Source organism: Methanocalculus sp. MC3, assembly GCF_054767395.1.
On record NZ_BAABMP010000002.1, the window covers coordinates 1 to 55,023 of the forward strand.

General features: G+C 53.4%; 60 protein-coding genes and 4 tRNA genes (1 of these 64 only partly in view). 36 read left to right on the top strand and 28 right to left on the bottom strand.

Translation table 11 applies throughout. From position 1 onward, the window contains the following. Nucleotides 1–294 precede the first annotated feature (294 nt). The 3 genes from ACYUBO_RS03570 to ACYUBO_RS03580 all read right to left on the bottom strand — a co-directional run bounded on the left by ACYUBO_RS03570 (nt 295) and on the right by ACYUBO_RS03580 (nt 1,193). Entirely contained in the window at nt 295–531 is a 237-nt protein-coding gene (locus ACYUBO_RS03570; RefSeq protein WP_300329137.1) for a hypothetical protein, read from the bottom strand. Nucleotides 532–755: 224 nt separating this feature from the next. After that, a tRNA-Phe gene (locus ACYUBO_RS03575) sits at nt 756–829 on the bottom strand. Nucleotides 830–1,013: 184 nt separating this feature from the next. Next, on the bottom strand, nt 1,014–1,193 hold the full coding sequence (locus ACYUBO_RS03580) for a hypothetical protein (RefSeq protein WP_460372443.1): 180 nt from the start codon (nt 1,191–1,193) through the stop codon (nt 1,014–1,016). Between the two features lie 201 nt (nt 1,194–1,394). Between ACYUBO_RS03580 and ACYUBO_RS03585 the strand changes: the two genes are divergently transcribed. Then, on the top strand, nt 1,395–2,468 hold the full coding sequence (locus tag ACYUBO_RS03585; RefSeq protein ID WP_460372445.1) for a DHH family phosphoesterase: 1,074 nt from the start codon (nt 1,395–1,397) through the stop codon (nt 2,466–2,468). On the opposite strand, the gene ACYUBO_RS03590 is transcribed toward ACYUBO_RS03585, so the two are convergent. After that, nucleotides 2,455–3,186: a type III secretion system chaperone family protein gene (locus tag ACYUBO_RS03590; protein ID WP_460372447.1), complete on the bottom strand. Its 732-nt coding sequence runs from the start codon at nt 3,184–3,186 to the stop codon at nt 2,455–2,457. The genes ACYUBO_RS03585 and ACYUBO_RS03590 overlap by 14 nt on opposite strands. 44 nt (nt 3,187–3,230) lie before the next feature. Between ACYUBO_RS03590 and metG the strand changes: the two genes are divergently transcribed. After that, nucleotides 3,231–5,231, top strand: a complete 2,001-nt coding sequence (gene metG / locus ACYUBO_RS03595; RefSeq protein WP_460372448.1) for a methionine--tRNA ligase — start codon at nt 3,231–3,233, stop codon at nt 5,229–5,231. Here the strand turns inward: metG and ilvA are convergent, their stop codons facing one another. Next, a complete protein-coding gene (gene ilvA, locus ACYUBO_RS03600) occupies nt 5,232–6,452 on the bottom strand; it encodes a threonine ammonia-lyase (RefSeq protein WP_460372450.1) in 1,221 nt (406 codons plus the stop codon). Nucleotides 6,453–6,610: 158 nt separating this feature from the next. Next, on the bottom strand, nt 6,611–7,786 hold the full coding sequence (locus ACYUBO_RS03605) for a class I SAM-dependent methyltransferase (protein WP_460372451.1): 1,176 nt from the start codon (nt 7,784–7,786) through the stop codon (nt 6,611–6,613). A 223-nt stretch (nt 7,787–8,009) separates the two neighbouring features. Between ACYUBO_RS03605 and ACYUBO_RS03610 the strand changes: the two genes are divergently transcribed. After that, complete coding sequence (locus ACYUBO_RS03610; RefSeq protein ID WP_460372453.1) at nt 8,010–8,915, top strand: Rpn family recombination-promoting nuclease/putative transposase; 906 nt, start codon at nt 8,010–8,012, stop codon at nt 8,913–8,915. Between the two features lie 291 nt (nt 8,916–9,206). Here ACYUBO_RS03610 and ACYUBO_RS03615 read toward each other — a convergent pair whose 3' ends face one another. Together ACYUBO_RS03615 and ACYUBO_RS03620 are read right to left on the bottom strand one after the other, a co-directional pair. After that, nucleotides 9,207–9,698 (bottom strand): putative immunity protein, encoded by a 492-nt coding sequence (locus ACYUBO_RS03615; RefSeq protein WP_460372455.1) that lies wholly within the window; start codon nt 9,696–9,698, stop codon nt 9,207–9,209. A gap of 96 nt (nt 9,699–9,794) precedes the next feature. Further along, nucleotides 9,795–9,869 (bottom strand) — tRNA-Arg (locus tag ACYUBO_RS03620). Nucleotides 9,870–9,916: 47 nt separating this feature from the next. Between ACYUBO_RS03620 and ACYUBO_RS03625 the strand changes: the two genes are divergently transcribed. The 5 genes from ACYUBO_RS03625 (at nt 9,917) to ACYUBO_RS03645 (ending at nt 15,397) form a co-directional block, all read left to right on the top strand. Next, entirely contained in the window at nt 9,917–10,204 is a 288-nt protein-coding gene (locus ACYUBO_RS03625) for a hypothetical protein (protein WP_460372457.1), read from the top strand. Further along, a complete protein-coding gene (locus ACYUBO_RS03630) occupies nt 10,201–11,580 on the top strand; it encodes an NAD(P)H-dependent oxidoreductase (protein ID WP_460372459.1) in 1,380 nt (459 codons plus the stop codon). The genes ACYUBO_RS03625 and ACYUBO_RS03630 overlap by 4 nt, the downstream gene beginning before the upstream one ends. A gap of 97 nt (nt 11,581–11,677) precedes the next feature. Further along, nucleotides 11,678–12,163, top strand: a complete 486-nt coding sequence (locus ACYUBO_RS03635; protein WP_460372461.1) for a ferritin — start codon at nt 11,678–11,680, stop codon at nt 12,161–12,163. Between the two features lie 71 nt (nt 12,164–12,234). Further along, nucleotides 12,235–14,670, top strand: coding sequence for a heavy metal translocating P-type ATPase (locus ACYUBO_RS03640; RefSeq protein WP_460372463.1), 2,436 nt, complete (start codon nt 12,235–12,237; stop codon nt 14,668–14,670). Between the two features lie 253 nt (nt 14,671–14,923). After that, nucleotides 14,924–15,397 carry a hypothetical protein gene (locus ACYUBO_RS03645; RefSeq protein ID WP_460372465.1) on the top strand — a complete coding sequence of 158 codons (474 nt, stop codon included), beginning with the start codon at nt 14,924–14,926 and terminating at the stop codon, nt 15,395–15,397. Between the two features lie 66 nt (nt 15,398–15,463). Here the strand turns inward: ACYUBO_RS03645 and proS are convergent, their stop codons facing one another. Genes proS through ACYUBO_RS03660 form a run of 3 tightly spaced genes read right to left on the bottom strand, consistent with a single transcriptional unit; the run spans nt 15,464 to nt 18,309 of the window. Beyond that, nucleotides 15,464–16,891: a proline--tRNA ligase gene (proS, locus tag ACYUBO_RS03650; protein ID WP_460372467.1), complete on the bottom strand. Its 1,428-nt coding sequence runs from the start codon at nt 16,889–16,891 to the stop codon at nt 15,464–15,466. A gap of 10 nt (nt 16,892–16,901) precedes the next feature. Further along, complete coding sequence (locus tag ACYUBO_RS03655) at nt 16,902–17,468, bottom strand: stage II sporulation protein M (protein WP_460372469.1); 567 nt, start codon at nt 17,466–17,468, stop codon at nt 16,902–16,904. Beyond that, nucleotides 17,461–18,309: a DUF63 family protein gene (locus ACYUBO_RS03660; protein ID WP_460372471.1), complete on the bottom strand. Its 849-nt coding sequence runs from the start codon at nt 18,307–18,309 to the stop codon at nt 17,461–17,463. Before ACYUBO_RS03660 ends, ACYUBO_RS03655 begins: the two co-directional genes overlap by 8 nt. Before the next feature lie 12 nt (nt 18,310–18,321). Here ACYUBO_RS03660 and ACYUBO_RS03665 point away from each other — a divergent pair, with 12 nt between their 5' ends. Beyond that, a complete protein-coding gene (locus ACYUBO_RS03665) occupies nt 18,322–19,401 on the top strand; it encodes an NAD(P)-dependent glycerol-1-phosphate dehydrogenase (RefSeq protein ID WP_460373579.1) in 1,080 nt (359 codons plus the stop codon). Between the two features lie 5 nt (nt 19,402–19,406). Next, complete coding sequence (locus ACYUBO_RS03670) at nt 19,407–19,856, top strand: UPF0179 family protein (protein WP_300331803.1); 450 nt, start codon at nt 19,407–19,409, stop codon at nt 19,854–19,856. A 35-nt stretch (nt 19,857–19,891) separates the two neighbouring features. Here the strand turns inward: ACYUBO_RS03670 and ACYUBO_RS03675 are convergent, their stop codons facing one another. Beyond that, nucleotides 19,892–20,767: an ADP-ribosylglycohydrolase family protein gene (locus tag ACYUBO_RS03675; protein ID WP_460372473.1), complete on the bottom strand. Its 876-nt coding sequence runs from the start codon at nt 20,765–20,767 to the stop codon at nt 19,892–19,894. An 89-nt stretch (nt 20,768–20,856) separates the two neighbouring features. On the opposite strand from ACYUBO_RS03675, the gene ACYUBO_RS03680 reads away from it, so the two are divergent. The 10 genes from ACYUBO_RS03680 to ACYUBO_RS03725 are packed head-to-tail and all read left to right on the top strand — an operon-like array spanning nt 20,857 to nt 27,751. Continuing rightward, on the top strand, nt 20,857–21,087 hold the full coding sequence (locus tag ACYUBO_RS03680) for a UPF0058 family protein (protein WP_460372474.1): 231 nt from the start codon (nt 20,857–20,859) through the stop codon (nt 21,085–21,087). 7 nt (nt 21,088–21,094) lie between these two features. Then, the gene (locus tag ACYUBO_RS03685) at nt 21,095–22,663 is read left to right on the top strand and encodes a tRNA uridine(34) 5-carboxymethylaminomethyl modification radical SAM/GNAT enzyme Elp3 (protein WP_300331809.1); all 1,569 of its coding nucleotides are present in this window, start codon (nt 21,095–21,097) and stop codon (nt 22,661–22,663) included. Beyond that, on the top strand, nt 22,660–23,817 hold the full coding sequence (locus ACYUBO_RS03690) for a DNA primase small subunit domain-containing protein (RefSeq protein WP_460372476.1): 1,158 nt from the start codon (nt 22,660–22,662) through the stop codon (nt 23,815–23,817). Before ACYUBO_RS03685 ends, ACYUBO_RS03690 begins: the two co-directional genes overlap by 4 nt. Beyond that, nucleotides 23,814–24,431 carry a hypothetical protein gene (locus tag ACYUBO_RS03695; protein ID WP_300334027.1) on the top strand — a complete coding sequence of 206 codons (618 nt, stop codon included), beginning with the start codon at nt 23,814–23,816 and terminating at the stop codon, nt 24,429–24,431. The genes ACYUBO_RS03690 and ACYUBO_RS03695 overlap by 4 nt, the downstream gene beginning before the upstream one ends. A 37-nt stretch (nt 24,432–24,468) precedes the next feature. Next, a complete protein-coding gene (locus tag ACYUBO_RS03700) occupies nt 24,469–24,747 on the top strand; it encodes a 50S ribosomal protein L44e (protein WP_255333110.1) in 279 nt (92 codons plus the stop codon). A gap of 7 nt (nt 24,748–24,754) precedes the next feature. Further along, on the top strand, nt 24,755–24,943 hold the full coding sequence (locus ACYUBO_RS03705) for a 30S ribosomal protein S27e (protein ID WP_300334030.1): 189 nt from the start codon (nt 24,755–24,757) through the stop codon (nt 24,941–24,943). Between the two features lie 7 nt (nt 24,944–24,950). Then, nucleotides 24,951–25,724 carry a translation initiation factor IF-2 subunit alpha gene (locus ACYUBO_RS03710; RefSeq protein ID WP_460372479.1) on the top strand — a complete coding sequence of 258 codons (774 nt, stop codon included), beginning with the start codon at nt 24,951–24,953 and terminating at the stop codon, nt 25,722–25,724. Nucleotides 25,725–25,758: 34 nt separating this feature from the next. Next, nucleotides 25,759–25,896, top strand: a complete 138-nt coding sequence (locus ACYUBO_RS03715) for a nucleolar RNA-binding Nop10p family protein (RefSeq protein WP_460373580.1) — start codon at nt 25,759–25,761, stop codon at nt 25,894–25,896. Beyond that, complete coding sequence (locus ACYUBO_RS03720) at nt 25,884–26,633, top strand: proteasome assembly chaperone family protein (protein WP_300332337.1); 750 nt, start codon at nt 25,884–25,886, stop codon at nt 26,631–26,633. The genes ACYUBO_RS03715 and ACYUBO_RS03720 overlap by 13 nt, the downstream gene beginning before the upstream one ends. A 2-nt stretch (nt 26,634–26,635) precedes the next feature. After that, on the top strand, nt 26,636–27,751 hold the full coding sequence (locus ACYUBO_RS03725) for an endonuclease Q family protein (protein ID WP_460372481.1): 1,116 nt from the start codon (nt 26,636–26,638) through the stop codon (nt 27,749–27,751). Here ACYUBO_RS03725 and ACYUBO_RS03730 read toward each other — a convergent pair. Beyond that, nucleotides 27,743–29,074 carry a cobyrinic acid a,c-diamide synthase CobB gene (locus ACYUBO_RS03730; protein WP_460372483.1) on the bottom strand — a complete coding sequence of 444 codons (1,332 nt, stop codon included), beginning with the start codon at nt 29,072–29,074 and terminating at the stop codon, nt 27,743–27,745. The two genes, ACYUBO_RS03725 and ACYUBO_RS03730, sit on opposite strands and share 9 nt — an antisense overlap. A 139-nt stretch (nt 29,075–29,213) precedes the next feature. Here ACYUBO_RS03730 and ACYUBO_RS03735 point away from each other — a divergent pair, with 139 nt between their 5' ends. From ACYUBO_RS03735 to ACYUBO_RS03750, 4 genes are read left to right on the top strand one after another with little or no spacing between them, the layout of a single operon-like run. Beyond that, the gene (locus ACYUBO_RS03735; protein ID WP_460372485.1) at nt 29,214–29,909 is read left to right on the top strand and encodes an energy-coupling factor ABC transporter permease; all 696 of its coding nucleotides are present in this window, start codon (nt 29,214–29,216) and stop codon (nt 29,907–29,909) included. After that, the gene (locus tag ACYUBO_RS03740; RefSeq protein ID WP_460372487.1) at nt 29,906–30,208 is read left to right on the top strand and encodes an energy-coupling factor ABC transporter substrate-binding protein; all 303 of its coding nucleotides are present in this window, start codon (nt 29,906–29,908) and stop codon (nt 30,206–30,208) included. The genes ACYUBO_RS03735 and ACYUBO_RS03740 overlap by 4 nt, the downstream gene beginning before the upstream one ends. A gap of 36 nt (nt 30,209–30,244) precedes the next feature. Next, the gene (cbiQ, locus tag ACYUBO_RS03745; RefSeq protein ID WP_460372489.1) at nt 30,245–31,039 is read left to right on the top strand and encodes a cobalt ECF transporter T component CbiQ; all 795 of its coding nucleotides are present in this window, start codon (nt 30,245–30,247) and stop codon (nt 31,037–31,039) included. Between the two features lie 10 nt (nt 31,040–31,049). Continuing rightward, complete coding sequence (locus tag ACYUBO_RS03750) at nt 31,050–32,234, top strand: energy-coupling factor ABC transporter ATP-binding protein (protein ID WP_460372491.1); 1,185 nt, start codon at nt 31,050–31,052, stop codon at nt 32,232–32,234. Here the strand turns inward: ACYUBO_RS03750 and ACYUBO_RS03755 are convergent. Genes ACYUBO_RS03755 through cbiT form a run of 8 tightly spaced genes read right to left on the bottom strand, consistent with a single transcriptional unit; the run spans nt 32,190 to nt 37,860 of the window. Next, nucleotides 32,190–32,774 carry a cobalt-precorrin-7 (C(5))-methyltransferase gene (locus ACYUBO_RS03755; protein ID WP_460372493.1) on the bottom strand — a complete coding sequence of 195 codons (585 nt, stop codon included), beginning with the start codon at nt 32,772–32,774 and terminating at the stop codon, nt 32,190–32,192. The genes ACYUBO_RS03750 and ACYUBO_RS03755 overlap by 45 nt on opposite strands. Further along, nucleotides 32,771–33,766, bottom strand: a complete 996-nt coding sequence (locus tag ACYUBO_RS03760) for a cobalt-precorrin-5B (C(1))-methyltransferase (RefSeq protein ID WP_460372495.1) — start codon at nt 33,764–33,766, stop codon at nt 32,771–32,773. Before ACYUBO_RS03760 ends, ACYUBO_RS03755 begins: the two co-directional genes overlap by 4 nt. A gap of 3 nt (nt 33,767–33,769) precedes the next feature. Next, the gene (locus ACYUBO_RS03765) at nt 33,770–34,423 is read right to left on the bottom strand and encodes a precorrin-8X methylmutase (RefSeq protein WP_300333767.1); all 654 of its coding nucleotides are present in this window, start codon (nt 34,421–34,423) and stop codon (nt 33,770–33,772) included. Continuing rightward, complete coding sequence (gene cobJ, locus ACYUBO_RS03770; protein WP_460372497.1) at nt 34,371–35,153, bottom strand: precorrin-3B C(17)-methyltransferase; 783 nt, start codon at nt 35,151–35,153, stop codon at nt 34,371–34,373. The genes ACYUBO_RS03765 and cobJ overlap by 53 nt, the downstream gene beginning before the upstream one ends. Continuing rightward, nucleotides 35,137–36,006 carry a cobalt-precorrin 5A hydrolase gene (gene cbiG / locus ACYUBO_RS03775; RefSeq protein ID WP_460372499.1) on the bottom strand — a complete coding sequence of 290 codons (870 nt, stop codon included), beginning with the start codon at nt 36,004–36,006 and terminating at the stop codon, nt 35,137–35,139. Before cbiG ends, cobJ begins: the two co-directional genes overlap by 17 nt. Next, a complete protein-coding gene (locus tag ACYUBO_RS03780; RefSeq protein ID WP_460372500.1) occupies nt 36,003–36,719 on the bottom strand; it encodes a cobalt-precorrin-4/precorrin-4 C(11)-methyltransferase in 717 nt (238 codons plus the stop codon). Before ACYUBO_RS03780 ends, cbiG begins: the two co-directional genes overlap by 4 nt. Next, nucleotides 36,716–37,327 (bottom strand): cobalt-factor II C(20)-methyltransferase, encoded by a 612-nt coding sequence (locus ACYUBO_RS03785; protein ID WP_300334556.1) that lies wholly within the window; start codon nt 37,325–37,327, stop codon nt 36,716–36,718. The genes ACYUBO_RS03780 and ACYUBO_RS03785 overlap by 4 nt, the downstream gene beginning before the upstream one ends. Further along, a complete protein-coding gene (gene cbiT / locus ACYUBO_RS03790; protein WP_460372502.1) occupies nt 37,321–37,860 on the bottom strand; it encodes a precorrin-6Y C5,15-methyltransferase (decarboxylating) subunit CbiT in 540 nt (179 codons plus the stop codon). Before cbiT ends, ACYUBO_RS03785 begins: the two co-directional genes overlap by 7 nt. A 174-nt stretch (nt 37,861–38,034) precedes the next feature. Here cbiT and ACYUBO_RS03795 point away from each other — a divergent pair, with 174 nt between their 5' ends. Together ACYUBO_RS03795 and ACYUBO_RS03800 are read left to right on the top strand one after the other, a co-directional pair. Beyond that, nucleotides 38,035–38,208 (top strand): 4Fe-4S binding protein, encoded by a 174-nt coding sequence (locus ACYUBO_RS03795; protein ID WP_460372504.1) that lies wholly within the window; start codon nt 38,035–38,037, stop codon nt 38,206–38,208. After that, nucleotides 38,205–39,398 carry an NAD(P)/FAD-dependent oxidoreductase gene (locus ACYUBO_RS03800; protein WP_460372506.1) on the top strand — a complete coding sequence of 398 codons (1,194 nt, stop codon included), beginning with the start codon at nt 38,205–38,207 and terminating at the stop codon, nt 39,396–39,398. The genes ACYUBO_RS03795 and ACYUBO_RS03800 overlap by 4 nt, the downstream gene beginning before the upstream one ends. A 25-nt stretch (nt 39,399–39,423) precedes the next feature. On the opposite strand, the gene ACYUBO_RS03805 is transcribed toward ACYUBO_RS03800, so the two are convergent. Continuing rightward, nucleotides 39,424–40,083 carry a potassium channel family protein gene (locus tag ACYUBO_RS03805; RefSeq protein WP_300328839.1) on the bottom strand — a complete coding sequence of 220 codons (660 nt, stop codon included), beginning with the start codon at nt 40,081–40,083 and terminating at the stop codon, nt 39,424–39,426. 53 nt (nt 40,084–40,136) lie between these two features. On the opposite strand from ACYUBO_RS03805, the gene rnhB reads away from it, so the two are divergent. Beyond that, nucleotides 40,137–40,775 carry a ribonuclease HII gene (rnhB, locus tag ACYUBO_RS03810; RefSeq protein ID WP_300328836.1) on the top strand — a complete coding sequence of 213 codons (639 nt, stop codon included), beginning with the start codon at nt 40,137–40,139 and terminating at the stop codon, nt 40,773–40,775. Between the two features lie 159 nt (nt 40,776–40,934). Further along, on the top strand, nt 40,935–42,119 hold the full coding sequence (locus ACYUBO_RS03815) for a site-2 protease family protein (RefSeq protein WP_300328833.1): 1,185 nt from the start codon (nt 40,935–40,937) through the stop codon (nt 42,117–42,119). A 272-nt stretch (nt 42,120–42,391) separates the two neighbouring features. Here the strand turns inward: ACYUBO_RS03815 and ACYUBO_RS03820 are convergent, their stop codons facing one another. The 5 genes from ACYUBO_RS03820 to ACYUBO_RS03840 all read right to left on the bottom strand — a co-directional run bounded on the left by ACYUBO_RS03820 (nt 42,392) and on the right by ACYUBO_RS03840 (nt 45,454). Continuing rightward, the gene (locus ACYUBO_RS03820) at nt 42,392–42,823 is read right to left on the bottom strand and encodes a GNAT family N-acetyltransferase (protein WP_460372509.1); all 432 of its coding nucleotides are present in this window, start codon (nt 42,821–42,823) and stop codon (nt 42,392–42,394) included. Nucleotides 42,824–42,913: 90 nt separating this feature from the next. Next, a complete protein-coding gene (locus ACYUBO_RS03825; protein ID WP_300328825.1) occupies nt 42,914–43,975 on the bottom strand; it encodes an SPFH domain-containing protein in 1,062 nt (353 codons plus the stop codon). Between the two features lie 4 nt (nt 43,976–43,979). After that, nucleotides 43,980–44,429, bottom strand: coding sequence for an NfeD family protein (locus ACYUBO_RS03830; RefSeq protein WP_300328822.1), 450 nt, complete (start codon nt 44,427–44,429; stop codon nt 43,980–43,982). 47 nt (nt 44,430–44,476) lie between these two features. After that, a complete protein-coding gene (locus ACYUBO_RS03835; RefSeq protein ID WP_460372511.1) occupies nt 44,477–45,331 on the bottom strand; it encodes a damage-control phosphatase ARMT1 family protein in 855 nt (284 codons plus the stop codon). Nucleotides 45,332–45,380: 49 nt separating this feature from the next. Continuing rightward, a tRNA-Pro gene (locus tag ACYUBO_RS03840) sits at nt 45,381–45,454 on the bottom strand. A 280-nt stretch (nt 45,455–45,734) separates the two neighbouring features. On the opposite strand from ACYUBO_RS03840, the gene ACYUBO_RS03845 reads away from it, so the two are divergent. Beyond that, nucleotides 45,735–46,109: a roadblock/LC7 domain-containing protein gene (locus ACYUBO_RS03845; RefSeq protein ID WP_300328816.1), complete on the top strand. Its 375-nt coding sequence runs from the start codon at nt 45,735–45,737 to the stop codon at nt 46,107–46,109. Next, the gene (locus ACYUBO_RS03850) at nt 46,109–46,732 is read left to right on the top strand and encodes a response regulator (protein ID WP_300328813.1); all 624 of its coding nucleotides are present in this window, start codon (nt 46,109–46,111) and stop codon (nt 46,730–46,732) included. Before ACYUBO_RS03845 ends, ACYUBO_RS03850 begins: the two co-directional genes overlap by 1 nt. 29 nt (nt 46,733–46,761) lie before the next feature. Here ACYUBO_RS03850 and ACYUBO_RS03855 read toward each other — a convergent pair whose 3' ends face one another. Then, nucleotides 46,762–47,163, bottom strand: coding sequence for a phosphate-starvation-inducible PsiE family protein (locus ACYUBO_RS03855; RefSeq protein ID WP_300328810.1), 402 nt, complete (start codon nt 47,161–47,163; stop codon nt 46,762–46,764). Between the two features lie 242 nt (nt 47,164–47,405). On the opposite strand from ACYUBO_RS03855, the gene ACYUBO_RS03860 reads away from it, so the two are divergent. The 6 genes from ACYUBO_RS03860 to rpoA2 form a co-directional block, all read left to right on the top strand. Next, nucleotides 47,406–47,479: transfer RNA gene (locus ACYUBO_RS03860), tRNA-Lys, on the top strand. 84 nt (nt 47,480–47,563) lie between these two features. Further along, a complete protein-coding gene (locus ACYUBO_RS03865; RefSeq protein WP_460372513.1) occupies nt 47,564–47,815 on the top strand; it encodes a DNA-directed RNA polymerase subunit H in 252 nt (83 codons plus the stop codon). Nucleotides 47,816–47,821: 6 nt separating this feature from the next. Next, nucleotides 47,822–49,387, top strand: coding sequence for a DNA-directed RNA polymerase subunit B'' (locus ACYUBO_RS03870; RefSeq protein ID WP_300328802.1), 1,566 nt, complete (start codon nt 47,822–47,824; stop codon nt 49,385–49,387). Further along, nucleotides 49,387–51,204, top strand: coding sequence for a DNA-directed RNA polymerase subunit B (rpoB, locus tag ACYUBO_RS03875; protein ID WP_460372515.1), 1,818 nt, complete (start codon nt 49,387–49,389; stop codon nt 51,202–51,204). Before ACYUBO_RS03870 ends, rpoB begins: the two co-directional genes overlap by 1 nt. A 12-nt stretch (nt 51,205–51,216) precedes the next feature. After that, complete coding sequence (locus ACYUBO_RS03880) at nt 51,217–53,874, top strand: DNA-directed RNA polymerase subunit A' (RefSeq protein WP_300330701.1); 2,658 nt, start codon at nt 51,217–51,219, stop codon at nt 53,872–53,874. A 1-nt stretch (nt 53,875) separates the two neighbouring features. Then, nucleotides 53,876–55,023: the 5' portion of a DNA-directed RNA polymerase subunit A'' gene (rpoA2, locus tag ACYUBO_RS03885; protein WP_300330696.1), read on the top strand. 166 nt of this gene lie beyond the right edge of the window; the window shows 1,148 of its 1,314 coding nt (coding positions 1–1,148); the start codon lies at nt 53,876–53,878; its stop codon lies off the right edge, out of view.

Here is a 55,023-nt window from a genome sequence, read left to right on the forward strand (position 1 = left end):
ATATGGGGTCTAGCGTTCCATTTTTGTATTGGGGGAGTTGAACAGTAGTTATGGATCTGGAAGAACTGATATGCCTGATTCAGTCTGAGATAGCATCAGTAATTCCCTGTATATTTAATTAAGGCTCTTAACAAGTTAGGATTGTAATAGAGTGGCAGATCCGGGATCTGGGTAACGTCACACAGTTTAAAATGGGGATGTCTGTGCAGCAGCCGCTGCATAAAATCTGGATCTGGTCATGTGGCACACACGGATCTGATCTGCTCCCCATCTCACACGTGATATCGGATCGTCTCATTCCGTAACAATATCCATCCGGCCCTCTAAAACGACGTCCCCGAGGATGTATCTCACTTTACCTTCGGTATCAAGGTTGACTTCACCGCGTCTGATCATCTGTGCAAGTTCAGTCATTGCTTCAGAAATAACTTCATCTGTCAATGCTGCTGCATTTTGCATCTCAATCTTTAGCGAGAATGATCTTCTCTTCTTCTGGTTCCGATGCATGACTTTGTCAATAAAGCTCTTCATGATATCCTGCTCAGTTCTTTCTTCTCTTTCCTGAAGCTAAAAACGTTTTGAACTGCTCTATCGTTATCGGATCGGGTAGAGTACCGAATTGTATCCCATCAATACTCATGATGGCAGATCTCATGTTTGCCCGTGCAACCAAAACCCCCCTTTCATGAAGGCGAAACAAACATAGCAAACAGGATAAAAGGCTAAACCGAGAATGAAAAGATAAAAGAAATCCATGCCCCAGCCCGGATTTGAACCGGGGACAACCAGATCTTCAGTCTGGCGCTCTCCCAGTCTGAGCTACTGAGGCTTTGGGATTACAATATACGCCAGATCTCTATTTAATACATCCGATCTGATCTGGCCATTGTATCGAGAATCAGGGCGAATCCTTCCTTAAATGGGTAAAGCTTGTTGTAAAGTGCGTATGCTTAGACCCATTTACCATCCTCAATTAACTCAGGTTTATTCTTGCTACAATCTCCAGAAAAACCCTATATCTCATTGATTATCAGAGTCCCACTCTTCTTTCGTTCCTGGTACTCGCCAATCAGGCTGATCTCATCATCATCCGGCTCAATCTCTTCAAAAAGTCGGGCATCAATGTTCTTTTCAATCTTCTGAAGGAGAAAACGTCTATCACTCAGTTTATTGTTGCCATCTGCCACAACCATACATCAGCCTTCATTCATTTAATTTTTCCTGAGTATTCAAAAGAATTTCAAAATACGATGCATCTGTTGATATGAAGCCAGGGTACTCCAATAAAAATAGAAGCATAATTCCCGTTCTCTGGCTTCATGATCTCACCTCCCATCTATCCCTCCCCCTTCCACCGCCCCCATTTATCACGCCTGAAGAACAGACATATCACCATGAGTTCGTCCTCCGGCACCGGCAATCCCGGCAGTTCCGGCAGCTCCACCGGCGCCGGCATCCTTCATCGCATCCGCTCGCTCTTCGGCCCCAAAAAACCAGAGAAGAAGCAGGGGCCGACGTTAGAGGAGCTGGTGCGGGGGCGGACCGCCGGCATCGTCCACCTGACCCATAACGATCTTGATGCCGCCGGGGCAGATGCGATCCACAGGCGGGTCTATGGGCACGACGAGGTCTTCACCGTCTTCTCATCGGTCGGCAGGTTCACAAAGAACCTCAATTCAATAGCAAACGTCCCCGGCAAGGGCGATATCCTCTCCATCTCGGATGTCGGATACCAGAACGGTGTCGATGAAGCCGCACGGCGGGCAAAGGCATCGGGTTGGCAGATCATCTGGCGTGATCACCACCGGTGGAAGCCTGATCAGATCCGGCAGATCGAGCAGTATACAGAAGAACTCACAGTCGATACCTCCACCTGCGGGTGCGGGCTCGTGGCACGGGCACTCGCACCTGATGACCCCGTTGCCGTTGAGATTGCAACCGTCGTCTGCGACTATGATCTCTGGACCCACCGGGACCCGCGATCTGCAATCCTCGGCCAGATCGGATCCATCAATAAAAACCTCAGGCCACTCAGGAACCGATTGGAGCAGGGGATCTTCACCGATGACTGGATCGAGGAGACCTATGCGGAGATCGATCGCGAACGCACCCAGGCCATCAGGACGAGCATCAGGAGGATGAAGATCCGAAAAGGACGATACACAATCGCCTTTGCCCCCCTCATCAACTACCCCAGCGAGACGGCAGCTGCCATCAGGGAAGAATATAAAACAGATATCGAGGTGATCATCTCAGAGAACGGCCGCTTCTCCCTGAGATCAGCCCCGCCCATCTCACACCTCATCGCAGCAGAATTTGGGGGCGGCGGACACCCGAATGCTTCCGGTGGCACCTTCCCCTTCACTTTCCGGGACAAACTCTCCTTCCGGATCCTTGGGACAACCTCCCACTTCAATAGGTTCGTTCAGGTGGCAGAAGCACAAAACACACACTCTAGCGCAGAATAAACGATCCTTCTACAAGCTCGTCCCAGTATGAGGGTTTTTTGGCGGGGGCATAGCCCCCGGTCATGATGTTATCAAGATCCACAAGTTCCTTCGCAGCCCGGAGATCGGCCTCGCCCCCATCCATCACGATGATCTTCCTGACGGTATAGGATCCCATGAGTTCACCAAGCAGCGGCAGGAGCGCCGGTGCAACCGCGATATCCCGCTGCACTTCAAGCACCTTCTCCAGACCACGTTCAGTCGGGCTCATCTGGTGCAGAAAGATCCGCCGGCCGGAGACGAGTTCGAGCTCAAGCGGCTTTGGCTCCTCTTTCAGAAGGATCACGTGCCCAAAGACCCCGGCATCCCGCATCGTCCTGAGGAACTGCCTGAAGAAGAGGATCTGATCCTCATCGGGATCACTACATAGTGAAGCGGCAGAGGGCAGCGACCACCAGCAGTTCTTCCTGACACTGTTCACCGCCTCAATATCATCCAGCAGATCATCTGATGGCGCATCGGGAAGAGATGCGGCCCGTGCCCGATCGAAATAGAACCAGCCTCCGGCCGCAGGAATGTGCACCTCCTTCTGCGCTTCAACTGTCTTCATCAGGTGATAGGTGACCAGATCACCGCCCTGACCAGCGCGGGTCTTTGCCCATTCGCTGAGATCGGAGACTGACGGAGTATCGACCTCGGATCCAAGGCTCCGTACCGGTATTGCCAATCGCTTCGCCATAGTATACCCTGTATTTTATACGATCCAGCGCAAAAAGCATATTGATGAGTGGTACACCGAAACTGGTTACATGCGGACTTCCCTATACCAATGGATTATGCCATATCGGGCACCTGCGGACCTATGTGCCCGCCGACTGCTATGTCAGGCATCTCAGGCGTGCAGGTGAGGAGGTTCTCTTTGTCTGCGGTTCAGACAATCACGGAACTCCGATTGTCGTATCTGCAGAAGAGGCGGGCACCACCCCGCGGGCGCTCTCGGAAAAATACCATGATCATTTCAAAGAGACCTTCGAACGGATGGGTGTCATCTTCGACCATTTCGGGATGACCGACAACAAAACCAACCATGAACGGACTCAGTCGATCATCAACCGCCTGATCGACCGTGGCTATGTCTACTCCGAGATCATCAACCAGAGCTACTGCACCTCCTGCGAGCGTTTCCTGCCTGACCGTTATGTCGAGGGAACATGCCCCCACTGCGGCAAGCATGCCCGGGGAGACGAATGCGATCAGGGCTGCGGCCGCCATCTCGAGCCGGGCGAGATCCAGGATCCCGTCTGCACCGTCTGTAGCACAAGGGCCGAGATCCGCCAGCAGGAACATTATTTCTTCAAGCTGAGCACCTTCCGCGATTATCTCCTTGATTACTTAAAGGATCTCAAGGGGACTACAAACGCGAAGAACTACGCCATCGGCTGGGTTGAGAACGAGCTCCGTGACTGGTGTATCACACGAACCCTTGAATGGGGTGTGACGTTCCCCGGAAACCGGGAACTGGTCGTCTATGTCTGGGTGGATGCACCTATTGGCTACATCTCCTTCACCGAGGAGTGGGCTGATGCCCACAATGATGACTGGAAGAGATACTGGTGTGGCGAGGGCGAGGTAACGCATTTCATCGGCTCAGACATCATCTACCACCACTGCATCTTCTGGCCAGCCCTCCTCCATGCAGCGGGATATGGAACCCCGGATGCCGTCGTTGCATCGGGAATGCTGAAGGTCGAAGATCAGAAGTTCTCAAAATCCCGTGGCTATGTGGTCTGGGCAAACGAAGACTACCTCGATGTCGGGCTCCCCTCAGACTATCTCCGGTACTATCTCCTCAGCTATACAAGCCATACAAAAGAGCTGAACTTCTCCTGGAAGGCCTACCAGGAACGGGTCAATAATGAGCTTGTGAATACGCTCGGCAACTTCATGTACCGGACGATCTACTTTGCAGAAGCAAAACTCGGCGGCATCCCCGACACCCCGGCAGGCCCGGAGATTCTAGAGGAGATCAGGAAGGCACGGGAGAGTGTCGACTCTGCATTCAGATCATTTGAGTTCAAGCTGGCAGTTGACGGGATCATGGGGCTTGCCGGGTTTGGGAACAACTACATCCAGAAGAACGCACCCTGGAAACTGATGAAGACGGATCGCCAGGCAGCAGAATCTGCAATTGCAGACTGCCTCCAGATCGTCAAGGCACTCGCCCTGATGCTCGAGCCGGTCCTTCCGGATGCAGCGGCGAGATGCTGGGCGATGCTCGGCTACACAACTCCGATTGCCGATCACCACCTGGACGAGTGTGACACCCCGTTGTCAGGTGTCACCTTACAGAAGGCTGAGATGCTCTTTGCCAAACTCGAAGACGAACAGTATGCCGTCCTTGAAAAGACCTTCAATGGGCGTGTAGAAGCAGCAAAGAAGAAACAGGCATTAAAAGAGGAGAGGAAACCAATGGTCTCAATGGATGAATTTGCAAAGATGGATCTGAGGATCGGAAAAGTCCTCTCGGCAGAGCCGATCAAAGGATCAAAGAAACTCTTAATGATACAGGTGGATATCGGGTCTGAGACCCGCCAGGTGGTATCCGGGATCGCCCCCTTCTATGCACCAGATACACTCACCGGCAGCCTGGTTGTGATGATCGCAAACCTTGAGCCTGCGACGATCTTCGGTGTTGAGAGCAGGGGCATGATCCTGGCAGCAGGCGATGAGGCTGCCCTCCTGATGCCGAACCGCGAGATCGAGCCGGGAACACAGATCCGGTGATCAACCGGAAAGGTACCCTGCACCAGTGAGATGGGATCGGATCCGCTCCTGGTGCAGAAGCCCTCTCGTTTCGATCTCCACCTCCACCCTGATCTCGGTTGGATGGAGCCCTTTCTCATCCCTTTTCTGGATAATTTCATGGATATTGCCCCCGGCACCAGCGATTGTGCCGAGCAGTTTCGCAAGTGATCCCGGCCGGTCATCGACCACCACCGAGATCGTCATCGAACGATCCCGTGCAACCTGTGCCTGGTGGATCACCCGCTGGAAGAGGGGGAGATCGATATTTCCTCCCGATATGACCAGCACGATCCTGCTCTGCTTCGGAAACATCCCTCTCCCCGAGAGGAGGTAGGCGAGCGGCGCTGATCCCGCCCCTTCCACAACGAGATGTTTTCGTTCGGCAAGGAGGAGGATTGCCTGAACCATCTCCTCTTCCGAGACGATCCCGATCCGATCAACAAATGCCCTGATCATCCCAAACGGCCGTTCGCCAATGATCGGAACCGCAATCCCATCTGCGATCGTCCTGCCGGGAGAAACAAGCTCCCGCTCCTCGAAGGCAAATGCCCGGTATGCGGCATCACAGGCAGCCGCCTGCACGCCGATGATCCGGGCAGGACTCCCGGCACCCTTGATCGCAGCGGCAATCCCGGCGATTAAGCCCCCGCCGCCGACGGGTACGATCACATATGCAAGATCACCGAGTTCCTCGAGAATCTCAGTGCCGATGGTACCTGCACCGGCGATCACATGCTTATCATCATAGGGATGGACAAGAAACGCTCCCCTCTCAGCCAGTACTTGTGCATAGAGGATTGACTCCTGAAGCGTTCGCCCGGCAATGACGATCTCAGCCCCATATCCTCTTGCCGCCTCCTGCTTGGCAACCGATGATCCAGCGGGCATCACGATCGTCGCCCGGACACCCGCAATGCCTGCGGCGAGGGCGACCCCCTGCGCATGGTTCCCCGCAGATGCCGCCACCACTCCGGCACTTCCAATACCCTTTCGATTTTTGAGTATCGAGTGGACGGCTCCCCTCACCTTAAACGAACCCGCCTTCTGGAGTGTTTCGAGCTTCAGGTACACCTCGCAGCCGGTCATCGCCGAGAATGTCGGCGAGTAGACAAGCGGTGTCCGGTGAATATGGGGGCGGATCAGATCCGCGGCATCTGCAATATCCTCGGGGGTGAGCATAGAGGCACAATCTACCTCCATGATGAAAAGATGATCGTTCATAAAGAGGTTTCAGGTGAACACATCTTGCTGAAATGGTTCGGCGGTGATCCCCTGTTCCCGGGGGGAACTGGTTCTGCACCAGATCCGGTAAGAAGAAAGATCGGTAGTTGACAGAAACCACTCGTTGCCAGTACCCACTATCCTTCGCTATCTCTCCCAAAATGCATGCAGAAGAGGGAGGTATACCGGTCCATATAACAGGGCGAATGGCACCTGAGCGTAAACTCCCCTCCGAGGCATTCGGAGAAGAGTGCCAGCCACTGGCTCTGGAGCATATGGTACTCTGTTCTCTCCCCCCGTGGTTGCGTGAAGAACGAGATGACCTCGGTCATAAGGAACTGGTCGACACAGGTCCTGGCGAGATCGATTCGCACATCCTGTGAGAGGATCGAATTGATGATGCTCCCATAGGACTGGTACACGGCGAGTGCCAGATCCGGGGAGTAGATCTCGGGCCGATCATTGTCAGCATCCATCTCGTAGAGAATGAAGTGGTCTATCCGTGGCCTGAGCCGGGAGAGGTGCAGCCTCTTCTCCTCATAGGGCATGTGGTGATAGGCAAGGGAACTTGTTGCGAGATCGAAATGCCGGTATATCCTGCCGGTACAATCCTGAATGCGGCAGTTTTCTTTGCTGATATGCACGCCGGGAAACGCTTCTGCTACCGTCTTCGCGGCAAGCTCCACCATGGCAGCCGATGAATCGATCAGAAAGATCTCATCGATCTCACCAATCCTGCCACCATCACGGAGTTTTTGAAGCAATGCCACGGTAAGGCTCCCATCTCCGCACCCGAGATCCATCATCGAGAACGGTTTTTGGAAATATGGCAGGCTGTCGGCACATTCGGTCACATGCCTTAATCGTGCAGCCTGCATCACAGGGTTTTTCGCAAAGAGCAGGAAGGCTTTGGGATCGAAGAACACCACATATGGCATCTGGAGCTTCCGTTCATGCCGCTCTAAAAAACCGACGAGCTGGGATGCCGAGAATGGCCGATCCCCCTCCAGCCGGGCAGCCTCGGAAAGCCACCCGAACCCGGAATCAACAGATCCCTGTGCCATCAGGAGGGTGCCGATATAGTAGCAGAAGACCGGGAGGAGGTTTGGGCGGATCTGACCTGAGAGGATCTCCGGAACGGAGCCGGGAGTTCTGCCATCTTCGAGGATCTGATCGGCCAGATGTGACCACAGAGCTGATTCCTGAGGAGATAAGAAGAGCATCTCTTCATTTTGTTGCTCCCAAAGGGTGATGAAGATTTGTATCCGACCTGTTCTGATCTTCTCACAACCCCCCTTCCTGTCTATCTCCATCTGGTGCATCGAATTGGTTTTTAAGTGCCCTTTCGTTCCTCTATAGATAACAGGAATACAAGCAGCCTGTAATCACATCTTCTTTCATCTGCTCTTTCACTTTCGCCCTCCGCTGAAGACTATTATAACGCGATCTGACAGAATACTTCATAATCAGCGCTTTGTATTCCATTCCATTTTCGATGGATTGGGAGTTTACGCAAAGCAATGATGATATTTCAGCTTGAGATCAAGGGAGTGTGAAAAGATCACAGATTCAGATCACCCGTATAAACGCCTCTTCAGCCACAAAGAGATGATGGCAGATCTCATCCGTGGTTTCTTTCATCCCGAATTTGCCTCTGCCTGTGACTTTTTGACACTGAAGCGGTGTAATGGAAGTTATGTGACTGATGATCTCAGGGAGCGTGAAGATGATCTCATATGGAGTGTCCGGTACGGTGACCGGACACTGGTCATCTACCTCTTAATTGAATTCCAGTCAGCACCTGACCCGACGATGCCGGTTCGGATCATGTCGTATATGGCACTCCTCTGGCAGGATCTGATCAGAACCGGCCAGGTCTCATCCAGGGAATCATTGCCCGGCATCATTCCCGTTGTGCTCTACAATGGTGAGATCCCATGGACAGTGCCTGATGATATCGGGGCAAGCATCCTGATGCCGGATCCGATAATCCGGTTCAAACCGTCAGTGCCATATCTGGTGGTTGACGAGCTCCGGCTCTCTGTCCATCATCTCTTTGAAGTACGGAACCTTGCAGCCAGCCTCTTTGGCCTTGAGCAGTCATCTGGAAGTGAAGATCTCTTCCGGCTAGGGAAACGGCTGAATGCATGGATGAGGAAGAACCCGGATCTCGATCCATTGCGCCGGGATCTCTCATTATTCTTTGAGAATACCTTAAAGACAGATGAAGATAAACCACTACCAAATCCGTTTTGTGGGGATACCATGTTAAAAGAAAAGGTCAAAAGATGGACAGCAGAGCTGAAAGCCGAAGGAATGGCGGAAGGGGAAGTTAAAGAGCGCCGTACACTCCTTCGCAGGATGAAGGCATTTGGGATGTCCATCAGTGAGATCTCAGAAGTCACAGGATTGCCGGAAGAGGAGATCCGCCACCTGATCTGAAACGGTTTTTATTCAGGTTTGATCCGGTTTGAGCTACCTGATTCTCCACAAACGATCCGGCTCAATTTTTATCGGAATCAGAGACCCGATCTAAATCCCTCTTCTCCCCAATTATCACTCCTTAGAGAGGGGTGCCGTATCCTTTTACCCTCACTTCATGTACCCCGGTTTCTTCTCCTCCTTTTTCCTTCTCCTTCGATCCTTCCCCCCCTCATTGGATGGAACAATTCTGACATGCCTCGGATCTTCAAAGAGGAATACGCACCTTTTCAGCCATCCCAGTCCTCTGGTTCAGAAGTCGCCTGTCTTATCGATTATTATTGTAACTCTTCCTGAGCCCCTTCTGATCACGATCCTCTTCATCATCTCCTCTCCAAGGTGTTCAGGGAGCTCTCCTGACTGCCACGCATATTCTGCTGAAACCGCAGTCTCAGCATTGGCAGGATCAGCGGCTGCGATTGCTTTCAAGGCATAGTATGCAGCGCCATAGGCATGCTGGGGCACATGGGCAGTTGCCACCGCCTGTCCGGCGGCACGTGCGGCGAAAGAGGCCGGGTTATTCGATGCAGCCTCCCTGGCGGCCGCATGGGCGCCAAGAGATGCCCCGCGTATCTCTTCCATCGAAAAGGAGCCAAAATCAATCCACCTCCGGCAGACGTCCAGTGCAGTCCGTGGCCGTTTGTCCCCTGAATATGCACTTTCAAAGAAGGGAAGCACCCGCTCAGTGCAATCTGCCGCCCAGGCGGCCATCAGTTTCTGATCCTCGCGGCTGTACTTCTTCATCGGGATAAGAAGATAAATGGATGTTCTTTGGTCAGGCAGATGGACAAAACCATGGGATGCACCTGCATACACCAATTGGAATACAAACAAAAGAAACGGGCCTGGGGGGATTCGAACCCCCGACATTCGGGTTAGAAGCCCGACGCTCTATCCTGGCTAAGCCACAAGCCCCGGAAGGATATAATAGTTCGATCTCCCGGTTTTTATTCCTTTGTGTGATGCATGATGTCCGGGCACCTCCTTCAACCATACATCATCATGTAAAAAAGTCCATGTTCACTGCATGGGGGGATTCCGACATAGTCACCGGTATATGTACCCGCCTTTCTGTAGTGCTCCTCTCTGCATGGAGACACGTCTCTCCTGATCCGGATAGCTTTATTATTCCAGAGGTTTTTGATCGATTTGTGGAAATAATGATTCAGATGAGGAAGAAGATCACTATCAGAAGGCTGTGCGATCAAATCACTGTTGATCGCCTCAGGGAAGAGGATGTATCTCCATGAAGATCGCTGTTTTAAATGGAAGTCCAAAAGGCGATCTCAGTGTCACCATCCGTTCTGTCCGGTACATGGAGCTGGCAGGGTCCGATCATAGCTTTGATATCATTCCTATTGCATCGGAGATCAACAGGATCGCGAGAGATGAGGCGTATTTCGATGCCCTTATGCAGAGAATTTCCGGAGCTGATGCTGTTCTCTTTGCATTCCCCCTCTATGTGATGCTTGTGCCGGCACAATTCAAGCGTTTCATCGAGCTTGTCTTTGAACGGGGTGCTGGTATTCATTTTCAGGGTAAATATGCCGCCTCCATATCGACATCCGTTCATTTCATGGATCATATCGCCCACAATTACATCCATGCGATATCCGAAGATCTCGGAATGCAGTTCGTTGGAGCTTTCTCGGCACATATGCAGGATCTCTTAAAGGAGGAAGAACGAAAGCGGCTTGAACTCTTCTCATCCATGTTCATAGAGACGATCCAGAAGAAGCCGGTGATACAGCCGATCTACCCGCAGATACACCAAAGCCTCCCCTCCTACACTCCGGTATTACCCATGGCCCCCCTGGAACAAGGCAATCTACGGATTCTTATCCTCACTGATCACAATGCCCCGGATTCAAATTGTGCGAAGATGGTAAACCGGCTCAAAGAGACATTCGGGGGGAAGGCAACAATCGCAGAAATTCCTGATATCGGAATGAAAGGCGGATGCCTTGGATGCTGCCGGTGCGGGTATGACAACACCTGTGTCTATACTGACGGGTTTTCTGAATGGTACAGGAACACGCTCCTCTCATCTGATATCATCATCTTTGCAGGGGAGATCCATGACCGTTTTCTCTCTTCAGGTTTCAAGCAGGTCTTCGATCGCTCATTCTTCATGGGGCATATCCCCGCCTTCAAGGGAAAGACGCTCGGCTACATGGTATCAGGGCCTCTCAGTGAAAACCCTGTCCTGATGGAGTTCTTCAGAGCATTCACAGATAGCGAGGGTGTTCTCTGCGGGCATATCATCAGCGACGAATCCGATGACCCGGCTGAAATAGATCGCAGGATCGACAGCTTCGCATCATCGCTACTCTCCAGTGCAGGAAGCGGATATAGTCCTCCGCCCACCTTCTATGCTGTCGGAGGCCACAAGATCTTCCGGGACATGATCTGGGGAGCTATGCGGGCGATCTTCAGGGCAGATCACCGCTATTTCAAAAGAAATAAACTCTATGATTTCCCGCAGTATGAGTATACAGATCGGCTCCGGTCTCTCTTCCTGACACTTATACTCGCGATTCCAGCGGCAAGAAGGTCGGTCTTTCTCAAAATGAAAGAGCATATGGTTGAAGCCCATGACCGGGTGCTTGAGGGGTATACCCGGTAACACTCTTCTTTTTACTTCCGGCTACCGATACCTTTAACAGTATCCCTGCGTAATGCTCTTCTGTTGCCGCAATGCGGCAGATACAGGAGTTATGACTATGATCCCAACGAAGATGGAAGATCTGATCAATACCCAGATCAATGCCGAGATGTACTCGAGTTACCTGTACCTCTCGATGTCCGCATGGTGCTCGGATAAGAACTGGAAGGGCTTTGCCCACTGGCTCCGCCTCCAGGCACAGGAAGAACTGGCTCATGCGATGAAGTTCTATGACTATCTCAGTGAGCGGGGCGGAACCATTAAACTCACAGCAATCGCAGCCCCGAAGGCCGACTGGAAGGATATCCCTGCCATCTTTAAGGAGGTCTATGCCCACGAACAGAAGGTCACCGGCATGATCAACGCCATGATGACAGAAGCGATCAAGCAGAAGGATTATGCATCTGAGATCATGCTCCAGTGGTTTGTCACCGAGCAGGTTGAAGAGGAAGCGAATGCCTCTGACATCGTCGCAACCCTTGAAAAGATCGGTCCTGCAACAGGCGGTCTCTACCATCTTGACCATCAGCTCGGCAAGCGATAAATGTTAGAATCCAATACCTTTTTTTTGGTGCTGGCGCACCAGAAAACCAGACGATCAGCAGAGGATACCAGATGATTACGACACAGATAAGAATCGCCGGGATGCACTGTGCAACCTGTGCCAAAGCCATAGAGAGCTCTGTTCAACAGCTTGATGGCATATCCTCGGCAGAGGTGAATCTCGCCGCAGAAACACTCCGTGTTGGGTTCGATCCGGATGCTGTATCAATTCGGGATATCGAGGAGGCAGTCAGGGAAGCAGGCTTCTCACCTGTTCCCGAACAACTCACACTCAGGATCAGCGGCATGCATTGTGCCGTCTGTGTCCAATCCGTAGAAAAAGCACTTGCCGGTCTCCCCGGAATTACCTCTGTCTCGGTTAATCTCGGAACAGAACAGGCATATCTCACCTACTATCCGGAAATAACATCGATTGAAGAGATGAAGAAAGCAGTCTCGGAAGCTGGCTTCACCGTCACCGGCAGGGACGATGACCCCGCATCCGGCACCATGGATGCCGTGGCTGCACGTGATCTCCGCATGAAGGCATACAGATCCCTCCTCGGATTTGCAGTCTCAGGATTCCTGATGCTTCTGATGTGGACACACCCTCCTCTCCCGCTCCCGATGCCGCTGATGATGTTTTTCATCGCAACACCGTTCTTTGCCTTCCTCGCATACCCGATCTTCTCTGCGGCCATCCGATCCCTCAGACATGGCATCCTGGATATGGATGTCATGTACTCGCTTGGTATAGGGACAGCATATTTTTCAAGTGTCCTCTCGACCTTTGGGATATTCCTCTCAGCAGAATTCAACTTCTATGAAACAGCAATCATGCTCACTGCGTTCCTCACCCTTGGCCGTTACCTTGAGGCACGGGCAAAAGGAAAGACGGGTGAGGCGATCCGCTCCCTGATGAACCTCCAGCCAAAGACGGCAACCGTGATCAGGGATGGTGTCGGGACGATTGTGCCGGTTGAGGAGATCGCCCCCTATGATCTCGTCCTCGTCCGCCCCGGAGAAGCCATTCCTGTGGATGGAGTGGTTGTTGAAGGAGAGAGCCATGTGGATGAATCGCTTGTGACTGGTGAGCCGCACCCGGTCTACAAAGGAAAGGATGCCAACGTCATCGGCGGCACGATCCCGACAAACGGAGCGATCACGATCTATGCAACAAAGGTTGGAAAGGATACCGTTCTTGCCAGGATCATCAGGATGGTCGGGGAGGCACAGGGGAGCAAGCCCTCGGTTCAGAGGGTTGCAGATACGGTGGTATCCTACTTCATCCCGGCTGTGCTGATCATCGCGTTCTCAGCATTTGCCTTCTGGTACTTCATCGCCGGCTCTCCGCTCCTCTTTGCCGTCACCGCCCTCATCTCGGTGCTGGTCGTCGCCTGCCCCTGTGCCCTCGGGCTTGCCACCCCGACCGCCATCACCGTTGGAATCGGACGGGGTGCAGAACTTGGTATCCTGATTCGAAACGGTGAGGTGCTCGAACAGTCCGGCACCATCACCACCGTTGCCATTGACAAAACAGGCACCCTCACCGAAGGCCGCCCTGAAGTAACAGATATCACACCCTACCGTCGCACCGAAGAAGAGCTTATATCGTATGCAGCATCTGTGGAGCGATTATCGCTCCATCCTCTTGCAGAGGCGATTGTCAGGAAAGCTGAAGAGGCTGATGCACCGCTCCATGAAGTGGCCGGCTTTGAGTCATTCAGCGGAAAGGGGGTCTTTGGATATATTCAGGATCTCCCGGTTCTCATCGGAAACCGCTCCCTGCTTGAGGAACACTCCATTCAGATCCCAAAGAATGCACTTGGATCGATCGTCAGGTTTGAGAGTGAGGGGAAAACCGTCCCCCTCATTGCAGTGGACAGAACCTATGCAGGATGTATTGCCATTACTGATCCGATCAAGGCCACCTCGCATGATGCAGTGAAGGTGTTTGAGGAGATGGGGCTCTCTGTCGTGATGATCACCGGCGATAACGAACACACTGCACAGGTGATTGGAGAGGAGATCGGAATCTCCCGTATCCTTGCTGGCGTTCTCCCCTGGGATAAGGCAGAGGAAGTCTCCCGACTCCAGGAGCGTGGTGAGAAGGTCGCGTTCATAGGGGATGGGATCAATGATGCCCCGGCGCTTGCACAGGCGGATGTCGGGATCGCCATCTCCGGTGGAACCGATGTCGCAGTCGAGAGCGGGGGCATCGTCCTGATGCAGAGCGACCCCCTCGATGCCGCTGCAGCAATCCAGCTCGCCCGAAAGGTTATGGGCAGAATCCGGATGAATCTCTTCTGGGCATTCTTCTATAATATCCTCCTCATCCCGGTTGCAGCAGGGCTTCTCACCCCCTTCTTTGGGATCACCTTCCGCCCCGAATATGCAGGACTTGCGATGGCACTCTCATCTGTGACTATCGTCTCGCTCTCGCTCCTCCTGAGGGGATATAACCCCCCGGCAAAGAAGCGGGGAGATCCACCGGCAGATGCCGGATAACCTCCTTTTTTTTTGTATCCGGGGTAATAGTCTTCTCTTCAGGGGATATCCGTTGAATCGAGGCAAAAATCCATATTCAACGTCTTTTTAACCAATTCGCGTATGTATCGAGTTATAGGTTTATGAGGTCTCAGAACAGATAGTATACAGAAACAACTGTTCCCCTCTTTTCCGGGGGCGTGAGGTACCGGACGATACCGGCCGAGCTGAGCACGTAGAATATAATCTATCAAATTTGTCCGGACTGATAAGAATGGGATACCGTACTCACGCACGCCACACCACCTGCCCTGGGTGTAATGAAGAGATCTATATGGAAGAGCTGGTGAAAGGACAGTGCCCGCTCTGCGGCTCACCGGTTGAAGAGCTTGAGGCTCATGATGAGTCGCTTGATTATGATGACGGATTCGAACGGTCCGAACTATCCTGGCTCGTCCTCCAGTACTTCCTCTTTAAGAAGTTCGAGGATCTCGGAGCAAACCCCCTCCAGGTCTTCCGGCTGTTATCCACTGTTGAAGAGAACGGAGAGGTTGTTGCCACAAAGAAGGAGAAAGAAGAGCTTCCCTATGAACTGGATGCGGAGCTCTCACGTCTGGAGGGGCTGCTCCCAAAGCGATGCAGCTCATGCCGGAAGATCTTCGTCCGGGGTGCAGCAAAGAAGGTCTCCGGCGACCTCCTTCTTGGAGGTATAAAGGTTAACTACCTGTGCGGGAAATGCCAGGGGTAAGAGCGTAAACTCCCCCCAAACTGCTATTTTTCAAAGAAGAATGTGGGTCTGCACCCGCAGAAATAATTAATACGACCGCCCGATAAGGGCAGCCTTACCCACTTTTCCGCAGACTACGCAGGTGCTCCCGCTCACCTTAGCGGCATGAGGTCCACGGAGTTCTGTTCCGAGGAGCGAGGCGTCGGTCTCAGCCTCGATCTGGTCGGCACATTCCCGCTCACCGCACCATGATCCAACGGCAACCCCGGACTCGACCGCAGATCGGATATCCGGGATGGTTCTGCAGATCGTAATCTTTCCTTCCATTGCTGCCTCTGCACGGCCTGCAATCATCGTCTGGATCTGATCCAGCAGTGCCGGGACTTCTCCGGCTGATCCGATCTGCTGTTTCTGCTTGAACCGGTCAACGGCGACAATGGTTCCCGCATCGATATCTCTTGGCCCTATCTCAAGCCGGAGCGGCACCCCATGCAGCTCCCAGTGATAGTACTTCGCACCGGGTCGCATATCGCGGAGATCGAGTTCCACCCGGATGCCGAGTGCCTTCAGCTCGCCCTGGAGTGATTCTGCTGCCGCAAGCACCTCGTCTTTCCGCTTTCCGATGATGATCGGGATGATGACGACCTGCACCGGGGCAACCGAGGGTGGAAGCACAAGACCGGTATCGTCGCCATGCACCGAGATAACCGAGGCGATGCACCGCTCCGATATGCCATAACAGGTCTGGTATGCGAGCTGTTGTTCCCCTTCCAGATCCTCGTAGGTGATATCGAAGGTCTTTGAGAAATGTGTCCCGAGATGGTGGGCGGTTCCGATCTGGAGGGTCTTGCCATCAGGCATGATCGTATCGACAGCGATCGTATAATCCGCACCAGGGAACTTATCCCAGTCAGGACGCTTCGAGATGAGGATCGGAACTCCAAGGGATTCATAGAACTGCGAGTAGAGCCTGATCGCCTCTTCAACCTGTTCAGAAGCTTCTTCCCAGGTACAGTGGACGGTATGGGCCTCCTTGAAGGAGGTGATCTCCCTGAGCCTGATCAGCGGCCGGGTATGTTTCGTCTCATACCGGAAGGTATTCACGATCTGGTAGATTTTTAAGGGGAGATCGGCATGGGATCTCACCCAGAGGGCATACATCGGATAGATTGCAGTCTCACTTGTGGGCCTGAGTGCAAGCTTCACGTCGAGCTCAGAGAGGCCCCCGTGTGTTACCCAGTAGACCTCCTCCTCAAAGCCCTTGATATGCTCGGCTTCTTTCATGAACTCATGATCGGGGATGAGGAGCGGGAAGATCGTCTCCTGATGATCGACATCAAGGAGCGAGCGGAGTATGGCGTACGTATTCTTCCGGATCGAGAACCCAAAGGGGTACCAGACATACAGCCCCTTCACGGGATACCGGACATCCATGATCTCGGCGCGCCTGAGAATCTCATTATACCATGCACTAAAATCGGAAATCGGGGGGAGTGCATCCGTCTTATCTTCCATAGTATGCCACCTAAACGACCAGTACTATGATACCCGGTGTTATAAATGCCTCCGTAATTGCAGCAAGAACAAGGAGGGGGAGGACGGTCTTTGTAAAAACCACCGTATATCGCCGGGCATCTGCTGCGGCATCACCATCTTCGTACAGTTCCCGCCTGATCGACCCTGCCAGCATCAGCCCGAGGGCACCGGCGATGAAGAGGGCGGGAAGTTCGAATATGCCATGAGGGAGGAGGGCGGCGACGACAAAAAGACCTCCCTGAAGTTCGTTTGCCAACTGGGCGACTGCCCCCACGATGATCCCGTTTGTCGCCAGCACAAAGATCGTCAGGATACCAAAGGTAACTCCTCCGAGGAAGAGGATGATGCATGCCTGCAGATTATTCACAAAGAGTATCGCAGCCAGCATGAACGGCCCCTGCTCCATAAGCCCCTCAAGATCCAGCGTCTCAGCGAGTATCTGCATGAAGCTCTCACCGATTGCCGGATCCTGCATGACGAGCACGGCACCAGCACCTGCTGAAAAAACGAAGATGAGGGTGGCAAAGAGGATATTCTTCAGGATATTGTCAGACATGGAGCACCATCCTCATCATGCCCCGGATGCCTGGTGCCATCCCGACGACGATCATCGCAAGCAGGAGGAGATACCATAGGCCGGAATCCCCGTTCTCCCGGCGATACATCTCCAGGATATAGATCCCCGGAATCAGGACGGCCAGTTTCAATGGATACATGGCAAACGCGGTGCCTGTCCAGTCGATGAGCGCTCCGCCGACCACATGCTGCTCCACGTACCGTACCGGGTGGATATCGATCCCGTAGCTCGTGGCACTGGCATCAAGCAGGTGACCGAAGATCAGGAGGGTATAGAGCGGATTTTGCATATACTCCCACCTGAACAGGTACCGAAGCCCTGCATAGGTAATTCCTGTTGTGATGACGGCCATAAGGAGGATGATCACAAGGACAACGATGTCAAAGCTCGTCTGCGTCATCCCCCACCACGCGAGGGTGAAGAATGCCAGCACCGAATAGAGAGTTCCGAGGAGCCAGTATGGCCGGATGAACGTCTCCACAATACCCGCTGTCTCAAGCCACCGTGCGATGAAGAGCGAGATGACGGTGATGAAGAAGATTGTAAAGAAGATCAGCGGCGTGATCAGGAGGAACCGGTAATCGCTCTGTATCATCCCGGTATCCTCGATCACCCTGAGGAATCCGCCGAGGACGACATAGGGGATCGTGGCAAGAACAAACGCACCATCAATCGCAATCTGCTTCCTTGAAAGCCACCGATAGACGAGATAGACTGAAATGATCAGGATCAGGGCATAGGTGAGGGTATCGACTAATGTGTATGCCCCTCCATACCGGATGGGATCAATGTAATATTTGTATATGAAGTCACTAAACATGAAATGATCTCGATGGGCTCAGAATATTTCAAGATACTCAAAAATAAAGTTTTTGATAAGTCAAAATGGATGCAGCTCCCCCGTGATGTGGTCATCGGGCATGATGCCCTCGACCAGATCCCGAGGGTCCTTGAGGAGCTTGCTCTTGGGCAATCGGTCCTCCTCCTCTCAGGTCCAAGGACGAATGGGGCGGTCGGGAGCCGGGTGGCTTCCCTTCTTGAGGGTCAGTTCGATTTCACCCGGCATGTCACTGATGCAATCACTCCTGAGACGATCCGGTCTGTTGAAGAGGCGGGATCAGCAGCCGATATCATTGTGGCGGTTGGTGGCGGCCGGGTGATTGATACTGCAAAGATCGCATCATTCAACCTGGATTGCCAGTTCGTCAGTGTTCCGACTGCTGCATCTCATGATGGAATCGCCTCTTCCCGCGCATCGGTTCCGACAGAAGAAGGAAGTTCGTCACTTGATGCCCATCCCCCGGTCGCAATCGTTGCAGATACCGGGATCATCGCTGCTGCACCCCACCGCCTCCTTGCATCCGGGTGTGCGGATATCATCTCAAACTACACCGCAATACTCGACTGGGAGCTCGCACACCGGCTCCGTGGCGAAGTAATATCCGAGTATGCGATCGCCCTCTCCCGGATGACCGCCGAGATCCTGGTGAAAGATGCCCATCTTATCAGGCCAAACTCTGAAGAAAGTGCCTGGATCGTGACAAAAGCCCTCGTATCCTCGGGAGTTGCCATGAGTATCGCCGGATCGTCGAGGCCTGCCAGCGGAGGGGAGCATAAGTTCGGGCATGCAGTCGAGCGGCTGGCGCCGGGGAAGGTGCTGCACGGCGAAGCATGCGGGATTGGAACGATCATCTCGATGTACCTGCATGGAGGTGACTGGCGTGGGATACGCGATTCCCTCAGAACGATAGGTGCACCGACAACTCCGGCCGAGGTCGGCCTCCCCGATCATATTGCAGCTGAAGCAATCGTGAAGGCAAAAGAGATACGGCCTGAACGCTTTACTATTTTTGATATGGGTATCACACAGGAATCAGCAGACGATCTGATCCGAATGCTGTACCGGGAGTGAGATGTATGACTGAGGCAAAGAACCGGGTTACATTAATTGGAAAAAAACTTGCCCGTGACGGGACAGAATTTGTCTATGTCGGGGTAGTGGATGCATGCAACGGATGCAAGGTGAAGAAGGCCTGTCACAACCTCATTGAGGGGAGGAAATACCGGGTGGTCGATGTCAGGCCGACAACCCACTCATGCCAGGTCTTTGCAGATGGCGCCTGCGTTGTTGAGGTGGAGGAGGCGCCGGTGGTTGCGCTCATCGCCGGTGAGATGGCGATCACAAATTCAAGGTTTATCTATGAGTATACCTGCAACCGTGAGGAATGCAGGAGCTATGATCTCTGCCATCCGGATGGAGTCAATGAAAAGGAAAAATATACGATCACCCAGGTTCTCGGGAGTGCTCCTGACGAATGCCTCAGGGGCCGGAAGAACCTGAAACTTGTTGAGATACTCCCTCTCTGATCCTCTTTTTTTAATTATCACACTGCAATTGACGATCACTTCTCGCCCGCTGACCAGACCGCCTCCTCAAGCTCAAGGAGTGCAGGCCCGCCTTCAAGATCCGCGATCCATTCCCGTGGAATCCCTCCGGCTCCGTGGAGTGCGCCCCCGAGAGCGCCGCAGATGGCGGCTGTTGTATCGGTATCACCACCATGAGAGATGGCAGCCTGTATCATCCCGGCAAAAGTCTCTTCTTCCATGAAACAGGTGATGGCAACATGCGCTGCTTCGAGGGCATCCAGGGAAGGTATCAGCGGTGCGGCTGAAAGGAGTGCAATCCTGTTCCTCACCTCTATGTTTTCACAGAATTTGAGTGCCGAGAAGAACGCCTCCTCCTTTGAGCCGCCACGGCAGAGGATCGAGATCATCTGGTTAACAATGCCGGATGTTGCACCCGCCACCGGGTGGGGATGGGTGGTGGCAGCGGCATATCCGCTCATGATGCGGGCATTTCCGGGGCGGTAGAAGATCCCTATGGGCGCCCCCCGCATCACCGCCCCGTTTGTCCTCCCGCTACCGGAGATCCCCGATACTGCACGCTCCGGGGATGCCCCTCCCTTCACGCGTTCCAGAACCTCCCGGCTTGTAGGTCCGAAGAACTCGGGATGGAGATCATAGATCCGGATCAGGCGGCTCAAAAAATCAATTGCTGAAAACTGATGGCAGGTGATCAGGGTCTCTGCCAGCGCTATCATCTGGAGGGTGTCATCGGTATACTCTCCTCTCCGGGTTAAGAAAGGCCCTCCTCCTGTCATCCGCTTAGGTATTTGATGGATTTTTGGGCTTCCTTCGAAGGGCGCACCCATTGCATCCCCTATTGCCGAGCCAATCAGCGATCCTGGTATGCGCGTGAATTGGAATATAAAGATCACCAATAAATTATATTTGGCTACTCATTAGAGTCTCATCTGAAAAAGGTGATAGGTTGCAGAAAGAAGAACTCATTCATTTACACATGCTCATGGTAACCGTAAAGAAATATTATGAGACCATGACTGGCGACGCAGTATCGACTCACAAGTACGACTCTCTTCTTATCTCCCCCGTTCATATCCACAAAAATAAAAACTCACATAAAGAAGCGCTTCTGACGCTTGCAGAAGAGATTGTCGAGCGGATCCATGATCATCCCGGTTCCATCCAGCCTGAATATCATGCAAAAACCGCCACTCCTGTTCTGATAAAAAACTGATCCTATCATGGATGATTATACCGCTTTCCGGGAGATCATCTCCCGGCTTTCTTCTTCAGATACTCCTGATGATATCCAGAGGATCAAGCTCTCTGTCTGCCGGGAATTCCGGCTATCTGCATTTCCAAAGAACTCTGCCATCCTCCTTGCAGCAGAGCCACATGAACGCGAACATCTCCGGCGTATCCTTCAGGTGAAGCCAACCCGGACCCTCTCCGGGGTTGCTCCCGTTGCGGTGATGACCTCCCCGCACCCCTGCCCGCATGGGATCTGCCTCCCCTGCCCCGGAGGGCCTGACCATCTCTTCCAGTCTCCCCAGAGCTATACGGGGGAAGAGCCTGCCGCACTCCGGGGGAGAGAACACGGCTATGATCCTTATGAACAGGTGCATGCCCGCCTCTCCCAGTTCCGGCTCCTCGGACACCATGTCGACAAGGCGGAACTGATCGTGATGGGGGGGACGATCACCGCCCGCGATCCGGCATACCAGGAGCATGTCGTCACCCGATGCCTGATGGCGATGAATGACTTTCCGGATCGATCATCCACTGAGGCTGGCTTTGAAGAAGCTGCACTCGCAAATGAGTCCGCGGCAGTCCGGTGCATTGCGATCACCTTCGAGACCCGGCCTGACTGGTGCAGGCGCGAGCATATTGAACGGATGCTCTCTCTTGGGGTCACCAAGGTTGAGATCGGTGTCCAGCATGTCCTCAATGAGATCCTGGAGTATAACCGGCGTGGGCATGGTGTCGAAGCATCTATCGAAGCCAACCGCCTCCTCCGCGACGCAGGGTTGAAAGTCGGGTTCCATGTGATGCCGAACCTCCCCGGAAGCGATATCGAAAAGGATCGTGAACTCTTTCGGAGCCTCTATTCGAATCCGGATCTCCGGCCGGACTTCCTGAAGATATATCCGACTCTGGTCACCCCCGGATCCGAGATTGAGGAGCTCTACCATCGTGGTGAATACCGGCCATATGACGAAGAAGAGCTGATCGCACTGGTGGCATATGGAAAAGAGCAGCTCCCCGAATATACGAGGCTCCAGCGTATCCAGCGTGACATCCCGGCGAAGCTGATTGTTGCAGGATCGCGACATGGAAACTTCCGGCAGCTCGCACAGAAGCATCTTGAAGCTGAGGGAAAGCGGTGCCAATGCATCAGGTGCCGGGAGATCGGTCGGAGCCCGAACAGGGAAGAGGGTGAGATCCGGACGATTGAGTATGACTGCTGCGGCGGCGTTGAGTTCTTTATCCAGGCAGAGGCAGGAGACTCTCTCATCGGTTTCATCCGCCTCCGGTTCCCGGGAGAGGTCTTCTCACCCGAATGCGAGGGTGCTGCCCTCATCCGTGAACTCCACGTATACGGGAGTATCGTCCCACTCTCATGGGATCCGACTGGCGGTGAGCGGCAGCACAGCTCCTATGGAAAACGTCTTCTCGAAGAGGCGGAGGAGACGGCACGGCGTGGAGGGTTTTCCTCTGTTTGTGTAATGAGCGGTATTGGTGTCCGCCCCTATTACCGTAAACAGGGCTATCTACGGGAAGGTCCATATATGATTAAGAAGCTGTCATGAAACCTGCAACTGTTGAATTTCTCAGAAACCGGTTCTCTGACTATTATTCCGGTACCTTGAAGATGACCGCTCCCCTGCGGGTACCGGAGGCGCTCGACTCCCGGGAGTGGGGTTTCATGTTCTTTGGCACCAGAACTACTCCCGGTATGCGGCGCCACCTCTCGTTTCCATTAAAAGATGAGCTCTTCTCGTACCTCAGGTCGATGACGCCGGCCCATGTCTATTACTCGACAGCGTATTATGAACATCCGGCAGCCCCGACGATGGATGAGAAGGGATGGAGCGGTGCGGATCTCATCTTCGATCTCGATGCCGACCATATTATGCGCGGACCCTATGACCAGATGCTTGCACGGGTGAAAGAAGAGCTCTTCAAGCTGATCGGCATGCTTACCGACGAGTGCGGGATCGATCCCGCAAAGGAACTCTCTCTCGTCTTCTCCGGGGGAAGGGGCTACCACATTCACCTCCAAACGCTTGAGATGCGTTCGTGGAAGAGTGGTGAGCGGCGCGAACTCGCAAACTATGTCTGTGGGACCGGCATCTCCCTCACCACGCATCTCTCCGATCAAAAACGCCCCGATCGCGGGTGGCGTCTCCGCCTGAAGGAAGCCCTCAAGGCAACCTGTGAGCAGATCCGCACCCTTCCGCCTGATGAACAGATCAAATTTCTCTCATCGGTGAGGGGTGTCTCGGAGGCGGGTGCCACTGATTTCATAAAACGGCTTGACCGGCTGATCCGATCGATGGAAGGGAATGATTACCTGGCCTGCATCCATGATCGCGTGATCCTGGCGATGTCCGACGATCCCGACAGTCTTCTTTCACAGCAGATCCGGAATCGGGCCGCTCTTGCCGATGAGCCGGTGACAACCGATATCAAGCGGCTGATCCGCCACCCATCTTCTCTTCATGGAGGAAGCGGTTTCCTTGTCACGCCGCTTGATATCCGTGATCTCGAGGATTTCGATCCCCTCATCGATGCGGTCGTCTTCTCGGAGCGTCCGGTCAGAATTGATTCGTCATTTGAGACGACGATGCCGATCCTAGGGAACACCTACACGCTCACAAAAGGGATCAACACCGTCCCCGAAGCACTTGCAGTCTTCCTCTGCGCACGGGGAATTGCGGAGCTTGAAGGAGGGTCTTTATGACCATCTCCTTTGACCGTGTCAGGTCGATCCTCTTTGATGAGCGGGCAAGCGGCACGCTGACGGATATCCCATCGGATCTCTACACAAAGGTTCACGAAGAGATTGAACTGATGTACAAGGAGCTCTATGAATCCGGTGATCCCCTCTCCGAGCGTTCACAGGATATGATCCGCCAGGTTGAGAGCTACAAGTCCTATATCCAGGAGATCTTTTCGATCAGAACCGGCAGGATCATTGAACTGGCCCTCGCCAAAGGGAATGGCGATACGATCGATCGTGAGATCAAGCGGCTTATGATCGCAGAGGAGCAGGCGCTCTTTGAGACTGTTTCAAAGGCGGTACAGCATGCACGGGCGGAGTTGATCGATCGCCGTTCCAGAAAACCCACCATTATCCCGGAGACCGAGATCGAAGAGCCGGTGGATGAGGCGGAAGAAGAGGGCGCCCCGCGTGGTCTCAGCCTTGTCCGGCTTATTGCCCCTATTGAGCCTTTTATGGGGATTGATGGCAGAACCTACGCACTAGCGAACGAGGATGTTGTCTGCCTTCCCTCTCCCAATGCAACGGTTCTCTGTGACCGCAACATAGCCTTAAATATAAGAATTCGCAAATAAATATGGTATTCGGGTTCCTGAAACAGAGGTATTTTTCATGAAAAGACCAGCAAAATTCAACACATATTGTCCGTTCTGCCGGACACACACGGAACATGAGATCGAGAAAGTGAAGAAGGGCAAAACAACCGGTCTTCACTGGATCGACCGCGAGAAGGCACGGAGATCCCGTGTTGGAAATATGGGTAAGTTCAGCAAGGTTCCGGGTGGCGATAAACCAACAAAGAAGATCAACGTCCGATACCGCTGTAAAACCTGTAAGAAAGCCCATCTCAGAAAAGGGTACAGAATTGCAAAATTCGAACTGACGGAGTGAGTATACAATGGTCGAGTTAAACAGGGAAAACAGAAGCAGTTTTGTCAAAGTGAAGTGTCCTGACTGTGAAAACGAACAGGTCATCTTTGAGAAAGCAAGCACCGTCGTCGACTGTATCGTCTGCGGAACAGTACTGGCAGAGACTACCGGCGGCAAAGCACTGATAAAGGCTGAGATCGTATCACAGTTTGAGTGATTATCTGATGAGCGAGAGGTACTGGCCCGAAGATGGAGAACTGGTCGTCTGCACCGTCGTTGATGTAAAGGACTTTGCAGCGTTTGTTACCCTGGATGAATACGAAGGGCGCCAGGGTCTCATCCCGATCTCCGAGATCGCGCGTGGGTGGATCAAATATATTCGCGACTTTATTCGTGAAGGGCAGAAGGTCGTATGCAAAGTCCTTCATGTCGACACCTCACGCGGGCATATTGACCTCTCCTTAAAGGATGTCAACGATCACCAGCGTCGTGAAAAGATTCAGGAATGGAAGAACGAACAGAAAGCCCACAAATGGATAGGGTTTGCGGCCGAGGTTGCAGCTATCGATCCCGCCAGGATTATTGATGCAGTCCGTTCGGAATATACTCTGATCTACCCGTTCTTTGAAGATCTTGTCATAACCGGTGAAGAGATACTTACCCGCTTCGATTTCTCAGAAGCTGTCAATAAGGCGCTGATGGTCGTCGCCACAGACAATGTCAAGGTTCAGAAGGTGATGATCTCCGGGATTATGGATATGATGTCCGATAAACCCGATGGTGTCAATGTGATCAGACGCGCCCTCCGGAGTGCCGAGGCGAAGATCCCCGGTGTCGAGGTTGAGATCACCTATCTTGGAGCCCCCCAATACCAGATCAAGGTCACCGCACCTGACTATAAGACCGCTGAGAAGGCAATTGAGAAGGTAGCGGCAAATACGATCGGTGTTGTTGAGCGGGCCGGCGGATCAGGAAAACTGATCCGGAAAGCAAAATAATCCGGTTGCTATGAAAGGCCGGATGAGACGGTGCATGGAAGATGGCACCTACACTCTTTCTCTGCAATGCAGGGTATGCGGGGGCAGGACTGCTCCGGTTCACCCACCTCGTTTTTCTCCGCAGGATCGGTATGGTAAGTACAGGAGGCAGATGCGTACATGGATCCGGTAACAATCTCCTATGCTGTTGAAAATACAGATGATTACAGGGCATCAATATTAATTGAAGGCCTTCCCGGTGTCGGCCACGTCGGCAAGCTTGTCGCGGATCATATCGTCGATGAGCTGGATGGTGTACTCCTTGCCAGGATCATCTCGCACCATTTTCCACCCCAGGTCTTTATCAATAAGGAAGGGGTGGTTAATCTTCCGAAGAATGAGCTTTACCTGGTGAGATCTGAGCCTCCGCTCCTTCTTCTGACAGGCGACTGCCAGAGCACCTCCCCTGAGGGGCACTATATCCTCACAGAGGAGTATCTCAATCTTGCAGAACAGTTTGGCGTTCAGCGGATCTACACCCTCGGCGGATACGGTGTCGGGCGGCTTGTCGATGAGCCACGGGTCCTCTGTGCTTCAGACCGGCCTGAGCTGATCGAGGAAGCGGTGAATGCAGGCTCGGTCTTTTCACAGGAGGAGCCTCCCGGCGGGATCATCGGTGCCGCCGGACTCCTCATCGGCCTTGGCGCTCTCCGTGGGATGGAGGGTGTTGCCCTCCTCGGCGAGACCTCCGGGTACCTCGTCGATCCGATCAGTGCCGGTTCCGTCCTGACAGTCCTCTCGAAGATGATCGGCCTTGAGATTGATCCTTCACGCCTTCAGGAGACCGCTGCGGAACTTGAGGGGGCTCTTGAGAAGCTGAAAGAGTCCGAACAGGATCGCGAGCAGGAAGAGCTCTCCTATATCGGATAGGCATGCCTCAGGTTGCAGCAGATATCCATATCCACTCCTGTTTTTCGATGGCAACGTCGAAGGATATGGTTCCTGCCCGCATCCTCTCCGGGTGCCTGATAAAAGGGATTGCTGCAATCGGGACTGGTGATGCACTTCACCCAAAATGGCGGGAGATGTGGGAGGATGTTTCAAATGACTCCGGCATCATCATCCTGCCGACAACCGAGGTTGAGGATGAGAACCGGGTACACCACCTGATTGTAGCAGAGACCCTTGACTCATTTGCGGTGATGCAGGAATCATTCACTCCGTTCTGTTCACACCTGAAGACCGCCGGTCGGCCGCATATCCGGCTGAAGGGGGAGGCGATTGCAAAAATCGTCCATGAGGCAGGCGGCATCATCGGCCCTGCCCATGCCTTTACGCCGTGGCGATCCGTATATGCGGCTTTCTCCTCGCTTGCCGACTGTTATGGTGAAGAGGAGGTATCCTATCTCGAACTCGGCCTCTCGGCAGACAGCCGGGATGGTGCTGCGATCGAGGAGCTTTCGGGAATTCCGTTCCTCACCAACTCGGATGCACACAGCCCTGTCCCCGAGAAGCTTGGCCGCGAATGTACCATACTTGATCTGAAGAGAATGGATGTCTCTTCCCTCCTCTCAGCGATACGGGAGAACCGGATCCTGATGAATATCGGGTTCTTCCCCGAAGAAGGCAAATACAACCGGACTGCCTGCACCCGCTGCTACCACCAGTTTACGCTTGAAGAGGCAGTTGATCTCAAATGGCGTTGTCCGCATGACAAGGGGCGGATCAAGAAGGGGGTCTCGGATCGTGCCCGCGAGCTCTCCGGCAGAACCAGAACAGAACGTCCCCCCTATATCCATATCATCCCGCTTGCCGAGATCATCGCAAACCGGCTCGGCACCTGCTCTCCACGGACAAAGAAATGTTCAGCCCTCTATGATGAGCTGATTAAAACCTTCGGCGATGAACTTTCGATCCTGCTTCATCTTCCGACAGAGGAGATCCGATCGGTTCATCCGGGCGTTGCCGATGCCATCGCCGCCTTCCGTGAGGGGAGGGTAACCCTGCATCCGGGCGGCGGCGGGCAGTACGGGACGTTCTCATTCTGAGTTCTTCTTCTCTGCCATCCAAACAAATGCCTCAGCAAACCGCCGCGTGAAATAGACATGGGTGTACCCGGCGATCGTATTGCCCTCAATGATCCCGTCCTTCCCATCCATGATCCCAGTTCCCCGTTTAAGAGTGAATGCATACCGGCAGCCGCTATCGGGGTAGAGGGCAGAGTAATGGAATTCATGGCCCCGGAACCCGAGATTGGCGGGGAGGAGGGCAGCGTCTCCTGTGACGGCACCGTCCACGTACCCAAGCGCCTGGAACCGGCTCTTCATCTCGGCATCCCCCGGAATCACTCCTGCACCGGTAAATGTACCCTCGTCAGTCTTCAGCGAGCGGGAGAGATAGACGAGCCCTCCGCACTCCCCGAAGATCGGAAGGCCATTATCGGCGGCTCTCCTGATCTCCTCCCTGCACGGGCTCGCCTCAAGGGCTGCCGCATGGAGTTCGGGATACCCGCCGCCGAGGTAGAGTGCGTCTGCCTCCGGGAGCGGGTCAGCGATGGGAGAGAAGAAGGTGAGTTCCGCTCCCGCTCTCCTCAGCTTCATGAAGTTCTCTGTGTAATAGAAGCAGAATGCCGCATCCATCGCAACGCCGATCCGAACCCGCGTTCCTTCTTCGCTCTCATCATCAATCCTGTGCCGGAGCGGGGGGGCAGCGGATGCCGCCTGAATGATCCCCTCAATATCGCAGCACTCCTCCACGATCGTCCTGCTGGCACGCATGCCCTCTCCTTCACCTGCCATGGTGAGGCCGAGGTGGCGGCTCTCCACCTGGAGCTCATCCCGGCGCGGAATCCAGCCGAGTGACTGCAGCTTCCTATCAGATCCGATCATCTCCCGGTGGCGATCTGACCCCCCGCGGTTGTAGATGACGCCCGCAAAGGAAACAGCCGGATCATAGGTCGTGTACCCGAGGATCATCGCATGGACACTCCTGCTCATCCCTTTCACATCGCAGGCGAGGATCACCGGGCATGAGAGGATCCGGGCGACATCGGCGGTGCTCGATTCTCCGGTTCCTTCGACACCGTCGTGGAGCCCCATCACCCCTTCAATGACGGCGATATCCGCACCCTCTGAAGCCGAGATGAAGGTTCGCAGCACCTCGTCCTTTCCCATCATGAAGGGGTCGAGGTTCCGCGAACTCCTCCCGCAGATCTCGGTATGGTGGGTCGGGTCGATGAAGTCGGGTCCGACCTTGAAGGGCTGGACAACAAGTCCGCGTGCGGCAAGCGCCCCCATCAGGCCGGTGGCAATCGTCGTCTTCCCGCACCCGCTATGGGTGCCTGCGATGATAATCCGGGGAATCTGTTTCATATTTTCAGGCAATGAATGGTTCACTCCTTGTTCAGGGCGTATGATGCCGGGGATAAAAAATAGCTCTGTTCTGCGAGCCGAATCAATATGCTTTTATAACAAGTAAATCTTATTTAGATAAAACAAATTTGGTGTAATAATGCATATCATGGAAGGTTTTTTACCAAGCCCCTGGTGGCAGATCTGGTTCATCCTCTCTGCCCCCTTTGTGATCATGGGGTTCTATGCTCTCAGGAGAATGGTGCGTGAGAACAGGGAGGCGCTCCCGCTCCTTGCGGTTGCCGGGGCATTCGTCTTTGTCCTCTCATCGCTGAAGCTCCCCTCGGTCACCGGGAGCTGTTCGCATCCGACCGGTACCGGCCTTGGATCGGTTCTCTTCGGTCCCTTCATCGCATCGGTGCTGGCATTGATCGTCCTTGTCTATCAGGCGCTCTTCCTTGCCCATGGCGGAATCTCAACGCTCGGCGCAAACCTCTTCTCAATGGGAATTGCCGGGCCGGTTGTGGCATATGCGATCTTTATCGCCGGAAAGAAGGCGGGCATCAACGAGATCGTCACCATCTTCTTTGCAGCGGCTTTTGCAAATATCGTCACCTATGTCGTCACCTCGCTCCAGCTTGCACTGGCATTTCCCGCTGAAGCCGGGGGTATCATGGCATCCTTCATGGCATTTGGCGCAATATTTGCGATCACGCAGATTCCACTTGCGATCATTGAGGGTCTGGTCATCGCACTCGTCTTCAAGTACATAGTGCAGCTGAAGCCCGAGATCCTGATCAAGATCGGGGTAATCACGCAGGAGCGTGCTGAACGCCTCAGGGAGGGATGGGCATGAAATACGGACTTGAGATCGTTGTGGCTGTTGTCATAATCGCCTTTGCCGCAATCTTCCTCATCCAGAACGCTGCCATTCAGGCAGAACTTGGGGAAGACCAGGAGGCATGGGGAGGTGCAGATGGGATAGTTGCCGACATTATCGAAGAGCAGGGATATGAACCCTGGGCCAATCCACTCTGGGAGCCGCCAAGCGGTGAGATCGAATCGCTCCTCTTTGCCCTTCAGGCAGCAATCGGAGCATTTGTTATCGGGTATGTCTTCGGGCTCTGGCGTGGAGCAAAGAACACATCATCGTAGTTAATACAACCATAAATCAAGGAATAAGAGAGAGCAGTGCAATCAATCGACCATCATTTCCTGGATGATTATGCCTGCAGGAATGAACTCCGGGGTATTGATTCCCGGATCAAGCTCATTCTCGGGCTCGGGGCAATCCTGATCGCGATATCGGCAGATACGCCCTATGCCCCCCTCTTTATTGCTTTGATTCTCTCAATTGTCACCGTCTTTTATGCAAAGATTCCTGCCCGCCTCTATCTCGCACTCCTGTTGATCCCGGCGTCCTTTGCCCTGATGAGTGTGATTGTGATCCTCTTCCTGACCGGCGGCGGCGTTCCCATCCTCACCATACCACTTCCCTGGCTCACCCTCACCGCAACGGATGCAGCAGCACTCCATGCCCTTCTCATCCTTTCACGTGCAATCGGCGGCACCTGTGGTCTCCTCTTCATCGCTTTGACCACCCCGATGATTGAGCTCTTCGGTATACTGAGATCCCTCAGGCTCCCTGACGAGTTCATCGATCTCGCGATGCTCCTCTACCGATCGATCTTTGTGATCATCGGGGAGGCTGTCGCCATCTACAATGCCCAGGTGATGAGGAATGGATACTCCTCCTTCAGAAAGGGGATCATCGCGATTTCGATGCTCGCCTCCTCCCTCTTCATCAGGGCATGGGATCGGGGGGAGGAGCTGATGACAGCAATGGATCTCCGCTGTTATGATGGAAAGTTTGAGATCCTCGAACCCACATCCGCCCCGACCATCTACCAGATATTCCCCGTCCTTCTCTTCCTTTCACTCGCAGGAATCCTCGCATTCCTCCCTCTTCCGTTCCCACCATTATGAGATGATACCCATGCCTGCACCCGCCATAGAATTCAAGGATCTCACATTTGCCTACACGAGCCATCCGGAGTCACTGAGAAATGTCAGCTTCTCCCTGGAGAAAGGGAGCCGGACTGCACTCGTCGGCCCGAATGGTGCTGGCAAGACAACCCTCCTCCTGATGTGCAACGGCACGCTCAGGCCGACATCAGGCGAGGTGCACGTCGGCGGTGAGCCGATCAGTTACGGCTCACGGCAACTCCGTGAAGTACGCCGAAAAGTGGGCATGGTCTTCCAGAACTCAGACTCCCAGCTCTTTGCCCCAACCGTGTACCAGGATGTGGCATTTGGGCCCCTGAACCTCGGGCTGGGCGAGGACGAGATCCGGCAGGCCGTCTCGGATGCCCTCTTTGCAGTCGGGCTCACCGGATATGAACGCAGGCCCCCGCACCATCTCTCCGGCGGCGAGAAGAAGCGGGCAGCCATCGCCGGGGTGCTGGCAATGAAACCGGAGATCCTGATCTTTGACGAGCCGACGAGCTCGCTTGATCCGGCGGGTGCTGCGGAGGTGATGGATCTCCTCGAAGAGATCAATCAGCAGGGGGTGACGATCCTCCTATCGACCCATGACGTGGAGCTTGCCTATTCCTGGGCAGATGATGTGGTGCTGATTGAAGGTGGCGAGATCCTCACGCATGCCCCGCCCCGCTCGGTCTTCTGCGATGCTGAGCTGATGCGGCGGGCACACCTGACCCAGCCCGCAGTCCTCTCGCTCCACCACCATCTTGCCTGCCGGGGGATCATGAAGGAGAGCGACCCCCCTGCGGGACTGCTTGAGATGGCGCAGCGGATCGAGGAGATGGCAGCCACCGTCGCCACACACCATGCACCTGCCCCGATCTACCTGATCGATTGCACGTCCGGACTTGATGGTAGCCTTCCCCACCTCATGGAGACGGTCTCTTCGCTCAGGATCGGGGTGATGGGGACAACTGCAAAAAGGCACCTTGCCGGGGTGGAGATTTCAGCAGACTTCACCTATGGTGTCATCGATGCCTCGATCCTCCATGCACTCAGGCAGGAGCCGGTTGTGATTGTTACCAGTGGAGGGATGATCGACCGTGTCCATAAAAGAATAGCGGAGTTTTCTGAAGAGAGTACAATCTCCCTCTCACTCCTTCCGGTTGGGCGCCACGATACAGCAGAAAAGGTTTGAATCAGGAACCGGGGGATTCTCCGGTGTGCCGGAGATGATCCGCTCTTCCGTTTCCCCCAGATCCTGGCAGATATATATTATGAGATCCATCCCATGCAAGGCCTCTGCCAGCTCGTGAACCGGGAACTTCGGATCGGCGATGATGAATATGGGACGCCCTCTTCTGCAATCTGTGACAACATCACCAATTGCCTCTGCATGATCTTTTCCATGGGCATCGATCACCGAAACATTGCTCCAGGGAAGACCAACCGCAGCAAATGCCGCCTGAAGGCTTGATATGCCGCAGATGATCCTGCTACCGGGATGGCCGAGTCCGGCAAGCAGGGGATCGCCTGTCGAGAGGATCACCGCCTCATCAGGCAGGCTCCGTATCGCCTTGTAGTCGGTGATCGTCCTGACGGTGCAATCGGGATTGATATGATGCCGTACCCGCTCAATTGCCCGGCTGGAGCCGTAGATGAGCCGTGCTCCCTGTATGGCGGCAATTGCCTCTTCGGTCAGCATTCTGTCTCCGCATCCAACCCCCACCACTTTCATGCTGAATCACCTATGATCTCTCCGTCCCGGCTCACGATCACAACCCTCACACCCTCAGGAACATTCTCTTCCAGTATCTCTTTCATTGAAGTGATACCTTCCGGTGTGGCGATATACTCCTCCACCGTCTGGTATTCGGTACCGTTCAGGATATCGGGGCAGAGGAACTTCAGGACAAGCCCCGGCAGGCCGCAGAGGATCACTTCACCCTCAGCGGCAAAGAGCGCCTGCCTGATCTTTGATCCGGCGAGCACCACCTCGTGAGCCGGGAAGAGGAGGCGGGAGATCCTAAGGCCAATCCTGCCGGTTGTGATCACCACCCGCTCGGCCCCACGCACCCGCTCTTCCATCGTTGACTCGAGATGATCGTCCCATGGCTCGACAAAACCGGTTGTCCCGAGGAGGGAGATCCCGCCGACAACCCCGACCTTCGGGTTTAAGGTATCCGCCCCCGCCTCTCTGCCGCCAACGACGCTGAGGGTGATGTTAGCACCGGAGAGTCCAATTTCCCGGACTGCTTCGGTGACTGCATTCAGGATACATTCGCGTGCCGGGGGGGAGATCGCCGGTTCGCCCTCGATATAGCGGGGAGTGTCACGGACAAACCTCCCGATCCCCTCTCCCGCGTGAAGAAGAATCTCCGGGGCAGGAGTGGCTTTTGCCCGGAAGAGGAGGCCTGCGGTCCGATCGTCCGGGTAGTCACCCGGATCCTTCACCGCAGACCCCTCTCCATTCTCTCCAGCAGCATCCACCATCACGCGGATCCCGCAGGGGAGCAGGGTATCGACTTCCGATACCGGCTCCCTGAGCGAGAGGACGGCTGCCTTTGCTGCTGCTGCCGCTGTTGCCCCGGTGGTGATCCCCCGCCTGAGGATCTCACCGGATGATGTCAGAACCGCTCTTCCTTCTTCAACAGCGGTGATATCCCCCCTCTCTCTGGCGCGCCTGATCCACTCGTCTGGATAGGAGAACCCGGTTACCGGATCGATCATAGATTACTGAAGTGACATTGTGATGATCTCGTTCATGCTCGCAACAGCGATCGGTGTGCCGCCACGGGTTCCAACATTTGAGACCGAGGGAACCCGTATTGTCCTGAGCAGCTCCTTTGACTCGGCCGCATTCACAAACCCGACCGGGGTTCCGATCACAAGCGCAGGCACAATCCCTTCGCCAATCATCCTACAGACAGAGAGGAGGGCTGAGGGGGCGTTTCCGATCACAATAATGGAGCCGGAAAGTTTCTCCCCAAGCGCAAGGAACCCGGCTGATGTTCTTGTGATCCCCTCAGCTGCGGCAAGCTCCGCACCATAATCGAGGGCGCATTCGACACTGCATGAATGCCCTTTCTTCAGGATGCCAACCTGCACCATCCTGATATCCGTATAGATCGGGGCTCCTTCCCGGACAGCAGCGATCCCGGCAGCTATCGGATCATCTGTAAACCTCATCAGATCCGCCATCGCAAAATCCCCTACAGCAACCGAACAGCGCTGACGGATCCGATCTTCCGGTGTCTCATCGCCGATCGCCTCCCTGGCAAGCTGCCTGCTTGTCTTTGCGATCTGATACCCTTCGCGGGTATCTGCGCCGAGATCAATATACGTATTTTCTGTGGTATCCCCGCGGGGTGATAATTCCTCTGACATCGTCTCCCACCTTCCATATCCTGCTTTCAAGTCCGCCGATGATCACAATCGAATGCATATCCACAATACTTGTGTCTGCAACCAGATCAGAGAGTGTCATGATATGCCGCTCTTCACCTGGACGGTATGCGTTCTTCACAACAGCAACCGGAGTCTCTTTTTCCCTGTGCTTTGAGATGATCGCAAGGGCAGAATCAAGGTTGTGCGGACGCCCCCTGCTCCGGGGATTGTAGATCGCAAGCGGCACACCCATTGCTGATGCATGATCGAGCCGCATCGCAATCACCTCCCATGGTGTGAGGAGATCAGAGAGCGAGAGTGTGACATAATCACCTGACAATGGGGAGCCGATACATGATGCCGCAGCAGTTGCAGCTGTTACTCCCGGTATCACCTCGATTGCAACTGTTGAGCCTGTCCTCTCGGCAACCTCGATGACGATCCCGGCCATCCCGTAGACGCCGGCATCCCCGCCCGAGACCATCGCGACACGATGATTCTCCGCGAGATCGAGTGCGAGCTGCGCCCGGTTCACCTCTTCACCCATCGGGCTCTTCACGACCTCTTTTCCCTCAATGAGAGGTCGGATCAGGTCGATATAGACATTATTCCCGATGACATACTCCGCCTTTGCGATCGCCTTTAAGGCCGCCGGGGTCAGTTGCTGGATATTCCCGGGACCTGTGCTGACGATCGAGAGGAGGCCTTTTTCTTTACCTTCCGATTGCAATGGTCACCCTTCCATAGGTCTTCTTCTTCATAATCAGCTCGCCCTTCTCCGAGCAGGCAATGGCAGCGGGTTCTGCAACCCCACTCAGGCCAATCAGCCCAGCCCGTGACGGAGATGGTGTCTCTATACTGTTGATCATATCGTCACCAAGGTAGATGAGGACGCCCCCAAGCCTTCGTACCCCCTCGGCGAGTCCGGGGTCAGGCCGTTTCTTCTCGGTAGTTGCAAATGCTCCCACCTCATCTGAGCGGATCTGAGCATCTTTGAGTGCGGACGCCACCGCATCCTCCACCTCTTCCGGCGTGATCCCAAGCCGTGCCCCGATCCCGATGGTGTAGGGCTTTGCCTTGATCAGCACCGAGACTCCCGGCCCCGCGACCACGATGCCTGGCTCAGGTATCTCGTAGACCGGCACATCGCCATCGAGGAAGGCGGCATTTACCCTCCGGGTGGAGGGGCGGTTGATCACCCGGCACTGCTCAACTGCGGCATATCCCTCAACAGATGGCCGTCCATGCACCTCGGTTGCTGTTGAGATCACAGGAATGATCCCGATCCCAGCAAGGCGGTATGCGAGATCGTTTGCACCATGATGGCCGCCCAGGATCGGGATCGCATACTTCCCATCCGGGGTCACAACGACGATCCCCGGATCATGCCACTTGTCGGTGAGGAGCGGGGCAGCGGAGCGGACGGCGATCCCTGCCGACATCACCGCAACGATCCTATCATAGTTCGCAAATGCGGTGGTGAAGATTCCTTCCTCATAGGGAAGCAGATCGGCATCAATCGCCTCTGCTATCTTCTGGCCGAGTTCTGAGAAGCGGGGCAGGGCGATGACACAGCAGTTCATGAATAGAGATGTGAATGGACAAAACCGCTTTCGATACCAAGGACTGCACGACCGATGACGATCAGGGCGGTCTTTGTAATCCCTGCCGCCTCCGCCTTATCTGCAATATCGGCGACAGTACCTTTGACAATCTTCTGGTCATCCCAGGTGGCATGGTAGACAACAGCAACCGGCGTATCCTCAGGGCATTCAACCCGTGCCATAATATCCCTCAGCTTCTCGGTGCCAAGGAATATCACAAGCGTCTCCCCGGTTCGGGAGAATTCTTTAATCCGATCTTCTTCGAGGGTTGCACCGGCAGGGCGGGTGATGATGACGCTCTCGGAAACACCCCGCAGGGTGAACTGGGTTCCGAGTGCTGCTGCTGCCCCGAAGAGGGAGGAGACGCCGGGTACAATCTCCGGTCTGATCCCGTCCTTCTCAAGGACTGCCATCTGCTCGATGATTGCACCATAGAGTGCCGGATCACCTGAATGGAGACGGACAACCAGTTTCTTCTCCAGGACTCCGTCTCTGATCGCTCCGCAGATCTCCTCAAGGTTCATCTGTGAGGAATCAAGTTTTGTGGCTGCTCCCGATGCAGCAACAAGCTCCGGGTTCACGAGCGATCCCGCATAGATCAGGATATCCGCCCTCTTCAGGAGATCCATCCCCTTCACCGTGATAAGGCCTGGATCTCCGCATCCCGCGCCGACAATATAAAAATCGCTCATAATTTCCTCGCGTACAGTATGCTGAAGTAATTGGATTTTTCAGGCAGGTTCTCATTGGTATAGATCGTCATATCGTCCATATACATCCGTTCCACAAGTACAAACTCCGAGTATCCTTCCTTCTTCAGCTCCGCTGCTATCTTCTGTGGACGCCGTACCTTCAGCGTGATCCTGACATCAGGATCAGATCCATCCGAGACTGAAAAACTCTTCTGGATCGGAAGATCTGCAACAGATGGAAGTGCCGTAATCGAGCTGATCCCCGGCACCGTGCTGCATTCGATCTCCGGGTGGTCCCGTTTTAAGATCGCTGTTAACCGGGAGAAGGTGGAGAAGAAGTTCGGGTCTCCGATGATTCCAAAAACTGCGATCCCAGAGAGGGCATATGGCGCAATCTTCTTTGCATTCTCCTCCATGCAGGCCTCGATATAGGATTCATCATTCGTCATCGGGAAATCAAGGGTGATGGCATCTCTTCTGTATGCTTCAACGAGATTATATGCCATCTCCCCCGGTACAAAGACAGAGTCTGCCTCCCTGAGGAGCCGTGCTGCCTTCAGGGTGAGGAGTTCGGGATCGCCTGGCCCAAGGCCGACAGCAATCAGCATTGTCTGCACCCCCCGACGATGATATATATTGGGTTTTCCGGCTTAAACATCGTTTTTCCGGCGAGATCAGCGGATCGTGAAACCTGAAGGTGGATAGCTTCGACAAAGATGCCACGTTCCCTCATCGTTTGAATCGCAAGCGTGGCGGTCTCAAGGAGGACGGCATTCACCACAATCGTTCTGACCCCCTTCTCTGCGAGAAGTGAGAGTACCTGCAGAAGCCCCTTTGAGCCGCCGACAAACGCAACATCAATTCCCTCAATCTCACCGAGAAATGGTACTGCATCGCCCCCGACAAGGTTGATATTTGTTAACCCGGAATCGGCAATTGTTCTTCTGGCGACTGCAATTGCCTCCGGCCGCATGTCGATTGCAAACACCCTTTCAGCAGTCCGTGCAATGGCGATGCTGACGGTTCCTGTCCCGCACCCGATATCAACAGCAGTATCTCCGGGGCGGACTGCAAGCTTCGAAAGCGCAACGGCACATACTTCGGGCTGGGTCGGCCCTCCTCTCAATTCACTCGTTGTCATGGATCCCGCAGCCCAGGCAGCTATTCATTGCCTGCCTGTTTCAGAAGTATTGGCTTGAATTCTTAATAGTTATTGGGTATCTCATCTGAAAGCAGAACGTGTTTATCGTCTTTGCCAGTTTAAACCTGAATGAATCAATATAATTAAACGTATTCCCATCCCATAACATTGTCAATGCTCAATATACGACGGGATATCTGTGGGTACTGCGGAGCGTGCGTCTCTGTATGCCCGGAAGGTGCCCTTGAGCTGGTCGATGCATTTCTTACAGTGGATACCGCCTGTATCAACTGCGGAATCTGTGAGAAGGTCTGTCCACTCGGTGCTCTGGAGGTTGTCAAGGAATGAAGCGGCAGTATGACATGCTGGTCATCGGCGGCGGTCCCGGAGGAGCGCTGGCCGCAAAGACTGCCGCAGAGAAGGGTCTCTCTGTCTGTCTTGTCGAGAAGCGTCCTGCGATAGGAACTCCTGTCCGCTGTGCCGAGGGTATTGGCAAAGAGCTCCTGAACGACTTCCTCCCCCCGGATCCAAGATGGATTGCAACTGAAATCGAACGGGCCGAGCTTGTTGCCCCTGATGATTTCTCGATGCTCCTTGAGCCGAAGATGGCGGGATCAGAAGTCGGGTACGTCCTTGACAGGAAGGTCTTTGACCGGGAACTTGTCTGGAAGGCTGCCGAAGCAGGAGCCGAGACGTATGTGAAGGCCCGGGCCACTGCTCCAATCATGAGAAATGGTGCAGTTGCCGGTGCGGTCATCGAACAGCATGGGAAGACCTATGAAGTGGATGCGAAAGTCACGATCGCTGCAGATGGCATCGAGTCGAAGTTTGCAAAATGGGCAGGTATTGATACAACAGTCCCACTCCGTGAGATCGAGACCTGTGCACAGTACCTGATGACAGGGATCGATATCGATGCACAGATGACCTCGTTCTATCTTGGCAATGAAGTTGCTCCAGCCGGATATGTCTGGATCTTCCCCAAAGGCAAAGGGCTTGCCAATGTTGGTATCGGTATCGGCGGCGGAAAGAGCGGTGCTGGGCATCGTGCAAAGGATTACCTTGACCGTTTCGTCAAAAGGAAGTTCCCTGATGGCAAATGCATCGAACTGATTGTCGGTGGCGTATCGGTCTGCAAGCCGCTCTCCTGCACCGTTGCAGATAATATGCTGATCGTCGGCGATGCTGCCCGGATCTCTGATCCCATCACCGGAGGCGGGATTTACAATGCGATGTACACCGGACGGCTTGCCGCCGAGACTGCAATCGGAGCACTTGAGAAGGGTGACACCAGAAAAGCCGCATTGATGCCATATGATACAATCTGGCGCAGCTCAAACATGGGGAAGGCGCTTGAACGGAACTATGCCGTCAAGGAAATCTTTGTCGGGTTATCAGATGAGAAGCTGAATGCCATTGTTCATTCTATCTCAAAGATCAATCTTGAGGAATTCAGCACGCTGACACTGATCACCGAGCTGATCAAAGCAAACCCCTCGCTCCTCCTGGAGCTCAAACATCTCAAAGCATTCCTCTAAAACGGCAACCGGTCAGAGACCGGTTTCATATTTTTGTGAACTGTTGGTTTAAATAGCGGAGACTGCTTAATTCAGCCTCTTTTTTAGAGAATACGGTGATTAAGTCTTCCGGCCTGATTACAAGATCTCCCTTCGGGATGATCAGATCTCCTGCCCTGTGAACTGCAATTATGACGAAATCCTTCACATCAAGGTCACTGATCTTTTTATTGGCACCGCGTGAATCTGCTTCTACGGAGATCTCAAAGATCCCTCCCCCATGGATCGAGGCAAGTGCCTGGGTATTTGGGTTCTCTGCCCAGGTATAGAGGGATCTGGCAACGATCTCATCAGGATTTTCGCTGATCCTGACTCCCACCTCGGAAAAAAGCTCGGAATGTTCCTTGTGATTTACAATCGATACAACATTCGGAACAGAGTACCGTTTTGCAAGCCAGCATGTCATGAGGTTTGCCGCATCATCGCTAGTGGTTGCAACAAGTGCGTCTGCATGATCGATCCCGGCATCCTCGAGAATCGATTTGTCGGTGGCATTTCCGGTGATTGCCAGGAGATCGTAGGTCTCAAGCATCGAAGCACACCGCTCTTCATCCCTGTCGATGATTACAACGCTGTCGCCATTCTCAGCAGCAGTGGCCGCAAGGCTTCTCCCGATACCGCCGAGGCCGATAACGATGATGTACATATACGGTTTTACATAAGCACGTGTTGAAATACCTTGCGGAGTGATCTGTATGTATGCTCTGCGGAGTGGATGAGGCAGGGAAGGGTGCGGTTCTCGGGCCGATGGTGGTTGCAGCCGCCGGTGTTTTTGATCTCACGCAGCTTGACTCTCTTGCAATCAGGGATTCAAAAACCCTCAGTCCCCGCAAAAGGGAAGAGCTTTTCCCTATGCTGACGGAAATGTGCCTCTTTCATGTCGTCTCTGTCTCTCCGGGTGAGATTGATGCTGCACTCCCTCTCATCTCAATGAACCTGGTGGTGGCACGGGCACATGCAGCATGTGTTGCGGCACTGAAGCCAGAAACCGCATACCTTGATGCATGTGATGTAAATGCCGCCCGGTACGCAGATACGGTGCAGTCTCTCCTCCCATACCCATGCAGACTGGTAGCCGAGCACAGGGCAGATGCTACCTATCCAATTGTCGGTGCCGCCAGTATCATCGCAAAAGTAACAAGGGATCGGGCGATTGCCGATCTCGCCCTTGAATATGGTGATATCGGGAGCGGGTATCCTTCCGATAAAAAGACGATCCGTTTTCTCTCAGAGTATATCCGGGAACATGGGATCCCCCCCGCCTGTGCCCGATCGAGCTGGAAGACAGTGGCAGCTCTCCTCGAAAAAGAAAGACAATCATCGCTTTTCGATTTCTAACACAATGAACGGCTTTATGAAGGTTCACAGCAAACAGTAAACCTACTTATGGACTGGCTTTTCCCTGTTGTTCTTGTCATTGCTTTATATGCAGTTATAGCCGGGGTCATCTGGAGAAATGGTTTATTTCCAGAAAATATCACGTTTTATGGCCCTATTATGATGATCAAAACGGAAAAAGTCGGTTTTTTTGATCGTTTTATTCCCTTCAGGGCATTCTTCAGGATCTATGGGACTATCGGGGTGCTGATGGTGGTCTTCATCTCAGCCCTGATGATGTACCTGCTCGTCAAGACGACCGAGATCACCCTTCTGACACGCCCGGAACCAACAGAGTTCCAGAAACCCCAGAATCTTCTCCTCATCCCCGGTGTCAATGAGTTTATACCCTCATCTTTTGCGGTCTGGACCGCCCTTGTGCTGACGATTGCAATCCATGAATTTGGCCATGGTATCCTCTGCCGAATCGAGGGGATCGCGGTAAAGAGCACCGGACTTCTGCTGGCGGTCATCCCTATCGGTGCATTTGTTGAGCCTGATGAGGAAGATCTCGATAAAAAACATGGCATGCCGAAGATGCGGATGTTTGGGGCGGGTATCACTAACAACCTCACCGTCGGTGTAGCCTGTTTCATCGCCCTTGTCCTCCTCCTCGGGATGGTAGCCCCCTCCCCTGCCCCGGTTGTCACCGGTGTCTACATGGATTATCCGGCATATGAGGCCGATCTCCCCTTCCCTTCGGTCATCATGAATGTCAATGGCGAGCCGGTGGCATCCAGGGAAGAGGTGACGGCACTCCTCTCCCAAACCCGTCCCGGCGATTCCCTGACGCTCATTGTTGATTCGGATGGCACACCTGTCGAACGAACCCTTATCCTCTCGGATTGGCCGGAGGAACTTGCCAGCGAAATGGAATCAGGGTTCATGGGGATCATGTACTATGACAGCGAGCGTGTCGTTACCGTACTTGGCAATCTCGCCTCTCCTGAAGGGATGCTCTATCTCCTGATTGCACCACTCAATATCGTTCCGGGAGCAGATTTCCTCAGGGTGATCCCCTATGACTCGGTTGAGAACACCTACCTCCAGGTGCCGTTTGATGGTTTCTGGCCACTGATTCACCTCCTCTTCTGGGTTGGCTGGATCAATATCATGGTCGGGATCTTCAATGCCCTTCCGATGCTTCCGCTTGATGGCGGCCATATCCTCAGGGAAGGGTTAAACAGGATTCTTGACAAGCGTGGACTGGGAGGATATGTGGATCGGATCGTCGTCTCGGTTTCATGGGTGGTGCTGTTTATGCTCCTGGTTCCGATCCTCCTCCCCTACCTCTTCCATCTGTGAGGGGGGATCGCAGCGTTATATGGAGGGAAGAATACCCTGATCTGAGTATCCGGCAGAAGGCCGGATTTACGGCTCTTCGCTGATTAGTCTGATTTTTCAATAGTGAACGAGCCATCATCTGGTTATCAGGTGTTTGAATCAAGCATTCGGATCTGTTCACTTAGGTGTTTTTCCCCACCGCCCCGTCCCCGTCCTCACATGCTTCGCAGGGAGGTTGAACGGATGGCCGCACCTGCTTCAAACTACCCTCACCAATAGCGGGGAGGAAAATTTTACCTTCCTCTCCTCACCATCGGGATGGCGTTGCACCCTTCCATTTCCCCGAAACAGAAGATGAAACGCTCACGGATCGTCTGTGGCATTGCCCGCTCTTCAATCCTCTCAAATCCAAGGGATGTGTAAAATGCGATCAGTGGGAGGGTGGAATGGATATATATGTCCTCACCGCCGCAGGCATCAAGGAGTGCCTGTACAACAATGCGGGCAAAACCCCTGCCCCGGTACCTCTCGGGGGTGAAGACACAGTCCATCTCGAGACCCTCCGGGTGGTGGGTACAACGGGCTGTTGCAGCCAGTTCCGCCTCAGTAAATACGCCGAATATCCGTTCTTTTATTGCATCTGCTTTCTGCCCGCGATACTCCCGCCAGAGTGTTTCTGCGAGGTGGAATTCTTCTTTGCCGAGTTCCCGGATGATCTCTGTCATAATGAGCTGGTTGGAGTACCGGCTGATAGAAGTTATGGTTTGATTTAAAAAAAAGGAAAGGAAAGGAACGGCTTTGCTGCCGGTTCCCGGTTATTCGATCTTATCTTTTCCGATCATCTTGATATCGGATGTATCGATATCCGCTTCGATCGATTTTAAGATCTCTTTCGCAGAATGGATTGCATCCTTTCCAGGCATCTCGCCGAGTATATCCTCAGAAAGCTCCATTAAGTCTTTTGGATCTTCATCATGCATATCCTCTGTTGCGCCAAGGAACTTCGCGCTCTGCTTGATGAGGCTTGTCAGCTCAAACGGCAGCACGATCTTGGTTGCTTCTCCCTCGGCCATCTTCTTCAGAGCCTCAAGTGAGAGGACAGTAATTGCACGCTTATCAAGCGGGCGGGCGCCAAGTGCCAGGATACGGAGCCCCTGTGCATCTCCCTGCGACACCAGGATCTTCCCCTGCCGTTCACCCTCTGCTCTCAGGATCTTGCTCTGCCGCTCACCCTCGGCTTCGAGGATCATACTCTGCCGGAGACCTTCGGCCTTCAGGATGGCAGCCCTCTTCTCTCCATCTGCCCTGAGGATTGCCGCACGCCGTTCACGCTCGGCCGAGGTCTGCTCGGTCATCGCCTGTTTGACGGCACCGATCGGGTCGACCTCTTTGATCTCGACACGCTCAACCTTGACACCCCATTGGTCTGTCTCCCGGTCAAGCATATCGCGGAGCTTGGTGTTGATAAGATCCCGGTTGTAGAGGACTTCATCAAGCTCCATATCGCCGATAATGCCACGAAGGCTTGTCTGTGCAAGAGCCACCGTGGCGGATTTATACGCGGCAACCTCAAAGAATGCTTTTTCAGGATCCATCACCCGGACATAGATGATGGCATCGACATTTGTCGGTGAATTGTCTTTTGTGATCACTTCCTGCGACGGAACATCAATCACCTGTGTCCTGAGATCCAGCTTGATGACTTCCGTGATGAACGGGACAACCCAGCGGAAACCGGGGTTCATCCGGCCGGTATAGGTACCGAGCCGGATGGTAAGGCCCTGCTGGTACGGCTGGACGATGACCACGCCACGGGCAAATATGAAGACGATAATTAAAATTAAAATGATCGTTACAAAACTATCAATGAGAGCCATACTTTCATACCTCCTCTACAATGACATGCACTCCCTCGGAACTGACAACCCTGATGGTTGTACCGGGGGAGAGTATTCTTCCTGTTGAGCGTGCACTCAACTCGACACCGGAGACCGAGACCTTCCCTGAGAGTTCGTCCGGTTGTACTTCACGCACGACCTTCCCTTCCTTTCCAACAAGAGAGTCACGACTCATCGTCGTTGGCAGTTGTTCGGGTGAGAGGCGCCGGTATAACAGGATAGTCAGGCTTGCGGCAATGAGTGCCGACGCAACTCCGATCAGAATCCCCCACGTGCTGCTGAAGACATCGATGCCCATCAGGAACATGACTCCAAGGACGATCATCGTTGTGCCGGGTACAGCGGCAAAGAACCCCGGATTCATCGCCTCAAAGAGAAGCAATAATGCACCGATAATAATCAATGCGAAATACAGGTTGGTCTCAAGCACCATACAGATAGATGGTGGTTTGGGGGGATAAATGCTTCCTGAAAGGAAAATTATCTGATGATATGGGCAATCTTTGCCCCTTTTGGAACTCCGAGCTTTTCTGCGATCGGATCACACTTTGCAACCAGCAGGTACGCAACCGGCGGCAGATTGGAATAATCTGAGAGAGACTCATAGTTGGCAAGCCCTTTTGAGATGATCAGGGTTGCACTCTGGATCGCATCTTTCAGATCGTCTGGGATCAGTTTGAGATTGACGCCGATTTCTGCACCGCCGCCTGTTGTGGTCAGGTGGTCTGCGACCTCATCTATCCCGGCATCCCGTGCCTCATCAAGGGTGACATCGTTTAATATTGGCGCGTGTTTCACGGCAACCGTGACATATGCCCCCAGATGTTTCAGCTCCTCAATGAGAATCCGGTCAAAGAAACTCTCACCGGTATTATCCATAAAGTATACGACTCTCCGGGCAGCTTTTGCAATTTCATCGGAATCGTCGATAAAGAGTCCCTTCTCAAATTCTGCCTTGAAAAAGCTGACAAAGTCCTCTGCAATCGTATGGCCCATCACTCCGTAATCCATTGCGTTTCCGATGACTGCCGCCCGAATGGCAGATGGAAAATCTGTTATCAGGTGGCGGACCTTTGCTACAACATCCCGTGCTGTCCGGGTATCCTGGTACTTCAGTGTCCGGTACGGATCAACAGCCCCTACAGTTCTATAACAGCAACGGTGAACCGCACTTGCAATCACGGGTGCCGGAACATCGTCTTCAAACAGTGAGTCAAGCAGGGTGCGGGAAGCCCTGACTGCTTCTTCAACGATTGCCGTATCCTCTGTGCAGAGTTCTGCTTCAAAGCGGACGCGGGAGAGGAGACAATCCCGGCATGTTTCGGTGATTCTCATTTCATCGACCTGTTACCTGATAATCTGATATTTTTAAGAAAGAGTTGAATGGGGCCACTGCGATTTGAACGCAGGTCAGAAGACCCCCAGTCTCCTAGGATGGCCAGGCTACCCTATGGCCCCGTGCTCATACTATTCGGTTGTATTGCATATGTAGTTTCCTTTTTTAACCGGGATTGAAAGCACAATTGCCTGCATCCGCCATCCCCCCCATCTCTCAAAACGATCTCATGAACACAGGGGCGGATCTCTGGTGGAAAGCAAAAAGGTATTTATGTATGGGGCTAATTAGTCTTCTAATCCTTTGTATCGCGGGGAAAGAGCAATGATCGATAGTTCATACCGATTAACGCTGGATACACCTCCCTCAATAGAGTAAAAAAATACCGGAGATCAGTTGCAGATGTCGTCAGCAGGCCCTCTTAAGCAGATGATTCGTCAGTTCGTAGACGAAATTAAGGCTGTTTCAGGCGTAAACGATTGCGCCCTTGTTTCAACCGATGGAATCCTCATTGGCAAATCATTTGAAGACTCCCTCTCTGCCCAGTCTTTTGGGGCGATGTGTGCCACCATGATCGCCTCATCCGAGGCTGCCGCATCTGTCGTCAATATCGAATCCCCTCTCTGGATTGTGGTGAACAGCCACAAAAAAGCAATAATCCTTGTTCCTGCTGGCGAACGGCTGTTAATTGCTGTCACTGCCAATAACGATGCAAATCTGGAGGGGGTCTGCGCCCATCTTCAGGAGATTGGAGAGCGTATCGGAGGAGCTCTCTGATGACAGCAAAAATCCTTGTGATCGATGATAACCCTGGCATTGTAGAGGTATTTGTAACCATGCTGAAGCGTGGTGGATATACGACATATTCCGCTGGCAGCGGGGCAGAAGGACTTGATATTCTTCTGGATCTCACTCCGGATCTCATCCTCCTTGATATCATGATGGAGCCGATGGATGGCTGGGAGACTCTTGAAAATATCAAGCTGAACCCGGCTACCCGTGATATACCTGTCATGATGCTGACAGCAAAACAGCTCACTCCCGATGAGGCAGAAGAGTATGGGATGTATATCGAAGATTACATCATCAAGCCAATCACGCATACGGAACTCTACGAATCAATAGAACATGTGCTCGAGAGGCGCCGGTCAATCGCAGCGGCGATCAGGCTCGCCGGTGAGCGGGGTGTCAACCAGGTTCTTGTATCGGAATATGCGCGCCTCGTAAAAAGTGTTGATGTGAATACACGTCTCATCCGTATTCTTGAAAATACCTATTCTCTCAAGGATCGCAGGACAGGAAGCGTCGAAAAGATAGAAAATGCCATTAACAGCATGAAGAAAGGCCTTTCGATCCAGCAGTCCCGTCTCGAGGAGATCCGGGCTCAGATTGGGATCTGAACTCTGTTTTGCCCGAATCTCTCTCTTCTTCAGTGTAAAATCGTATTATCCTCGCTTCTTCCCACAACATAGATTGCTGCTGTCAGGACGGCGATGATACCGATGATCCAGATCATTTCTGCAACCTGTGCATCATCCACACTGATAATGAGCACTTTTCTGATCATCGCGGTCATTCCTGCAATCAGGATAGGGCGGACAAGAATGCGTTTTGTCCTGAAATACCCGGTAACGGTCTCAAGCACCTCGACAACGATGATCGTCAGAAGGAGGACATGCAATACGTCAAGAATGCCGGTGATCACATCTCCATGCGAGAAGATCGCAAATATCAGGTAGACTGCATCCAGAAAGGTCAGAAGGGCAATAATGATCAAAAGGGCGGCAATTAATGCATAAATAAAAAGTGTACACCGCGAAATCATATTCATTACTGATTTCATTATCGGAGTCAGATGATCGTAATCTCCCATACTTTTCACCGTGTACCTTCGATTCTACTTTCATATGAAGCGGTTTTGAATTAAAGGGTGTCGGTTGGATTGTTAGTGATTGGGCATTTCCGGGTCCGGATCGCTTCATGATGATCGGAAATGGGGTTGAAAATGTGGGTGAATAACAAGGTTTTTAAGTTAATATGGCATTTTAATAATGCTAGGTTTGTTTGACCGGTGGGTCCGTAGCTCAGTTAGGTAGAGCGCCTGGCTTTTAACCAGGTGGTCGGGGGTTCAAATCCCTCCGGGCCCGTTACCACGGTTCAAGCTGTGGTTTTTAATCGATGAGATCTCTGAACATTATCCTATTCAACACTATTAAAAGGGGCAATTATTGATGGGCACCAGGTTAAATGTTCTGATGCATGATATGGTGCCAAAGCATCAGATCATGGCTGTTGAAGAAGTAAACACTCTCCTGACGGATTATAATCTGATAATGGAGCAATTACTAAAGATATATCACGACGACCCAATTGTTAAATCTATTGATGCAGTACCCGGGAATGTTATACGCATCACCCGAAAAAGCCATACAGCGGGTGAGGCTGAAGCATTTCGCCTTGTTGTGAGAAGACCCAAGAAATAATCGGAGATGATACATCTGATTGATAGAAGCGTATTATCGCAGGCATATTTTTCCAAAGATCATGTTGCACGCCACCAGTTCGAATCCTACAACAACTTCTTAGACTATAATCTACAGACCGTCGTTGATGAACAACGCGTCATAGAGACGGATATTGAACACAGGGGCAAGAACAACGAGGCTGTCTGGGTCGAGCTTGGTAAGATCCGGGTTGAAAAACCCATAGTCCGGGAGGCGGACGGATCCCAGAGCGAACTCTACCCGACCGAGGCACGGCTTCGGAACCTCAACTATGCTGCACCCATGATCCTGGAGATGACGCTCTGCCAGGGTGAGGAACGGTACGATCCAATCGAGACAACAATCGGTCAGCTTCCGGTAATGATCGGATCAAAAGTCTGCAACCTGTACGGCCTCTCCGATGACGAGCGGGTCGAATGTGGTGAGGATCGCTTGGATTCCGGCGGATATTTCATTGTAAACGGCACAGAACGCGTGCTGATGTCACTTGAAGATCTTGCATCCAACAAGATCATGACCGAGTATACCGAGCGGTACAACGAACAGATCCATGTCTCAAAGGTCTTTTCGCAGTACCGTGGCTACCGGGCACTCGTTGTCGTTGAGAAGAATAAGAAGAATCTCCTTGATGTCTCATTCCCCTCGGTTGCCGGGCACCTGAAATTTGCAGACCTGATGCGTTCACTCGGTCTTGAGACCGATTCCGATATTGTGACCGCGGTCTCTCTTGACGAGGATATCCTCACCTACATGATGCAGAACCTTGAAGCCGCAGAATGCGGATCAGTCGAGGAAGGAGTCATGTATGTCGGCAAAAAGCTTGCACCGAACCAGACGAGGGAGTACCAGAAGAAGCGTGCTGAATTTGTCCTTGACAACTATCTTCTCCCCCACCTGAATTACCTCGTCAGCCCCTCGGTGAAAGAGGATGATCCCGGGTATGAAGAGATGATGATCAGTGTCAGGCTGGCAAAAGCCCATTTCCTCGGACGAATGGCTGAAGCCTGTTTCCACCTCGCATTGAAGAAGCGGAAGACAGATGACAAGGATCACTACTCAAACAAGAGGCTGAAGCTCGCTGGTGACCTGATGGAGGATCTCTTCCGGATCTCCCTCAACCGGCTGACCCGTGATGTCAAGTACCAGCTTGAACGTGCCAGCATGCGGCACCGCGATCTCTCAATACAGACTGCCGTCAGGGCAGATGTATTAACCGAGCGGCTTCTCCACCCACTTGCAACAGGGAACTGGGTGGGCGGAAGAACCGGTGTATCACAGCTTCTGGATCGGGTTGACCACATGTCGGTCATCTCCCACCTGCGCCGTGTCATCTCCCCGCTCTCCCGCTCACAGCCGCATTTCGAGGCCCGTGATCTGCACCCGACACAATGGGGCAGAATCTGCCCGTCAGAGACTCCTGAGGGTCCGAATTGTGGTCTTGTAAAGAACTTTGCCCAGCTTGTCGAAGTGAGCAAGGGTGTCCTTGATGAAGAGGAGATAAAGAATGTGCTCTTCAGCATTGGTGTCGAGCCGATTGGTGGTGAACACTAATGTCAGTCAAAACACGAATTTTTGTTGATGGAGCACTCATTGGTGTTGTAGATGACGGACAGGCGCTTGCAGCCAGGGTCCGTCAGCTCAGGCGCCGTGGCGAGCTCTCCTCAGAGATCAATGTCTCATTCAAGGAATACAGCAACGAGATTGTTATCAATACCGACCGCGGCCGTGCCAGAAGGCCACTCATCATCCTTGATCAGGGACTCCCGATCATTTCAGACGATGATATCGACAAGATCCGGGCCGGGCAATATTCTTTTGAGGATATGGTCTCCCAGGGGAAGATCGAATATGTGGATGCCGAAGAGGAAGATGATCTCTACATCGCTGTCAACCAGGATGGACTTACCGCTGAGCATACGCATATGGAGATCGACCCACAGCTGATGCTTGGTATCGGTGCGGCACACGTTCCATTCCCCGAACACAATGCATCGCCCCGTGTCACCATGGGCGCGGGAATGGTCAAGCAGGCACTCGGGTTTGCACAGGCAAATATGAAGCTCCGCCCTGATACCCGTGGCCATATGCTCCACTATGGACAGCGGCCGCTTGTGAAGACACAGGCAGCGGAACTGATCGGATCCGAAGAGCGGCCCCAGGGCTATAACCTCGTTGTTGCCATCCTCAGTTACGAAGGATACAATATCGAAGATGCACTCATCTTCAATAAGGCCTCGATCGAGCGGGGTGTCGGGCGGTCTCATTTCTTCAGAACCTATGAGGGTGAAGAACGGAGATATCCTGGTGGCCAGATCGACAGGATCGAGATTCCGGATGAGGAAGTATCCGGCTCTCATGGTGAGGATGCATACAGGAATCTTGATTCCGATGGTATCATCAGCCCCGAGACGATCGTGAATGAGAAGTCCGTTCTGATCGGAAAAACCTCACCCCCACGGTTCCTTGAAGAGCCGACGGCTGAGCTGATCGCTGTTGAGAAACGGAGGGATACCTCGGTTACGATGCGGAGTAATGAGCATGGTATCGTCGATACCGTCATCCTCACAGAGGGTGAGAACTCATCCCGCCTTGTGAAAGTCAGAACCCGTGATCTCAGGGTGCCTGAGATCGGGGACAAGTTTGCCTCGAGGCACGGACAGAAGGGTATCGTCGGGCTTATCGCTCCGCAGGAGAATCTGCCGTTTACCGCTGAAGGGATCTCACCTGATCTCGTCATCAACCCCCACGCCATCCCCTCACGTATGACGATCGGCCATATGATCGAGATGATCGGTGGAAAGGTCGGCAGCCTGAATGGGCGGCGGATCGATGCAACCCCCTTCCGTGGTGAGAAAGAGTTTGCACTCAGAAAAGAGCTTCAGGATCTTGGATTCTCACATACCGGACGCGAAGTGATGTATGATGGCATCACCGGCAGGCCGTTTGCCGCTGATATCTATATTGGTGTCATCTACTACCAGAAGCTCTACCACATGGTCTCAACCAAGATGCATGCACGTTCCCGCGGACCGGTGCAGGTGTTGACCCGCCAGCCAACTGAAGGACGTGCCCGTGAAGGAGGTCTTCGGTTTGGTGAAATGGAGCGTGATGTGATGATCGGCCATGGCGCTGCGATGGCCCTGAAGGAACGTCTCCTTGATGAATCGGATGCCGTGAAGGAATGGGTCTGTGCCCAGTGCGGTATGGTTGCCATGTATGATGCGAAACGGAAGGTTACTTCATGTCTTGCCTGCGGTGCCGAGACGGACATCTACGAGGTAGAGATGAGTTATGCATTCAAGCTCCTTCTGGATGAGATGATCAGTATGGGTATTGCACCACGACTGATGCTTGAGGATATAGTCTGAGGTGATCTGAATATGCCAAGCCCAAAACGAATAGGAAAATTAGATTTTGGCCTTCTGTCACCGAAAGATGTCAGAAAAATGAGTGTATGTAAGGTGATCTGGCCAGACACCTATGATGACGATGGTTTCCCCTACAGCAAAGGTCTGATGGATCCAAGTCTCGGAGTTATTGATCCGGGTCTCCGGTGCAAGACCTGCGGCCAGAAATCAGGTGACTGCCCCGGTCACTTCGGCCACATCGATCTTGCAAAACCAGTCATCCATGTCGGATATACACGGCTGATCAGGAAGCTTCTCCGTGTCAGCTGCCGGGCATGCGGACGGCTTCTCCTTGAGCCACAGGAGATCGAGAAATTCTCCGCAATGGGTGACGATCCCTTCTCTGCCGATGTCGTCTCCGAGAAGGATATCAAGAAAGAGCGGGTCTGCCCGCACTGTGCCGAGCAGCAGCTGAAGGTGAACTTCGAAAAGCCGACCACCTTCATGGAGGCATGGACAGAAGATGGCCGGAAGACAGAGCACAAGCTGACTCCGGCTGACATCCGTGCACGCCTTGAGCGGATTCCCGATGACGATCTCAAGATTCTTGGAATCGATGCAACCGTGGCACGCCCCGAATGGACGATTCTGACGGTATTATCGGTTCCCCCGGTGACGATGCGCCCCTCGATCATCCTTGAGAACGGACAGCGTTCTGAAGATGACCTGACCCACAAGCTTGTCGATATCATCAGGATCAACCAGCGGTTCAAGGAGAACCAGGATGCAGGAGCACCCCAGCTGATCATCGAAGATCTCTGGGAACTGCTCCAGTACCATGTGACCACCTACATGGACAATGAGGTGGCCGGATGCCCGCCTGCACGCCATCGTTCCGGCAGGCCATTAAAGACCCTCTCACAGAGACTGAAGGGAAAGGACGGGCGATTCAGGGGATCGCTTTCAGGAAAGCGTGTCAACTTCTCTGCCCGTACAGTCATCTCTCCTGATCCGAATCTCTCGGTATCAGAACTTGGTATCCCGCTTGCAATCGCAAACGAGATGTCGGTTCCAATCCGCGTGACAAAAGAGAATGTTGAGGAGCTCCGCTCAATGGTTCTTGTCGGACCCGAGCGGCCGACACTCCGCGATCCCTGTGGCGCAAACTATGCCATCCGCCCCGATAACAGAAGGCTTCGTCTCCATGGCGGATCAGGTCTTCTCGATAACCGTGAGATGGTCTCCTCGATGATCGAGCCTGGATGGACCGTTGACCGGCAGCTCAGGGACGGTGATATCGTCCTCTTCAACCGTCAGCCATCGCTGCACCGGATGAGCATCATGTCACACCGGATCAAGCTGATGGGTGATAAGACATTCCGGTTAAACCCGGCAGTCTGTCCGCCATATAACGCTGACTTTGATGGTGATGAGATGAACATGCATGTTCCCCAGACCGAAGAGGCAAGAGCAGAAGCCTCGCTTCTTGCATCGGTTCAGGAGAATATTCTTTCGCCGCGTTTTGGCGGACCAATCATCGGCGGGATTCACGATCACATCTCCGGCATCTTCCTCCTGACGCATGAGCTACGCTGGTTTACCAAGCCTGAAGTTCTCTATCTCCTGCGGCATGCGGATATCGAGTTCCTTCCAAAGCCCGGCAAGGTCGAGGATGGCGTATCGTACTGGAGCAATAAACAGGTCTTCTCGATGATCCTGCCCCGCGGACTGAACATGGTCTACCGGGCAACATCATGCGTGAACTGCAATGAGTGCAAAAAAGACCTCTGCGAACGTGATGCCTATGTCAGGATCATCGATGGGGATCACATCTCCGGAACCATTGATAAGAAATCCGTTGGTGCGTTCGAAGGCGCGATAATGAACCGGATCATCCGGACACACGGCCTGAAAAGGGCCCGCGAATATATCGACGATATGACCAAACTCTCGATCCGGAGTATCATGTTCATCGGCTTCTCCTTTGGGATTGATGATGAAGATCTCAGCAGGACCGAGTATGGACAGATCCGCGATCTGCTGGATGAGGCCGAACAGGATGTGGAGAAGAGGATCCGGATCTATAACAACGGCCAGCTTGAACCAATGCCCGGAAGAACTGCCGAGGAGACACTTGAGATGCAGATCATGCAGGTCCTCGGAAAGGCGAGGGACAAGACCGGTGATATTGCAGGCAGTCACCTTGGTCTTGGCAACTCTGCTGTCGTAATGGCCGTCTCCGGTGCCCGTGGTTCCATGCTGAACCTGACACAGATGGCCGGATGTATCGGACAGCAGTCTGTTCGTGGTGAGCGTATCGTTCGTGGATATGAAGGGAGAACCCTCCCCCACTTCAAGAAATACGACCAGGGTGCAGGAGCACATGGTTTCATCCGGAACTCCTATAAGAGTGGAATCTCACCGACAGAGTTCTTCTTCCATGCAATCGGTGGCCGTGAAGGTCTTGTCGATACTGCGGTCAGGACGTCACAGAGCGGTTACCTCCAGAGGAGGCTGATCAATGCACTTCAGGACTTAAAAGTCGCCTATGACGGCACCGTCAGAACAACAGGTGGGCGGATCATCCAGTTCAAGTACGGAGAGGATGGAACCGATCCCACAAAGAGTGCCTTTGGAGATCCGGTGGATGTCAAGGGAATCGTTGAGAGTGTCTTAAAGGAGGAGATCTGAGATGAACAAACAGTACATTGACAGGATCGACTCACATACCCTCCCGGAGACGATTCACAAGCTGATCACCGAATGGTTCTCTGAGCGCGAAGTTGAGGATGAGGTATTTGAGCGTATTATCAGCCGAATCCTCAGAATCAATGATGCAAATCTCCCGGTCAAGACACACGATCAGCTGATCACCCTCCTTCTGAAGAGAGAAGAGAAGGAATCACCGGTGACTGATGAGCAGTTCGATGAGATCCTCAACCGGGTCGTGAAGGAATACCTCTCTACCAGGATCGAACCCTGTGAGGCGGTTGGTATCATCGCGGCACAATCAATCGGTGAGCCGGGTACACAGATGACAATGCGGACCTTCCACTATGCGGGTGTCGCTGAGATTAACGTCACCCTTGGTCTGCCGCGTCTCATTGAGATTATGGATGCCAGGCGTGAACCTTCAACACCGGCAATGACGATTCACCTTGAGGATGGGTACCGTGATAACCGTGACCGTGCCCGTGAAGTCTCCTGGGATATCGAAGCATCACCGCTTCATGAATTTGGTGATATCACGACAGACATGGAGAGTATGGCTGTTGTTGTCACCTTAAACAAGGCGGTATGTGATAAGCGCCGGATCAAGGTTGCGGATATTCTTGAGCGCGCTCCGGCGAAGATCCGCGAACGGCGCCATTACCGCGACTTTGAGTCTGAGGTGGATGAACAGGCGGGAATCCTCAGATTCCTCCCAAAAGACCAGGATAGCTATCAGAATCTCTTCCAGCTTCAGGAACATGTCAGAAATGTCATTGTTCAGGGTATCGATGATATCCAGCGTGTCGTCGTCAGAAAGGAGTCCGGAGAGTATATCCTATATACTGAAGGCTCTAATCTTAAAGACGTATTCGAGGTAGAGGGTGTAGACACCACCCGTACCCGAACGAATAATATCAGCGAGATATCCCATGTCCTTGGGATCGAGGCTGCCCGGGATGCCATCATCCATGAGGCAAACAGCACGCTTCGTGAACAGGGTATCGGTGTTGATGTCCGCCATATCATGCTCGTCGCAGATATGATGTGCATGGATGGCGAGGTCAAGCAGATCGGCCGTCACGGGATTGCCGGAGAGAAAGAAAGTGTCCTGTCACGTGCAGCATTCGA

Bases quoted from the DNA above. Each gene is read 5' to 3' on its own strand.
- ACYUBO_RS03570 (WP_300329137.1), bottom strand. From the start codon at position 531: ATGAAGAGCTTTATTGACAAAGTCATGCATCGGAACCAGAAGAAGAGA.
- ACYUBO_RS03580 (WP_460372443.1), bottom strand. From the start codon at position 1,193: ATGGTTGTGGCAGATGGCAACAATAAACTGAGTGATAGACGTTTTCTC.
- ACYUBO_RS03585 (WP_460372445.1), top strand. From the start codon at position 1,395: ATGAGTTCGTCCTCCGGCACCGGCAATCCCGGCAGTTCCGGCAGCTCC.
- ACYUBO_RS03590 (WP_460372447.1), bottom strand. From the start codon at position 3,186: ATGGCGAAGCGATTGGCAATACCGGTACGGAGCCTTGGATCCGAGGTC.
- metG (WP_460372448.1), top strand. From the start codon at position 3,231: ATGAGTGGTACACCGAAACTGGTTACATGCGGACTTCCCTATACCAAT.
- ilvA (WP_460372450.1), bottom strand. From the start codon at position 6,452: ATGGAGGTAGATTGTGCCTCTATGCTCACCCCCGAGGATATTGCAGAT.
- ACYUBO_RS03605 (WP_460372451.1), bottom strand. From the start codon at position 7,786: ATGGAGATAGACAGGAAGGGGGGTTGTGAGAAGATCAGAACAGGTCGG.
- ACYUBO_RS03615 (WP_460372455.1), bottom strand. From the start codon at position 9,698: ATGAAGAAGTACAGCCGCGAGGATCAGAAACTGATGGCCGCCTGGGCG.
- ACYUBO_RS03625 (WP_460372457.1), top strand. From the start codon at position 9,917: ATGCATGATGTCCGGGCACCTCCTTCAACCATACATCATCATGTAAAA.
- ACYUBO_RS03630 (WP_460372459.1), top strand. From the start codon at position 10,201: ATGAAGATCGCTGTTTTAAATGGAAGTCCAAAAGGCGATCTCAGTGTC.
- ACYUBO_RS03635 (WP_460372461.1), top strand. From the start codon at position 11,678: ATGATCCCAACGAAGATGGAAGATCTGATCAATACCCAGATCAATGCC.
- ACYUBO_RS03640 (WP_460372463.1), top strand. From the start codon at position 12,235: ATGATTACGACACAGATAAGAATCGCCGGGATGCACTGTGCAACCTGT.
- ACYUBO_RS03645 (WP_460372465.1), top strand. From the start codon at position 14,924: ATGGGATACCGTACTCACGCACGCCACACCACCTGCCCTGGGTGTAAT.
- proS (WP_460372467.1), bottom strand. From the start codon at position 16,891: ATGGAAGATAAGACGGATGCACTCCCCCCGATTTCCGATTTTAGTGCA.
- ACYUBO_RS03655 (WP_460372469.1), bottom strand. From the start codon at position 17,468: ATGTCTGACAATATCCTGAAGAATATCCTCTTTGCCACCCTCATCTTC.
- ACYUBO_RS03660 (WP_460372471.1), bottom strand. From the start codon at position 18,309: ATGTTTAGTGACTTCATATACAAATATTACATTGATCCCATCCGGTAT.
- ACYUBO_RS03665 (WP_460373579.1), top strand. From the start codon at position 18,322: ATGGGCTCAGAATATTTCAAGATACTCAAAAATAAAGTTTTTGATAAG.
- ACYUBO_RS03670 (WP_300331803.1), top strand. From the start codon at position 19,407: ATGACTGAGGCAAAGAACCGGGTTACATTAATTGGAAAAAAACTTGCC.
- ACYUBO_RS03680 (WP_460372474.1), top strand. From the start codon at position 20,857: ATGGTAACCGTAAAGAAATATTATGAGACCATGACTGGCGACGCAGTA.
- ACYUBO_RS03685 (WP_300331809.1), top strand. From the start codon at position 21,095: ATGGATGATTATACCGCTTTCCGGGAGATCATCTCCCGGCTTTCTTCT.
- ACYUBO_RS03690 (WP_460372476.1), top strand. From the start codon at position 22,660: ATGAAACCTGCAACTGTTGAATTTCTCAGAAACCGGTTCTCTGACTAT.
- ACYUBO_RS03695 (WP_300334027.1), top strand. From the start codon at position 23,814: ATGACCATCTCCTTTGACCGTGTCAGGTCGATCCTCTTTGATGAGCGG.
- ACYUBO_RS03700 (WP_255333110.1), top strand. From the start codon at position 24,469: ATGAAAAGACCAGCAAAATTCAACACATATTGTCCGTTCTGCCGGACA.
- ACYUBO_RS03705 (WP_300334030.1), top strand. From the start codon at position 24,755: ATGGTCGAGTTAAACAGGGAAAACAGAAGCAGTTTTGTCAAAGTGAAG.
- ACYUBO_RS03710 (WP_460372479.1), top strand. From the start codon at position 24,951: ATGAGCGAGAGGTACTGGCCCGAAGATGGAGAACTGGTCGTCTGCACC.
- ACYUBO_RS03715 (WP_460373580.1), top strand. From the start codon at position 25,759: ATGGAAGATGGCACCTACACTCTTTCTCTGCAATGCAGGGTATGCGGG.
- ACYUBO_RS03720 (WP_300332337.1), top strand. From the start codon at position 25,884: ATGGATCCGGTAACAATCTCCTATGCTGTTGAAAATACAGATGATTAC.
- ACYUBO_RS03725 (WP_460372481.1), top strand. From the start codon at position 26,636: ATGCCTCAGGTTGCAGCAGATATCCATATCCACTCCTGTTTTTCGATG.
- ACYUBO_RS03730 (WP_460372483.1), bottom strand. From the start codon at position 29,074: ATGAAACAGATTCCCCGGATTATCATCGCAGGCACCCATAGCGGGTGC.
- ACYUBO_RS03735 (WP_460372485.1), top strand. From the start codon at position 29,214: ATGCATATCATGGAAGGTTTTTTACCAAGCCCCTGGTGGCAGATCTGG.
- ACYUBO_RS03740 (WP_460372487.1), top strand. From the start codon at position 29,906: ATGAAATACGGACTTGAGATCGTTGTGGCTGTTGTCATAATCGCCTTT.
- ACYUBO_RS03750 (WP_460372491.1), top strand. From the start codon at position 31,050: ATGCCTGCACCCGCCATAGAATTCAAGGATCTCACATTTGCCTACACG.
- ACYUBO_RS03755 (WP_460372493.1), bottom strand. From the start codon at position 32,774: ATGAAAGTGGTGGGGGTTGGATGCGGAGACAGAATGCTGACCGAAGAG.
- ACYUBO_RS03760 (WP_460372495.1), bottom strand. From the start codon at position 33,766: ATGATCGATCCGGTAACCGGGTTCTCCTATCCAGACGAGTGGATCAGG.
- ACYUBO_RS03765 (WP_300333767.1), bottom strand. From the start codon at position 34,423: ATGTCAGAGGAATTATCACCCCGCGGGGATACCACAGAAAATACGTAT.
- cbiG (WP_460372499.1), bottom strand. From the start codon at position 36,006: ATGAACTGCTGTGTCATCGCCCTGCCCCGCTTCTCAGAACTCGGCCAG.
- ACYUBO_RS03780 (WP_460372500.1), bottom strand. From the start codon at position 36,719: ATGAGCGATTTTTATATTGTCGGCGCGGGATGCGGAGATCCAGGCCTT.
- ACYUBO_RS03785 (WP_300334556.1), bottom strand. From the start codon at position 37,327: ATGCTGATTGCTGTCGGCCTTGGGCCAGGCGATCCCGAACTCCTCACC.
- cbiT (WP_460372502.1), bottom strand. From the start codon at position 37,860: ATGACAACGAGTGAATTGAGAGGAGGGCCGACCCAGCCCGAAGTATGT.
- ACYUBO_RS03795 (WP_460372504.1), top strand. From the start codon at position 38,035: ATGCTCAATATACGACGGGATATCTGTGGGTACTGCGGAGCGTGCGTC.
- ACYUBO_RS03800 (WP_460372506.1), top strand. From the start codon at position 38,205: ATGAAGCGGCAGTATGACATGCTGGTCATCGGCGGCGGTCCCGGAGGA.
- ACYUBO_RS03805 (WP_300328839.1), bottom strand. From the start codon at position 40,083: ATGTACATCATCGTTATCGGCCTCGGCGGTATCGGGAGAAGCCTTGCG.
- rnhB (WP_300328836.1), top strand. From the start codon at position 40,137: ATGCTCTGCGGAGTGGATGAGGCAGGGAAGGGTGCGGTTCTCGGGCCG.
- ACYUBO_RS03815 (WP_300328833.1), top strand. From the start codon at position 40,935: ATGATGATCAAAACGGAAAAAGTCGGTTTTTTTGATCGTTTTATTCCC.
- ACYUBO_RS03820 (WP_460372509.1), bottom strand. From the start codon at position 42,823: ATGACAGAGATCATCCGGGAACTCGGCAAAGAAGAATTCCACCTCGCA.
- ACYUBO_RS03825 (WP_300328825.1), bottom strand. From the start codon at position 43,975: ATGGCTCTCATTGATAGTTTTGTAACGATCATTTTAATTTTAATTATC.
- ACYUBO_RS03830 (WP_300328822.1), bottom strand. From the start codon at position 44,429: ATGGTGCTTGAGACCAACCTGTATTTCGCATTGATTATTATCGGTGCA.
- ACYUBO_RS03835 (WP_460372511.1), bottom strand. From the start codon at position 45,331: ATGAGAATCACCGAAACATGCCGGGATTGTCTCCTCTCCCGCGTCCGC.
- ACYUBO_RS03845 (WP_300328816.1), top strand. From the start codon at position 45,735: ATGTCGTCAGCAGGCCCTCTTAAGCAGATGATTCGTCAGTTCGTAGAC.
- ACYUBO_RS03850 (WP_300328813.1), top strand. From the start codon at position 46,109: ATGACAGCAAAAATCCTTGTGATCGATGATAACCCTGGCATTGTAGAG.
- ACYUBO_RS03855 (WP_300328810.1), bottom strand. From the start codon at position 47,163: ATGAATATGATTTCGCGGTGTACACTTTTTATTTATGCATTAATTGCC.
- ACYUBO_RS03865 (WP_460372513.1), top strand. From the start codon at position 47,564: ATGGGCACCAGGTTAAATGTTCTGATGCATGATATGGTGCCAAAGCAT.
- ACYUBO_RS03870 (WP_300328802.1), top strand. From the start codon at position 47,822: ATGATACATCTGATTGATAGAAGCGTATTATCGCAGGCATATTTTTCC.
- rpoB (WP_460372515.1), top strand. From the start codon at position 49,387: ATGTCAGTCAAAACACGAATTTTTGTTGATGGAGCACTCATTGGTGTT.
- ACYUBO_RS03880 (WP_300330701.1), top strand. From the start codon at position 51,217: ATGCCAAGCCCAAAACGAATAGGAAAATTAGATTTTGGCCTTCTGTCA.